General features: G+C 39.7%; 55 protein-coding genes (2 of these 55 cut by a window edge). 29 read left to right on the top strand and 26 right to left on the bottom strand.

Annotated elements, in window-relative coordinates; genetic code table 11:
- The 3 genes from BT797_RS16610 to BT797_RS16620 all read right to left on the bottom strand — a co-directional run.
- Nucleotides 1-145, bottom strand: partial view of an ABC transporter permease gene (locus BT797_RS16610; protein WP_075472840.1) — the start only. Its footprint begins 1,607 nt before the window's first position; 145 of the gene's 1,752 nt are visible here — the first part of the coding sequence; the start codon lies at nucleotides 143-145; its stop codon lies off the left edge, out of view.
- Nucleotides 146-1,291, bottom strand: a complete 1,146-nt coding sequence (locus tag BT797_RS16615; protein ID WP_075472842.1) for an ABC transporter substrate-binding protein — start codon at nucleotides 1,289-1,291, stop codon at nucleotides 146-148.
- Nucleotides 1,292-1,566: 275 nt separating this feature from the next.
- Nucleotides 1,567-2,856 (bottom strand): EstA family serine hydrolase, encoded by a 1,290-nt coding sequence (locus BT797_RS16620; RefSeq protein WP_045110995.1) that lies wholly within the window; start codon nucleotides 2,854-2,856, stop codon nucleotides 1,567-1,569.
- Nucleotides 2,857-3,169: 313 nt separating this feature from the next.
- Here BT797_RS16620 and BT797_RS16625 point away from each other — a divergent pair, with 313 nt between their 5' ends.
- From BT797_RS16625 to BT797_RS16655, 7 genes are all read left to right on the top strand, one after another.
- A complete protein-coding gene (locus tag BT797_RS16625; RefSeq protein ID WP_045110994.1) occupies nucleotides 3,170-3,643 on the top strand; it encodes an ASCH domain-containing protein in 474 nt (157 codons plus the stop codon).
- 2 nt (nucleotides 3,644-3,645) lie between these two features.
- Nucleotides 3,646-4,596, top strand: a complete 951-nt coding sequence (locus tag BT797_RS16630) for an alpha/beta hydrolase (protein WP_045112589.1) — start codon at nucleotides 3,646-3,648, stop codon at nucleotides 4,594-4,596.
- A gap of 162 nt (nucleotides 4,597-4,758) precedes the next feature.
- On the top strand, nucleotides 4,759-5,895 hold the full coding sequence (locus tag BT797_RS16635; RefSeq protein WP_139291692.1) for an efflux RND transporter periplasmic adaptor subunit: 1,137 nt from the start codon (nucleotides 4,759-4,761) through the stop codon (nucleotides 5,893-5,895).
- Nucleotides 5,888-7,159, top strand: a complete 1,272-nt coding sequence (locus BT797_RS16640) for a TolC family protein (protein WP_075472844.1) — start codon at nucleotides 5,888-5,890, stop codon at nucleotides 7,157-7,159. The genes BT797_RS16635 and BT797_RS16640 overlap by 8 nt, the downstream gene beginning before the upstream one ends.
- Nucleotides 7,156-8,373: an ABC transporter permease gene (locus tag BT797_RS16645; RefSeq protein WP_075472846.1), complete on the top strand. Its 1,218-nt coding sequence runs from the start codon at nucleotides 7,156-7,158 to the stop codon at nucleotides 8,371-8,373. Before BT797_RS16640 ends, BT797_RS16645 begins: the two co-directional genes overlap by 4 nt.
- Before the next feature lie 2 nt (nucleotides 8,374-8,375).
- A complete protein-coding gene (locus BT797_RS16650) occupies nucleotides 8,376-9,659 on the top strand; it encodes an ABC transporter permease (RefSeq protein WP_045110992.1) in 1,284 nt (427 codons plus the stop codon).
- A 13-nt stretch (nucleotides 9,660-9,672) separates the two neighbouring features.
- Nucleotides 9,673-10,371: an ABC transporter ATP-binding protein gene (locus BT797_RS16655; RefSeq protein WP_045112586.1), complete on the top strand. Its 699-nt coding sequence runs from the start codon at nucleotides 9,673-9,675 to the stop codon at nucleotides 10,369-10,371.
- A 132-nt stretch (nucleotides 10,372-10,503) separates the two neighbouring features.
- On the opposite strand, the gene BT797_RS16660 is transcribed toward BT797_RS16655, so the two are convergent.
- The 5 genes from BT797_RS16660 to BT797_RS16680 form a co-directional block, all read right to left on the bottom strand.
- Nucleotides 10,504-11,973: a carbon starvation CstA family protein gene (locus tag BT797_RS16660; RefSeq protein WP_075472848.1), complete on the bottom strand. Its 1,470-nt coding sequence runs from the start codon at nucleotides 11,971-11,973 to the stop codon at nucleotides 10,504-10,506.
- Between the two features lie 227 nt (nucleotides 11,974-12,200).
- A complete protein-coding gene (arsJ, locus tag BT797_RS16665; RefSeq protein WP_075472850.1) occupies nucleotides 12,201-13,421 on the bottom strand; it encodes an organoarsenical effux MFS transporter ArsJ in 1,221 nt (406 codons plus the stop codon).
- Nucleotides 13,418-14,425 (bottom strand): ArsJ-associated glyceraldehyde-3-phosphate dehydrogenase, encoded by a 1,008-nt coding sequence (locus tag BT797_RS16670; RefSeq protein WP_045110989.1) that lies wholly within the window; start codon nucleotides 14,423-14,425, stop codon nucleotides 13,418-13,420. The genes arsJ and BT797_RS16670 overlap by 4 nt, the downstream gene beginning before the upstream one ends.
- A gap of 63 nt (nucleotides 14,426-14,488) precedes the next feature.
- Nucleotides 14,489-15,529: an ACR3 family arsenite efflux transporter gene (gene arsB / locus BT797_RS16675; RefSeq protein WP_075472852.1), complete on the bottom strand. Its 1,041-nt coding sequence runs from the start codon at nucleotides 15,527-15,529 to the stop codon at nucleotides 14,489-14,491.
- A gap of 8 nt (nucleotides 15,530-15,537) precedes the next feature.
- Nucleotides 15,538-15,885, bottom strand: coding sequence for a metalloregulator ArsR/SmtB family transcription factor (locus BT797_RS16680; protein ID WP_045110987.1), 348 nt, complete (start codon nucleotides 15,883-15,885; stop codon nucleotides 15,538-15,540).
- Nucleotides 15,886-16,187: 302 nt separating this feature from the next.
- Here BT797_RS16680 and BT797_RS16685 point away from each other — a divergent pair, with 302 nt between their 5' ends.
- The gene (locus tag BT797_RS16685; protein ID WP_075472854.1) at nucleotides 16,188-17,795 is read left to right on the top strand and encodes a cation:proton antiporter domain-containing protein; all 1,608 of its coding nucleotides are present in this window, start codon (nucleotides 16,188-16,190) and stop codon (nucleotides 17,793-17,795) included.
- A gap of 100 nt (nucleotides 17,796-17,895) precedes the next feature.
- Here the strand turns inward: BT797_RS16685 and BT797_RS16690 are convergent, their stop codons facing one another.
- Complete coding sequence (locus tag BT797_RS16690) at nucleotides 17,896-18,651, bottom strand: YdcF family protein (protein ID WP_045110985.1); 756 nt, start codon at nucleotides 18,649-18,651, stop codon at nucleotides 17,896-17,898.
- A gap of 121 nt (nucleotides 18,652-18,772) precedes the next feature.
- Nucleotides 18,773-19,639 carry a LysR family transcriptional regulator gene (locus tag BT797_RS16695; protein WP_045110984.1) on the bottom strand — a complete coding sequence of 289 codons (867 nt, stop codon included), beginning with the start codon at nucleotides 19,637-19,639 and terminating at the stop codon, nucleotides 18,773-18,775.
- Between the two features lie 127 nt (nucleotides 19,640-19,766).
- On the opposite strand from BT797_RS16695, the gene BT797_RS16700 reads away from it, so the two are divergent.
- Both BT797_RS16700 and BT797_RS16705 read left to right on the top strand, forming a co-directional pair.
- Entirely contained in the window at nucleotides 19,767-20,699 is a 933-nt protein-coding gene (locus BT797_RS16700; RefSeq protein ID WP_075472856.1) for a DMT family transporter, read from the top strand.
- Between the two features lie 65 nt (nucleotides 20,700-20,764).
- A complete protein-coding gene (locus BT797_RS16705; protein WP_075472858.1) occupies nucleotides 20,765-20,971 on the top strand; it encodes a tautomerase family protein in 207 nt (68 codons plus the stop codon).
- A gap of 64 nt (nucleotides 20,972-21,035) precedes the next feature.
- Here the strand turns inward: BT797_RS16705 and BT797_RS16710 are convergent, their stop codons facing one another.
- Nucleotides 21,036-21,716: a 2OG-Fe(II) oxygenase gene (locus BT797_RS16710; protein WP_075472860.1), complete on the bottom strand. Its 681-nt coding sequence runs from the start codon at nucleotides 21,714-21,716 to the stop codon at nucleotides 21,036-21,038.
- Between the two features lie 148 nt (nucleotides 21,717-21,864).
- Here BT797_RS16710 and BT797_RS16715 point away from each other — a divergent pair, with 148 nt between their 5' ends.
- The gene (locus BT797_RS16715) at nucleotides 21,865-22,206 is read left to right on the top strand and encodes a DUF4144 family protein (RefSeq protein WP_045110981.1); all 342 of its coding nucleotides are present in this window, start codon (nucleotides 21,865-21,867) and stop codon (nucleotides 22,204-22,206) included.
- Between the two features lie 15 nt (nucleotides 22,207-22,221).
- Nucleotides 22,222-23,433 carry a cation:proton antiporter gene (locus tag BT797_RS16720; RefSeq protein WP_045110980.1) on the top strand — a complete coding sequence of 404 codons (1,212 nt, stop codon included), beginning with the start codon at nucleotides 22,222-22,224 and terminating at the stop codon, nucleotides 23,431-23,433.
- A 5-nt stretch (nucleotides 23,434-23,438) separates the two neighbouring features.
- On the opposite strand, the gene BT797_RS16725 is transcribed toward BT797_RS16720, so the two are convergent.
- A complete protein-coding gene (locus BT797_RS16725; protein WP_045110979.1) occupies nucleotides 23,439-24,968 on the bottom strand; it encodes a methyl-accepting chemotaxis protein in 1,530 nt (509 codons plus the stop codon).
- A gap of 300 nt (nucleotides 24,969-25,268) precedes the next feature.
- Between BT797_RS16725 and BT797_RS16730 the strand changes: the two genes are divergently transcribed.
- Nucleotides 25,269-26,927: an ATP-binding protein gene (locus tag BT797_RS16730; RefSeq protein ID WP_244534213.1), complete on the top strand. Its 1,659-nt coding sequence runs from the start codon at nucleotides 25,269-25,271 to the stop codon at nucleotides 26,925-26,927.
- Nucleotides 26,914-27,603: a response regulator gene (locus BT797_RS16735; protein WP_045110978.1), complete on the top strand. Its 690-nt coding sequence runs from the start codon at nucleotides 26,914-26,916 to the stop codon at nucleotides 27,601-27,603. The genes BT797_RS16730 and BT797_RS16735 overlap by 14 nt, the downstream gene beginning before the upstream one ends.
- Before the next feature lie 80 nt (nucleotides 27,604-27,683).
- Here the strand turns inward: BT797_RS16735 and BT797_RS16740 are convergent, their stop codons facing one another.
- The 4 genes from BT797_RS16740 to BT797_RS16755 form a co-directional block, all read right to left on the bottom strand.
- On the bottom strand, nucleotides 27,684-29,219 hold the full coding sequence (locus BT797_RS16740) for a tripartite tricarboxylate transporter permease (RefSeq protein ID WP_045110977.1): 1,536 nt from the start codon (nucleotides 29,217-29,219) through the stop codon (nucleotides 27,684-27,686).
- Between the two features lie 10 nt (nucleotides 29,220-29,229).
- Nucleotides 29,230-29,733, bottom strand: coding sequence for a tripartite tricarboxylate transporter TctB family protein (locus BT797_RS16745; RefSeq protein WP_045110976.1), 504 nt, complete (start codon nucleotides 29,731-29,733; stop codon nucleotides 29,230-29,232).
- A 75-nt stretch (nucleotides 29,734-29,808) separates the two neighbouring features.
- The gene (locus BT797_RS16750; protein WP_045110975.1) at nucleotides 29,809-30,789 is read right to left on the bottom strand and encodes a tripartite tricarboxylate transporter substrate binding protein; all 981 of its coding nucleotides are present in this window, start codon (nucleotides 30,787-30,789) and stop codon (nucleotides 29,809-29,811) included.
- Between the two features lie 300 nt (nucleotides 30,790-31,089).
- The gene (locus BT797_RS16755; RefSeq protein ID WP_045110974.1) at nucleotides 31,090-32,016 is read right to left on the bottom strand and encodes an acyltransferase; all 927 of its coding nucleotides are present in this window, start codon (nucleotides 32,014-32,016) and stop codon (nucleotides 31,090-31,092) included.
- A gap of 403 nt (nucleotides 32,017-32,419) precedes the next feature.
- Between BT797_RS16755 and BT797_RS16760 the strand changes: the two genes are divergently transcribed.
- From BT797_RS16760 to BT797_RS16770, 3 genes are all read left to right on the top strand, one after another.
- The gene (locus tag BT797_RS16760) at nucleotides 32,420-33,394 is read left to right on the top strand and encodes an SPFH domain-containing protein (protein WP_075472862.1); all 975 of its coding nucleotides are present in this window, start codon (nucleotides 32,420-32,422) and stop codon (nucleotides 33,392-33,394) included.
- A 34-nt stretch (nucleotides 33,395-33,428) separates the two neighbouring features.
- Nucleotides 33,429-33,893 carry an NfeD family protein gene (locus BT797_RS16765; RefSeq protein ID WP_075472864.1) on the top strand — a complete coding sequence of 155 codons (465 nt, stop codon included), beginning with the start codon at nucleotides 33,429-33,431 and terminating at the stop codon, nucleotides 33,891-33,893.
- Between the two features lie 219 nt (nucleotides 33,894-34,112).
- Entirely contained in the window at nucleotides 34,113-34,376 is a 264-nt protein-coding gene (locus BT797_RS16770; RefSeq protein ID WP_045110971.1) for a hypothetical protein, read from the top strand.
- Nucleotides 34,377-34,417: 41 nt separating this feature from the next.
- Here BT797_RS16770 and BT797_RS16775 read toward each other — a convergent pair whose 3' ends face one another.
- Nucleotides 34,418-35,311 (bottom strand): LysR family transcriptional regulator, encoded by an 894-nt coding sequence (locus tag BT797_RS16775; protein ID WP_045110970.1) that lies wholly within the window; start codon nucleotides 35,309-35,311, stop codon nucleotides 34,418-34,420.
- A 154-nt stretch (nucleotides 35,312-35,465) separates the two neighbouring features.
- Here BT797_RS16775 and BT797_RS16780 point away from each other — a divergent pair, with 154 nt between their 5' ends.
- From BT797_RS16780 to BT797_RS16805, 6 genes are all read left to right on the top strand, one after another.
- Nucleotides 35,466-35,867, top strand: a complete 402-nt coding sequence (locus BT797_RS16780) for a RidA family protein (protein WP_045110969.1) — start codon at nucleotides 35,466-35,468, stop codon at nucleotides 35,865-35,867.
- 82 nt (nucleotides 35,868-35,949) lie between these two features.
- A complete protein-coding gene (locus BT797_RS16785) occupies nucleotides 35,950-37,413 on the top strand; it encodes an aldehyde dehydrogenase family protein (RefSeq protein WP_075472866.1) in 1,464 nt (487 codons plus the stop codon).
- A 44-nt stretch (nucleotides 37,414-37,457) separates the two neighbouring features.
- The gene (locus BT797_RS16790) at nucleotides 37,458-38,447 is read left to right on the top strand and encodes a membrane dipeptidase (protein WP_045110967.1); all 990 of its coding nucleotides are present in this window, start codon (nucleotides 37,458-37,460) and stop codon (nucleotides 38,445-38,447) included.
- A gap of 98 nt (nucleotides 38,448-38,545) precedes the next feature.
- Entirely contained in the window at nucleotides 38,546-40,156 is a 1,611-nt protein-coding gene (locus BT797_RS16795; RefSeq protein ID WP_045110966.1) for a BCCT family transporter, read from the top strand.
- A gap of 85 nt (nucleotides 40,157-40,241) precedes the next feature.
- Nucleotides 40,242-41,951, top strand: coding sequence for a hypothetical protein (locus tag BT797_RS16800; protein WP_082293723.1), 1,710 nt, complete (start codon nucleotides 40,242-40,244; stop codon nucleotides 41,949-41,951).
- A complete protein-coding gene (locus BT797_RS16805; RefSeq protein WP_045110965.1) occupies nucleotides 41,948-42,679 on the top strand; it encodes a DUF3726 domain-containing protein in 732 nt (243 codons plus the stop codon). The genes BT797_RS16800 and BT797_RS16805 overlap by 4 nt, the downstream gene beginning before the upstream one ends.
- 68 nt (nucleotides 42,680-42,747) lie before the next feature.
- Here BT797_RS16805 and BT797_RS16810 read toward each other — a convergent pair whose 3' ends face one another.
- On the bottom strand, nucleotides 42,748-44,658 hold the full coding sequence (locus tag BT797_RS16810; RefSeq protein WP_045110964.1) for an HD domain-containing phosphohydrolase: 1,911 nt from the start codon (nucleotides 44,656-44,658) through the stop codon (nucleotides 42,748-42,750).
- A gap of 89 nt (nucleotides 44,659-44,747) precedes the next feature.
- Nucleotides 44,748-45,686: a tRNA dihydrouridine(16) synthase DusC gene (gene dusC, locus BT797_RS16815; protein ID WP_045110963.1), complete on the bottom strand. Its 939-nt coding sequence runs from the start codon at nucleotides 45,684-45,686 to the stop codon at nucleotides 44,748-44,750.
- A gap of 230 nt (nucleotides 45,687-45,916) precedes the next feature.
- Here dusC and apt point away from each other — a divergent pair, with 230 nt between their 5' ends.
- From apt to BT797_RS16830, 3 genes are all read left to right on the top strand, one after another.
- Complete coding sequence (gene apt / locus BT797_RS16820; protein WP_075472869.1) at nucleotides 45,917-46,462, top strand: adenine phosphoribosyltransferase; 546 nt, start codon at nucleotides 45,917-45,919, stop codon at nucleotides 46,460-46,462.
- A 123-nt stretch (nucleotides 46,463-46,585) separates the two neighbouring features.
- On the top strand, nucleotides 46,586-49,036 hold the full coding sequence (gene dnaX / locus BT797_RS16825) for a DNA polymerase III subunit gamma/tau (protein WP_075472871.1): 2,451 nt from the start codon (nucleotides 46,586-46,588) through the stop codon (nucleotides 49,034-49,036).
- Between the two features lie 117 nt (nucleotides 49,037-49,153).
- Nucleotides 49,154-49,483 (top strand): YbaB/EbfC family nucleoid-associated protein, encoded by a 330-nt coding sequence (locus BT797_RS16830; RefSeq protein WP_045110960.1) that lies wholly within the window; start codon nucleotides 49,154-49,156, stop codon nucleotides 49,481-49,483.
- Nucleotides 49,484-49,617: 134 nt separating this feature from the next.
- Here BT797_RS16830 and BT797_RS16835 read toward each other — a convergent pair whose 3' ends face one another.
- The 5 genes from BT797_RS16835 to atcJ all read right to left on the bottom strand — a co-directional run bounded on the left by BT797_RS16835 (nucleotide 49,618) and on the right by atcJ (nucleotide 53,039).
- On the bottom strand, nucleotides 49,618-50,406 hold the full coding sequence (locus BT797_RS16835) for a class I SAM-dependent methyltransferase (RefSeq protein WP_075472873.1): 789 nt from the start codon (nucleotides 50,404-50,406) through the stop codon (nucleotides 49,618-49,620).
- Nucleotides 50,407-50,583: 177 nt separating this feature from the next.
- Nucleotides 50,584-51,477: a cold adaptation protein AtcC gene (gene atcC, locus BT797_RS16840; RefSeq protein WP_075472875.1), complete on the bottom strand. Its 894-nt coding sequence runs from the start codon at nucleotides 51,475-51,477 to the stop codon at nucleotides 50,584-50,586.
- Nucleotides 51,478-51,488: 11 nt separating this feature from the next.
- On the bottom strand, nucleotides 51,489-52,250 hold the full coding sequence (gene atcB / locus BT797_RS16845; protein ID WP_045110957.1) for a cold adaptation protein AtcB: 762 nt from the start codon (nucleotides 52,248-52,250) through the stop codon (nucleotides 51,489-51,491).
- Nucleotides 52,250-52,735: a cold adaptation protein AtcA gene (gene atcA, locus BT797_RS16850; RefSeq protein WP_075472877.1), complete on the bottom strand. Its 486-nt coding sequence runs from the start codon at nucleotides 52,733-52,735 to the stop codon at nucleotides 52,250-52,252. Before atcA ends, atcB begins: the two co-directional genes overlap by 1 nt.
- A 13-nt stretch (nucleotides 52,736-52,748) precedes the next feature.
- Nucleotides 52,749-53,039 carry a cold adaptation protein ActJcold adaptation protein ActJ gene (gene atcJ, locus BT797_RS16855; protein ID WP_075472879.1) on the bottom strand — a complete coding sequence of 97 codons (291 nt, stop codon included), beginning with the start codon at nucleotides 53,037-53,039 and terminating at the stop codon, nucleotides 52,749-52,751.
- 334 nt (nucleotides 53,040-53,373) lie between these two features.
- Here atcJ and recR point away from each other — a divergent pair, with 334 nt between their 5' ends.
- Entirely contained in the window at nucleotides 53,374-53,976 is a 603-nt protein-coding gene (gene recR, locus BT797_RS16860; RefSeq protein ID WP_045110954.1) for a recombination mediator RecR, read from the top strand.
- 297 nt (nucleotides 53,977-54,273) lie between these two features.
- Here the strand turns inward: recR and BT797_RS16865 are convergent, their stop codons facing one another.
- Nucleotides 54,274-54,858, bottom strand: coding sequence for a superoxide dismutase (locus BT797_RS16865; protein WP_045110953.1), 585 nt, complete (start codon nucleotides 54,856-54,858; stop codon nucleotides 54,274-54,276).
- Between the two features lie 338 nt (nucleotides 54,859-55,196).
- On the opposite strand from BT797_RS16865, the gene BT797_RS16870 reads away from it, so the two are divergent.
- Entirely contained in the window at nucleotides 55,197-55,526 is a 330-nt protein-coding gene (locus tag BT797_RS16870; protein ID WP_045110952.1) for a Grx4 family monothiol glutaredoxin, read from the top strand.
- 191 nt (nucleotides 55,527-55,717) lie between these two features.
- On the opposite strand, the gene BT797_RS16875 is transcribed toward BT797_RS16870, so the two are convergent.
- The gene (locus BT797_RS16875; protein ID WP_045110951.1) at nucleotides 55,718-57,043 is read right to left on the bottom strand and encodes a Na+/H+ antiporter family protein; all 1,326 of its coding nucleotides are present in this window, start codon (nucleotides 57,041-57,043) and stop codon (nucleotides 55,718-55,720) included.
- A 551-nt stretch (nucleotides 57,044-57,594) separates the two neighbouring features.
- On the opposite strand from BT797_RS16875, the gene BT797_RS16880 reads away from it, so the two are divergent.
- Nucleotides 57,595-57,671: the beginning of a YfiM family lipoprotein gene (locus BT797_RS16880; protein ID WP_244534214.1), read on the top strand. The gene runs 277 nt beyond the window's last position; the window shows 77 of its 354 coding nt (coding positions 1-77); its start codon is at nucleotides 57,595-57,597; its stop codon lies beyond the right edge, outside the window.

A 57,671-nucleotide genomic window follows, 5' to 3' on the forward strand; every position in this document is an offset into this window, starting at 1 on the left:
GGATATAACCAAATGCGGCGAAAATTAATCCAACAAGCCCGGGTAATAAAGGTAAAAAGCTGATGGTGACAGTAAGTAAAACCATGATTTTAAACGTGATTGATGCCGCCGATTGTTTTTTCACTGATTTAAATAAAGCGTTCAATTAGTGTCCGTAGCGTTTTTGCCATTCAGCTTCAAGCGCAGTTTGCCAACTTGGGTGTGGTTCTGGAATTGATTTAAACAATTTAGTTTTTTGCGCTGATCCTGTGATGTGTTGTGGCGCTAACACTGTTGGATCGCCCCAAATGGCTAAATCACCTTTACGAGACTGTGCTTCCGGGCTTAATAAGAAGTTAATTGTAACTAATGCGCCTTCTTTTGCATTTGCATTCCAAGGGATAGATAGAAAATGAATGTTAGATAATGCCCCTGCTTCCATTGCATAAGCAACCGTGGTTTTGCTGAGCTTGCCGCTTTGTTGTGATGTTGTTGCTTCGTTAGGGTTAAATGAAAGGGCTATATTAAGCTCTCCATCATCTAGCAGTTGAATCGTTTCGGCAGCACTGGCTGGAAATAACCTACCTTGATGCCACGCGACAGCATGAAGTTTGTCGAGATAATTCCATAAAGGTGCAGATATTGTCGTAAACGTTTTGCTATCTACCGGTTTATATAAAGGGGTATTATCACTCGCTAATTCTAATAATGCGGCTTTTAAGAAACTTGTGCCGTGAAAAGAGGGTGGTTTGGGATAGCTCACTTTATTCGGATACTTAATCGCGTAAGCAAGCAGTTCGTTAAAGCTTGTCGGTGGCTTCTTTAGGGTTTCTGTATCGTAAATAAACACGAGTTGGCCTACGCCCCAAGGTGCTTCTAATCCTAAGGTAGGTTCAGAAAAATCACTATCAACAGGTAAGGTTTCATCAACATAGCGCCAGTTGGGTAATTGCGTTGCGAATGAATCGGTAATAAGGTCGTAGCGTTTCATTGATTTAAAGTTCTCACCGTTAACCCAAACCATATCAACACTGCCATTATTGTTCTTTCCCGCTGTTTTTTCTGCCGCTAAACGAGTGATTGCCTCTGCAATATCACCGACTTTTACGTGCTTAAGGCGTACACCGTATTCACTGTTTAAGCGCTTATCAGCCCAACGTAAATAGTTATTTATTTCTGGACTGCCGCCCCATGCGTAAAAATAGACTGTTTGTCCTTTTGCTTTTTGTTCAACAGCTTGCCAGTTAAGGTCTGTCGCTTGGCTAAAAGCACTGACTAGCAATAAGCCAAAACCGATGAATAATTTACGCATGAAATGTCCTTTTCTCCGTTGAGCTAACATTACAATCTGTAATGTTTAAAAGATTAATTATAACGCATTGTAATTATATTCATATATACATCTTAGTCATTTACATCAATCTGAATGGCTGAGTATTGATCGACAAGTAAAAGGTGGACATTATGCGTTTATTAAAAACTGGGAATTTGAAAGTTGGGCAAGTGAAAGTATTGCCGAATTAGTGAAGTAATTCGGCTGCAGCAATTATTTTTCGATCGAGTATAAATTGATCTTGAGTAGCCAGTTTAACGTGAACAATGCTTATTAATACTTGTCATGAAGTTGACCAATGAAGGCACGTTGTTGGCAACTAGCGGTAAACCGGTATTGAGCAAAGAAACTGATATATCACGCTCTGGGTCCGCCCATAACAATTTATTAATTAAACCAATATGCCCAAATGCTTGGGCACTATGTTGACCCCATAATCCGACAGGGTTTGCCCCCAGCATGAGTCCTGCGCTGTAACGCATTGGCACCATTAAGGTTCGGTCAAATTCTAATGAACCGTATTCGCGTATGAGACGTCTTACTGTCATTGGCTTACAGATCTGTTTTCCTTCCCAAACGCCATTATTTAACAGCATTTGATAGAAACGTCCCATTTCTTCAGCTGTCCCCATCAAGTTAGCTGATGGTATTACCGCTTGTTGAAAAATCGGTGTATTACTTACTTCAGCAATGCTGTCAAATGAACCTCCCAGCGCACGTTTAATAAAATACGAAATGGGGTACATTGCTTTTATTCCAGTGGCATAGTTGTCGGCTAAATGTAATGCTTTAGATTTACTTATCCCATAACTAAAGTATTTCATATTCATCGGCTTACGAACTCTTAAATCAAGAAACTCTTGTATGCTCATGCCTGTTACTTTGTTAATGATACGCTCTAAAATATAACCACCACTCAGTGCATGGTAGGCGAGTTTACCAGCCTGATTTTCGGGTAGTTCTTTCGCACAAAGTTGTTGCCAAACTTCATCATTATCTGAAAGAGAATTAATACCAAGTGAACTGGGCAGCGTCGACATGCCACTGCGATGCGATAAAACTTGATGGATACTGATATCTTGTTTACCGTGCAGACCAAATTCAGGTAAGTGAGAGCTAACGGTATCATGTAAATCGATAAGTTTATCTTCGTTTAATAAATGAATTAAGAAAGCTGTAACCGCTTTCGAACCTGAAAAATAACAAATGGGTATTTCAGGTTGCATGAGTCGTGCGTTTTTATCTGCTTTTTTATTTGGTTTATGCCCATTTGCATAACCTATGGAGCGACTTAAAATGATTTTTCCCTGGCGGCGGAAACACAGTGAAATAGCCGGGTGTGTCGCGGTCTTATAAATCTCTTCAACCGATTGCCAAATAGAGTCTACGCCATCTTGTGTCATTCCGACTGTTGTTGGTTCGACTTCTTCATCTCTATTAACCGTGGTTACTGTTGCTAACGATTTTGGTAGATGGATCGTATCACCAAGGCGCAGGTATCTATTTACATGTACTAAACTTTTCAATCCAAAATCAATAATCATATTCTCAGCTCAAGTATTGGTGAATAGATAATGACGATAGAGTTATATTTTAGAATAAACAATTAAGATCCCCAATATTTAAACCTTAGCAGTAAAGTATTAATAAGCACACGTACAGTTTAAATCTACTGTTAATCGAAAATAAAGTAGTCAGTTATATCGGTAAATGCAATTTGAATAACTGTGAACTTAATACTTGTTTCGAGTTATAAAGTTCAATACACTCAATTAGGTCGTTTTAATATTATGTTGAATAGATAACGGGTTAAGTTATTGATGATATACAAAAATAATGTAGTTTAGTGAGGTTGGCATGGAACAAAAAACAAAAACTTTTCTTAATGAATATTTAGCAACTCTGACAGAGAGAGAGCGCCAGCGTTATACTTCATTTAGTGCCGATTATTTTTGTAATGATGAAACTAATGCCAACCGTTGCGCAGACTTAATCAGTAAGGGGATTAAAACAGCGAGTTGTAGTATGAAACACTGGTATGAATCTGGGATTGAACCCATGCCAAAAGCTGGGCACTTGTTGGTTGTCACGGATTGGGATGGTGAACCTACCTCTATTGTTGAGATTATGGCGGTAAGTGAATGTAAATATTCGGATGTGACGGCTGAATTTGCCTGTGCTGAAGGGGAAGGTGATCGTAGCCTCGATTGGTGGCGTGCAGCGCATTGGGATTTCTTTTCTAATGAGTGTGTTACTGCTGATATTGAAATAGATGAAGATATGATGCTGGTATTAGAGCATTTTCAAGTGGTGCATGGTACAGCCGTTTGAACGTGTTACTCAAAGTATGTCTGCTCGCTATAGCCATTGTCTGGCCTACATCAAGTGTCGCAAGTGATTTCTTTTCACTTTCAGCCTTGAAAGCGGCAGATAAAAAACCGCTTGCGTCATTACATTATATTAAATCAACAGATAACATTTTTTTAGCTTATCGACCTTACTTTCCGACTAACGCTAACGCGGTATTAATATTTTTTCATGGTGGTGGCGCGCATAGTGGACTTTCTTATAATTATCTTGGTATTGGCCTACGTGATAACTTTAATATTGCGGTATATATGCCCGATATTAGGGGGCATGGTAGTTCTGAAGGTGCGCGTGGTGATGCACCAAACAAAGAACAAGTTTGGGCTGATATTAATACGATTATTCAGCAAGCACGACGTCGGTATCCTCAACAGCTGATATATGTTGGTGGACACTCTAGCGGCGCCGGTTTGGCATTAAATTATTCTAATTGGTCGCAGCGTGAAGATATTGATGGTTATGTTTTTTTAGCGCCTTATTTTGGTTATAAATCAGAAACTAATCATGATGATGCAAATAATCGTGTAGAATTCTCCGACGTAAATACCCTGAAGTTTATCCTTAATTCAGTATCCTTTGGGCTGTTGGCGGGGCATGATAAAGCTGTCATGTTTAATTTTCCTGAACAAGTGTTAAAGAATAACCCTGAGATTGTCACGTTTAACACTGTTAACATGTCGAATGCGCTAACGCCTAGTGAACCTGATACACAGATCGCTAATCTCACTCGTTTTGGTTTGTGGATTGGTGAACGTGATGAAGCATTTGATGCCCAAAAAGTAACTAAATTTGCTAATGAAAACTCAACTCAAGTTGATAATGAAATAAAGATACTTAAAGATGACACTCACTTTTCTATCATTTTATCTGGTGCTGAGTATATCGGTCGTTATATTCAAGAGAGTATATCTGAATAATCAATAATCCCCCTATTCATGTCCGTTAATCTTCCACGTTATACGAAACAAATCAACATGTGTATTTTGTAAATTATGTATCATGTTTATTGAACATAAATAACGGCTTGTAGTCATATGTTCATTGCGCATCATTCATCTCTATTGTACATGGAACATATTATGAAAAAACGCTGGGTCTTCATGGCTTTATTCACAGCATCGGTGATGGGAGCCATTTATTACAATACGACTCAATCATTGAATAAAAATGACGAGTTGCCCTCTATTACTGCTTCATTAGGAACGATTGAAAAACAAGCTGTTGCAGTCGGTCAAATTGTCCCTGCACATTCAATCTCTATTAAATCACAAATAGACGGTATTGTTGGTGAGATTTACCATCAAGTGGGGGATTACGTTACTGTGGGTACGCCACTTATTAAAGTCCGGCCAAATCCGACTCCGGCAGCATTAACATTGGCCAATACCGGGTTAATGCGAAGCGAAGCAATGTTAGAGTCGGCACTACAAAAATTAGATAATTTAAAACAGCTTGTATCGAAAAATATTATTCCGAAGAACTATGGAGAGTACATTCAAGCTCGATCTGATGTGAAGTCGAGCCAAGCAGATGTTCAGCAAAAGAAACAAAATTTTGATCTTATCCGCAGCGGTGAATCGTCAGTTGGTGAGTCAAAGCTGACTTCTACCATTACAGCGCCAATTAATGGGACGATTTTGAACTTAAAGGTTGAGATTGGTGAACCTATTACGTCAACAGAATCAAGTCAAGCAGCAACAGAAATGATGTCAGTTGCGGATATGAAAGATATGATTTTCAAAGGTAGCGTGAGTGAACATGATGCCGCACAGTTGAAAGTCGGCACTCCAGTTAACGTTATATTAGCACCTTACCCTGGAGTGGTTATGAAAGGAATGTTAAGCAAAGTAGCTGTGCAATCTGAGATGCTAAATTCAACGACTAAGGATAGTAACCAAAGCTTTGACAATGGCTTTCAAGTTGAAGTTGGTAACATCCAGTTTCCGCAAGATATAACGATTCGTTCGGGATTTTCTGCGACAGCGAAAATCATCCTTAAACAGGTTTCTGATGTTGTTACTATTCCTGAGCGGGTTTTAAATTTTAATGGTGAAATACCAGAAGTATGGATCCCTGATGAATCAGAATCTGGATATTCAGCACGTGAAGTTAAACTCGGCTTGTCTGATGGCATTATAGTTGAGGTGCTTTCTGGTTTAGAAAATGGTGAGGCTATTATCGATATTAGTATGATGATGGGAGCGTCAAATGAATAACAAAATGTCTGTTCGATTTCGTTGTTATAACTCAATTTTCGGACTTATTATGGCTAGTTTTAGCTCATCCAGTTTTGCGCTAACAATTGAGGATGCATGGAATGCTGCAAAGTATTACGATCCAATTTATCAGCAATCTCAATTGGACGAGCAAATCAGTGAAACTGGAATAAGAATGAGTCGAAGTGCATTACTACCGAGCGCAGAAATAACAGCAAGCAGTAATTGGAATGATAGCAGCAGTAATACGAATCGTTATGGTATGAGCCTCACTCAAACGATTTGGGATAGCAGCAAGTGGGCGGTATTGGACCAATCTGAGGCCGAGTATCTTGCTTCTAAATTAAAATTTAAACAGAGTCATAATGATCTGGCCGAACGTCTTATTAATGCTTATTTAGCGCTTGCTCAGTCTCAAGGTGATTTGCGTTTAGCGCAGCAAAAGTTCGATGAAGGAACGAAGATGCTGCACATTACAGAGCTGCGTTATAAAGCGGGTAAAATTCATTCAACAGAGCTTGAAGACATGCGAGCAAACTATGTTGATGAACGAGCAGAAATCTTAGCAAATCAATCTAAAGTTGCTGATAAAAAAGCGGTATTAATTGCTTTAATTAATATTACACCGGATGTCGTTTATGAAATTGATACGACTAATCTGACCCCTCCTAAGTTGATTGTAAACAGCGAAACAGCTTGGTTAAAGCTTGCTAATGATAACAGCCCTGAACTGCTTGCGGCCAAACAGAATGTTCGCGTGGTTGAATTTGGAAAAGATCAGGCGAAATCGAGTTATTACCCCACGTTAACAGGGTCTGTAGGTTATAAAACTAATGATGAGTTTAATGCTAGCCTAAACCTTAGGGCGCCTTTGGACTTAAATGGCGCTACTAGTGCTAATGTTGACCGAGCTAAGTTACGGGTACTGCGAGCCAAAGAAGAGGTGCGAGCGGTTCAAATACGTATTAAGAGTACTATTTCAAATCGATATACTCAGTTATCGGTTGATTGGGAACGTGTTGAGATTGCCCAACAACAAGTAGAGTCTCGGCAGCGATTATTAAAAAATAAGCAAATTGTTTATGACGCGGGCATGGCTGAAGCATCGGATGTTATCGATGCTCATAACCGTCTATTTGGTAGTAAGAATGCGCTTCAATCTTTATTTTATCAATACTGGCAACACCGTATTTCTTTGCTTAAGTCTGTAGGGAAGCTGGATGACAATACTATCACCATGATCTCACAGGCTCTGCAATCATGACCGGGTTATTGTCTCAAACGATTCAAACTTTACTTGCTCATCGTCTACGTAGTTTATTAGCCGTTATTGCCATTGTATGGGGGGTTATCTCGGTATTAGTACTGGTTGCGTTAGGTGAAGGTTTTTATCAAACGAATACCAAATCTTTTGCGTTATTAATGAGTGATACTCAAATGGCATTTCCGGGTCAGACGACCAAGGCTTGGCAAGGATTACCTGTCAGAAGGAATGTGTCGCCTTCTGAAAGTGACATGCGTGAAATATCGAGGCAATCAGGCGTTCGTGATATTTCAGTCGTTTATGGGAAATGGGATGCAAGGGTTACTGATAGCCGGGGACGATCTTTACCTGGATACGTGAGGGGAATTGACAATCAATTCTTTGAGTTACAAAACCAGAAATTAGTAAAAAAATCGCGGAAAATCAACCGTAACGATTTAGATAATCACAACCGTGTTGCCGTGGTTGGTTGGCAGTTGGCTGATATTGGTAATCTAAACGTTGGCGGGACATTGAACGTTAACGGTATTCCTTTTGTTGTTATTGGTGTGACAGAAAAAAATGAAAGTGGTATTTCATTCAATAATGCAGAAAGCCAAGCTATGATCCCGAGTTCAACGTTTAATGATTTATGGAAAAGCAAGCCAACGATGTTATTAGTGTCGCCTGCTAACGCTATTTCTGGCGTGATGCTACGGAAGAGTTTGTTATCATTTTTTGCCAAGCAGCAACATTTTGCTCCCAGCGATAAAGACTCAATATATATGCCCGATTTAGGAAGAGAAGCTATTTTCTTTAAAACACTGTTACGTGGCATTCAGTTATTTCTTGGTGCAAGTGGCGCAATGACTTTAGCCGTTGGTTCACTTGGCGTGGCCAATATTATGTTTTTGTCTGTTACTGAGCGCACGCGTGAAATAGGCGTTCGTTTAGCGATTGGAGCGACACCAAATAATATCCTTGGTCAATTTTTAGCTGAAGGTGTGATTTTAGTGGCTTGTGGTACGGTGATCGGCATTATCTCTTCTTATGCCATTGTTGCGTTATTGAATTATATTGGCATGCCTGAGTGGCTTGGTTTTCCAATGATAACGCTTGAGGCTGTTTGGATGTCGCTAGGTGTCATTACCGTACTTGCTCTTTTTGCTTCTTATTTTCCAGCTAGACGTGCTTCAAACCTTATTCCTGTTATTGCTTTGAATGCGAGGGCTTGAAAATGTTACTCCCAATAAGACAAATTTTTCAGGAGATGGCAGCTGAAAAATTACGCCTTAGTTTAACCATTTTAGCCGTTGCGTGGGCAACGTTATGTATTGCTATTATGTTAGCTTCTGGTGAAGGTTTACGGCAAGGACTTATTCGAAGTTCTGAAAGTGGCAATGGCAAACTTATTTATTTGACAGGCGGCTACGCGACTAAAAATGTGGGTAATTTTTATATTGGTAAACAGCTTAAATTAAAGAGTGAAGATCTTAATGTGATTAAAGTACTGCCGGGTGTCAAAAATGTCCAACCAAGTGCAAAATGGGATGAACGTGTGACGTTTGAGAATCGTCGAACATGGCAAACGCCGCTTGGTGTTTATCCTAGATACCAAACGATGACTGGTTTGAAAATTAGAGCCGGAGGACGCTGGTTTAATCCTATGGATATGAAGGAACAGCGTAAGGTCATTGTCATGGGTGAAAGTGCCGCGATTTCTCTATTTAATCAATCGGATAGGTTTGATTGGATTAACACACCTACTTTAAATGTTGACCCCGTGGGGAAAAAAGTCAAGGTAGGGAGTGAAGAGTTCATCGTTATCGGGTTGATAAAAAGTAGCAGCGCAAATGTAGAGCAAGGTATCCCATTGAATGAGTCGATCTTTGTACCGTTTTCCACTTGGCAGCGCTTTCATCAAAACAGCGCTATTTCTGCGCTCAATATTGAGCCTGTTAAACAAGTGAACCGAAAGCAAGTTGCGGCCACTGTGAAACAAGTAATTGCGAGAAAGTACGGTGCAAGTATCGAGGACAAGCAGTTGGTTCAGGCCCAAGATATGCTGTTGAGGCAAAAAACGATGCGTCGTTTCTTAATCGGTTTACAAAGCTTTTTAGGTATTATCGGGTTTGTTACCTTAGGTGTTGCGGGTATTGGGATCGCTAATGTGATGTATGCAACGGTTAAGCGGGCTACGCGTGACATTGGCTTAAGAATGGCTGTAGGAGCAAGTCCTGCAACGATCAGACTTCATTATTTGACTCAGTCTCTTTTTACTATGGCAATTGGAGGGGGACTCGGATTAGGACTGACTTTTGGCTTGATAAATTCGATTCAGGCGTTACCTATTTCGGGAAATCGTTTGTATGAAGAACTCGGAAAACCAACACCTGAACTCTCTTTTTCTATTATCGGCTTGGTTATTCTTGCCCTAAGTCTAGTCGGAGTCGCGGCGGCTTGGTTTCCTGCAAATAGGGCTGCCAGTATTACACCTTTAGAGGCGTTACAAAGTGAATAATAGTGATAACAATATGATATCTACGGCTGAAAATCTCGTTGTTCTAAGTGGTATAAGTAAGCATTATAAAAGTGGTGATGAAGAAGTTCGTGCTTTAGACAGTGTTTCTTTGACGATAAATAAAGGTGAGTTTCTTTCTATATTAGGGCCCTCGGGTTCTGGTAAATCAACATTAATGAATATGCTCGGCTGTTTAGATAAGCCAACCTTGGGTGAATATTATTTGAATAGCCAAGATGTGTCCGCATTAAGCGGTAATCAGTTAGCAAAAATTCGCAATTTGAATATTGGATTTGTTTTTCAAAGTTTTAATTTATTGGAATATGCGAGTGCATTGGAAAATGTCGCTCTACCTTTAGTATACCGAGGTGTAAAAGCAGCAGAAAGAAGGAAAAAGGCGGCTGCATTACTTGAACGAGTTGGTTTGGGGGATCGCATGCACCACAAGCCTAATCAACTTTCTGGGGGGCAAAAGCAGCGGGTTGCGATTGCGCGCGCATTGGTTAATGATCCGCAAATTATCTTGGCGGATGAACCGACTGGAGCGTTGGATTCTAAATCAGGTGCCGAAATTGAAGCTTTGTTTAATGAATTGCACAGAGAAGGTCGAACCTTGATTATCGTTACTCATGATAACGCTTTGGCTCAGCGTACCAAACGGATTATCAATATCAAAGATGGAAAAGTTGTTTCAGATGAACGTGTGGATTAGTTTCAGATTCCACAGAAGCACAAGGCTGAATTAATTATTCAGCCTTGTGCTTTATTTGTACTTGGACTAAGTAAGAATAGTACTGACGGTAGTTGCATGCTTGAACAATGGCTGCAATCTGTTTTGTCATAATTAAGTAATTAAAGTCCTCGGTCGTTTATTATGTGCCACGATGAGTAATATAAACGTGACGACACCAACAACCACACCAATCGGTTTACTGTATTCAACCGGCATATTGAAACCAATTCCAGCAGTCATAATATAAGATGCGGTAACACTGGTACCAATAACAGCAGGCAAACTAGCAACCCAATGGAAAGTTCCGCGTTCAAATAAAAATTTAGTTGCTAGCCATAATACACTGGTAGAAAGTAGCATGTTTGAAAATGCGAAATAACGCCAGATTAATGAAAAGTCTAACTTAGTCATGAAATAAGCGATAATCAAAATTGGCACTGCCAGTAATAAACGATTACGTAAGTTTTGCGGGATATTAAACGCATCAACTAACGTTAAACGTAATGAACGGAAGGCTGTATCACCTGACGTAATAGGGAATACGGCAACTGCTATAATAGCCATAATACCACCGAGTGCACCAAGATAACTGTTTGCTACATGGTTAACCACTAGACCTGGACCTCCTTGATCAAGCAATGCTTTAAGTTCAGAGTAACCTTCAGGAAATGCGGCAATACCTGCTAATGCCCATACACAACCGACAATCCCTTCACACATCATCGCGCCATAATAAACTGGACGAACATATTTTTCATTGGTTAAACAGCGGGCAATAATAGGTGCTTGGGTAGAATGGAAACCGCTGATTGCGCCACAAGTGATGGTCATGAATAATAATGGCCACACTGGCAGGCCATCGGTGTTTGGTTCCAAGAAATCATGGCTGTAATGATCGGCATCGAAGTAACCAAAAAAATCACCTACGACAGGTAAATGCGGAGCATTAAAAAGTAATGAAATCGCGATAAGTGAGGTCATTACAATCATTAATAATCCAAAAATAGGATAAAATTTAGTGATAATCTTATCAACAGGTAGCAAGGTGGCAAGTAGGTAATAGCCCAAAATGACTAACACCCAAAATGTATTGCCAGCTAAGAAGGTACCTTCAAAATAACTTAAGTTACTTAATAGGCCCGCTGGACTCATGATGAATACCACACCGACAAAAAACAGTAGCATAGCTGTGAATACCAGCATGACTGCTTTAAAGAAGACGTTGTAATAGTGCCCTGCAATTTCAGGTAAACTTTTACCGTCTTCTTTAATACTTAATACACCCGAGAAGTAATCGTGTACTGCACCACCTAAAATATTACCTAGGACGATCCAAACAAGAGCTATTGGACCATAAAGCGCACCAAGGATCGGGCCAAAAATAGGGCCAACACCAGCAATGTTTAAAAATTGAATAAGGAAGGCTTTAACAGGATGAATTGCAACGTAGTCGATGCCTTCTTCAAATCTGACTTGTGGTGTTTGCGCGGTAGGGTCAATACCAACTTGCTTTTCAACAAAGGGGCTATAAAACTTATACCCTAATATTAACAGTGTTATGCAGATAAAAAAGATAATCATAGCTGTTTATTGCTCCGTCCTGGATGTGTGGGTTTAATTGGGAGTGTAGGACTCTATATGTAAAGGTTGCACATGAAAGGTGTCAACCTGTCCATTTTCAACTATTTGTGGGTAACTTCAAGTCAGTGGGGTTTGTTTTGTGACGAGATTATATTTACTGGGGGATTAATCAGTAGGTGTATCAAAACTTGGTAACAGCGTAAACTATGACCAAGTAGTTTTGCGGTTTAGTTTGTCGGTGAGTCTTTTAGCTTTAATGCAATAATGGCTGAGAGGGAGATAAATAGCGCGGAAATCCACAAGCACATTTCCAAGCCGTAAACTTGAAATACCCAGCCTGACAATACGGTGCCGATCAATCGTCCCATCGCGTTCGCCATGTAGTAAAAGCCAACATCCATAGACACGCCATCACTGCTGGCTAAACTCACAATTAAATAACTGTGTAATGATGAGTTTATGGCAAACAAGCCACCAAAGATTAATAAGCCAACGATAATCGAGAATTGCACATAGAATTGATAATGCAGCGCAATGGCAATCAATACTGGAATAGTAGCTAAATAACTAGCCCATCGTGCAGCTGATCTTGGTGATGGTGATTTACCGGTGAATTGCGGAGCGATTGACTGCACCATGCCATAACCGATAACCCAACTTGCCATAAAGCTGCCAACCCACCAATGATCCCAATTAAAGCTTGTTGCTAAAAATACCGGGAGTGCAACTACAAACCAAACGTCACGCGCTCCGAATAAAAATAACCGTGCAGCTGAGAGCAAGTTTATCGAGCTACTCTTAGAAAAAATTTCCGTAAACTTAGGTTTGTTTTTTGCTTTACCAAGTTCAGCTTTTAAACTGATTAAACTCCAGAACCAGACCACAGATAGCATTGCTGCCATAAGCTGAATTGCACCTTGGAAACCAAGCGTAGTTAATAGGACACCACCTAAGAAAAAACCAACCCCTTTTAACGCATTCTTAGAACCTGTTAAAACGGCAACCCAGTGATACAGCTTATTACTACCGCTATCGTCATTGCCTTTTGGAACCAGCAACTTAATGGCACTTTTAGCACTCATTTTATTCAGATCTTTAGCAATGCCGGATAAGGCTTGTGCAACCATCACATAAACAACAGTCAGCATGTCAGCGGGTACGGTTAACATCATCAAGGCGACAATTTGCATCCCCAAACCAATGTTCATTGTTTTATTTAACCCCAATCGTGCACCTAGCCAACCACCAATTAAATTAGTGATGACACCAAACACTTCATAAAACACAAACAACATGGCGATATTAATCGGGCTGTAACCCAGCTGGTGGAAATACAGTACAACCAACATGCGTAATGCACCATCGGTTAGGGTAAAAGCCCAATAATTACCGGTAATAATGAGATATTGTTTTATTTGTGGGGAAATACCCGCTAACGCTTTTATCATTTGTCTAAGCGACCTACCATGCGTGCTAACTCTGCGGCGCGATTTGCATAGCCCCATTCATTGTCATACCAAGCATAAATTTTCACTTGTGTACCATTAACAACCATAGTTGATAAGGCATCAATGATGCTCGAACGCGGATCGGTTTTATAATCAACAGATACTAATGGACGCTCTTCATAACCAAGGATGTCTTTTAGTTCGTTTTCTGCCGCTTGCTTGAAGTAACTGTTAACTTCTTCTGCTGTTGTTTCACGCTCAACTTCAAAAACACAATCGGTGAGAGATGCATTTGCGAGTGGCACTCGGATAGCATGACCGTTTAACTTACCAGCTAATTCTGGGAATATATTGGTAATTGCCGTTGCAGATCCCGTCGTTGTCGGTATCAATGATGTACCACAAGCACGGGCACGACGTAAATCAGCATGCGGTGCATCCAGAATAGTTTGTGTATTGGTGATATTGTGGATCGTGGTCATTGAACCATGTTTAATGCCCAATTTTTCTTTTAATACTTTAACTACTGGCGCGAGGCAGTTGGTGGTACAAGACGCTGCGGTAACAATAGGATGAAGGTCTTTGTTATAAAGATCGTCATTTACACCCATCACCACGTTTAACACCCCTTCTTCTTTTACTGGCGCAGTTACAACCACGCGCTTAACACCTTGGTCTAAATAACCTTGCAGTAGGGTTGATGTTTTCATTTTTCCCGATGCTTCCAGTACCACGTCACACTGTGACCAGTCGGTATCGGTAATGGCGGTATTGCGTGTACAAGGAATAAAACGGTCAGCGATGATCATTTTATCGCCAAGATGTTCAGCTTGATGCTCCCAACGGCCATGAATCGAGTCAAAATTAAGTAAGTGTGCCAGTGTTTCTGCATTACCAGCAGGATCATTAATTTGCACAATTTCAATATCATCCCAATTAAAGGCTGCACGCATTGCCAGGCGACCCATACGGCCAAATCCATTGATACCGATTTTAATAGTCATTTTATTCTCCAAAATACAGATTATTTTAATTTATGTTTATATATAATTTTATGATTGCCTTATTTAGCTTAATAATTCAGATTTTGAATTGTTAAAGCTGTTTTGACTACGATTAATAATGGCGACGAGCGATAGCATAATCGGGACTTCGACGAGTACACCAACTACAGTGGCAAGTGCCGCTCCTGAATGTAGACCAAATAACGAAATAGCAACGGCGACAGCGAGTTCAAAGAAATTGGAGGTACCAATTAAGCAAGCTGGACCTGCTATGTTATGCGGTAGTTTAAGGCGTTTTGCGGCAAAAAAAGTAATCGCAAAGATCATGTATGTCTGCAATGCCAGTGGAATCGCGATGAGAACAATGGTTTTGGGATCGTTGAGTAAGGTATTAGCCTGAAAGCCAAATAATAAGGTAACGGTGGCGAGTAGGCCTAAGATAGACCAAGGTTTTAGCTTTGCCAGTGTATGCCGAATCGCTTCTTTGTCTGTTGATTTATCTAATTTTTTACGTGTTAGGATACCGGCAATTAAGGGCAGAACAACATAGAGAAAAACAGATAACTGCAAGGTTTCCCAAGGGACATTGATATCACTGACTTCCAGTAAAAATGCTGCGATAGGGGCAAATGCAAAGACCATAATAATGTCGTTCACGGAGACTTGCACTAAGGTGTAATTTGCATCACCTTTGGTGAGTTGTGACCAAACAAATACCATTGCAGTACAAGGCGCCACCCCGAGTAAGATCATCCCCGCGATATATTCTTGTGCAGAGCTGGCGTCGACCATGTCAGCGAAAAATACTTTAAAAAATAACCAGGCAAAAGCAGCCATTGTAAAAGGTTTAATGATCCAATTAATGAATACGGTGAGGAACAATCCCTTTGGGTTTTTACCGACATCTTTAATAGCAGAAAAATCAATTTGTACCATCATTGGATAAATCATTATCCAGATAAAGATGGCGACAACTAAGTTAACATGTGCAATTTCTAAACCTGCAATTAACTGAAAAACGTCTGGTTGCCAAGCGCCTAAAATCACACCTGCGGTGATAGCAAGTGCTACCCATACTGATAAATATCGTTCAAATATACCCATGTTCGTTACTACTCGCAGTGTTGTTGTGTTCTTTCTGGGCGTTTACCCATGTCGTTTAGTCGTTGTATATCAGCAGTAATTAAGCTGCTATTTTGTTGTGAACTTAGATCTATAATTATTTTTTGCCATTCCGGTAATTCTGGGTTAATGGCATAGAACACCCATTGTTTATACTTTCTATCAACTAATAAACCAGACTTACGGAGTTGAGATAAATTACGAGAAATACTTGGCTGACTTGCTGTCACGGCTGATATTAATTCACATACACAAAGCTCTTTTTCAATATCAATTAGCATTAATATTCTTAGACGGGTTTCGTCAGAAAGAATTTTAAAAAGTTGTGTCGGTTCCATATTATTTACTCACATATATTTTTTATTATGCGATAAGTATATGTATAATTTGTTATATGTGTCAATTGTTATATTCGATCTGTGTTATATTGATTTAATTGATCAGGTATGCAAATGAGTTATATGTAATATAAATTTAATACCTAAGTAGTATAAAGAGATTGTTCTATGTCACTAATTATCTTAAAATTAGCAAACTAATTTACTGCTTTAATTCAACCAATAAATATTATCGCTAATCATGCTCACGGTTATCATGTCGAGAGTATAGGCGTTTCGTCCACCTTATATAGGTCTCGTTAATGGATACTACTCTTTTACTTTTTATCGCCACTGCATTTAGTTTTGGCATGCTTGTTAATCTAGCGGGATTACCACCTATGGTCGGTTTCCTATTGGCGGGTTTTACGCTTAATTTTTACGGTTTTGAAGCGACTCAAGGTTTGCAAACATTTGCAGATCTCGGTGTTACCTTGCTCTTGTTCTCGATTGGTTTAAAGTTAGATATACGTACTTTGTTTAAAGCCGAAGTATGGGGTGGGGCAAGTGTACATATTTTTGCCAGTATTGCTTTTTATGCAGTCGTTTTATTTATCTTAAAACAAATAGGGTTAACTTTTTTTACTAACCTAGATAGCTTTTCACTAATGCTTGTCGCTTTTGCATTAAGTTTCTCAAGTACTGTATTTGCAGTGAAAATCCTAGAAGAAAAGAGTGAAACAAACTCGTTATATGGCCGTATCGCGATTGGTATTCTGATCATGCAAGATATCTTTGCCGTGGTATTTTTAACAGTCTCAGTCGGTAAGATCCCGTCGTTATTTGCTGTTATTTTATTAGCATTACCGTTAATTAGGCCATTATTGTTTAAATTATTAGACAGAGTTGGTCACGGTGAACTCTTGGTTTTGTACGGTATTTTCCTTTCGCTTGTGCTTGGCGCTGGGTTGTTTGAATCGGTAGGTATGAAAGCTGATTTGGGGGCCTTGATTGCCGGTATGTTATTAGCAGGTCACGTCAGTGCGAAACAGATGGCAAAGTCTTTGTTTAACATGAAAGAGATGCTGCTTGTTTGTTTCTTTCTCAGTATTGGTTTAGGTGGGCTGCCAACTATTGACCACTTGTTCGTGGCGGGGATTTTAGCTGTCTTACTGTTTGGTAAAATAGCCTTATATTTCCTTACGTTGGCGAAATTTAAACTACGCGCTCGTACGTCATTATTTGCGGCGTTTTCGTTGGCAAATTACAGTGAGTTTGGTTTGATTGTGGCTGCATTGGCGACTTATAAAGGTTGGTTATCACAAGACTGGTTGATTATTACTGCACTTGCAGTATCAATCAGTTTTGTTATTGCTTCGTTACTTAATAAATATGCGGATGATATTTATAACCGCTTTACGGATAAATTAGCGCGTTTCCAAGCCTCGAATTTACACATTGATGATCGTCCTGTTTCGCTTGGCGATGCCGAAATATTAGTGATGGGTATGGGCCGAATTGGTGCTGGTGCGTATGATGAATTGAAATCTCAATATGGTGATAAGGTATTGGGTCTTGATTATAATAACCAAAAGACCTTAGATCATTGTGAACTTGGTCGACGCGTGATCACTGCCGATGCGCTTGATACTGATTTTTGGAATAAATTGGAAATGACCGATAACATTAAATTGGTGTTATTAGCGATGCCCGATCATCACGGTAATCATTATGCTGCAGAGCAGTTACATAAAATGGATCGTTGTAGTTTCCAAGTTGCTGCGCTAGCACATTTTAAGAGTGATGAAGATGAGCTGAGAGCGCTTGGCGTTAATCCTGTTTATAACATGTATCAAGAAGCGGGGGCAGGTTTTGCTCACCATGTTTGGACTGAGTTAAAAATTCCAACACGTCCTCTTGCCGATAGTTAATATAATCAATATACGAAGGTAACTCGCATCATTTAATTTTTACTCGTTACCTTCGTTATTACTTTTGTGCTAAGTTTCTACTTTAACGTTAGACTACTAGCTAGGCGTCACCCGCATTAGTGCGCTTTTGGTTTGCGCCAATCATGTTGTAGATATCATATCGCCAAAACCCAATCCATTCGTGTAATGCAAAATCAGTCAGTGCAAAGTTATACCCAAGTGGGATGAATGATATGTTTGCTGACATATAATCGGCTCTGATTGGGGTTGCACGTACACCAAAATGTTCAAAATACAATTGGCTACGTTTGATGTGTAATCCAGATGAGACTAAAACGCTGTAGTCGAAATCGCCTTTGCTGAGTATTTCACTGGTGAATTGTGCATTCTGCCATGTGTTAAGACTCTTTGGTTCGGTGATTATATCAACGGCATTAATACCAATAGAAACTAAGCGTTCTTTATAAACGGCGGCTTCTGTATCACCTAGATTTTTAGTATCACCACCACTTACAATGATTTTACATTGTTGAGCACTGTCAACACATTCATTGTAAAGTCTTGCCGTTTCGTAGATCCGCCCAAAAGAATGGAAAGGCGGCTCAATATTATTGCCAACCTTTTCTAGACCTGCGCCAAGTAAGATAATAGCGTTATTTTCCTGCCAATGAATCGGGGGTTTCGCTACATAATCTTGCTGTAATTTATCCAATAAATATTTAGGGACGACCCCGATACTGATAAGTGCTGTAAGTAAAATTATGCAGCATAATACGATTGATTTGGTGCGATGAAAGTTAAAAAAACGTAATAATAGGCAGATAATGATAAGTAAAGATATAAGCAGCAGGCTCATTGATTGTCCTTGTTGAAGTATGAAAAATACAGTATTTCATTGCAGTATAAAGTAATCAAATAATTTATCATGTTTAAGTGGCTGGTCGGATGCTTATAAGCAACTGAAACTTAGTGTTAAACTAGATATTTGATGTTGCTATTAATGTGCTCTTAAATGCTTCCATACTTGATTTCACTGAGTCCTTACGCCAAATTAAGTTAGTCGTTGTAGAGCCTATCATTGTTGGTAAAGGGTGTGTTTTAATACCTTCTTTAAATGGATATACAGTCAATAATTTTTCTGGCACAAAACCAACCCCCATACCCGCTGTTACGCAGTTTAATAGTGCCGTATAGGAGTTTATTTCCACAATTTTGGGGAGTATATCTGCTTGTTTTACCCAGTCAACTAAACGTGTACGATAGACGCATTGTGTTGAGAAACCCAGTAATGTGGGATTATGGCCTAAGTCTAAGGGGGAGTTAATATCTTCATTAAGCAAACTCGAAACCAGTACTAGGGTCTCGCTAAATATTGGTGTTATTTGTAGTCGTTGATCTTGGGGGGGATCAGACACGAGTGCTAAGTCTAGTTGGCCATCAATAACTTGTTCGATGAGTGTACCTGTGGGGCTGGTGGTTACTTCTAACTCGACTTCAGTGTAGGTCTGATGAAAATCCAATAATACGTTAGATAGGCGTGATGCCGCGACAGCTTCGATACTGCCTAAGCGTAGTCTTCCAGATGGTGTCGTATTATTGATTTTTAATATCGCCGACTCAGCCATGGCTAGAATTTCTTTAGCATGAGTAAAAAATTGTTCACCAGTGGGTGAGGGTCTTAACCGGTTCTTTTCTCGAATGAATAGAGCGGTATTTAATTCGGCTTCTAATTTTTTGACTCGTGATGTAATATTTGAAGGTACACGATTTAATGCATGTGCTGCAGGACTTATCCCGCCCATTTCGACGACAGCACAAAAAATAGTAAGGTCAGACAATTCCATTGTTTATATCTCCACGTTACACCGCATTACCTTCTTCAAATGAGAAAGATAGATTCATAATAATTCATTATTAATAACAGTATATTGCTTTTATACTCTAATTCATAAGCTTAGTTAGGAATAAATTATGAATAATTCAACACGTCAAGGTTACTTGGCTGCATTTGGGGCCGTGCTTATTTGGTCTGGGTTTATTTTAGTGTCTCGTATGGGTGGGATTAGCCCCTTATTGTCTTATGATGTTATTGCCATTCGTTATGCAACTTGTGCAGCTTTAGTTCTCCCTATTTGGTGGTTTAAATTTCGGTTCAAGTTATGGCAACCTAAGTTCATTGTTTGTAGCCTGTTTGGTGGTCTAGGATATGCGTTATTTGCCTTTCAAGGATTTGAAACGACTCCTGGTTCACAGTCAGCGGTACTGCTGCCTGGCTTGATCCCTGTGATGATTATTGTTTTGTCGGTTGTGGTTAACAAACAAAGGCACGTTTGGAGTAAGTGGTTTGGTGTCGCGGTGATTACATCGGGTATCGCGGTGCTATTTTTACAAGAGTTTTTAGTGCTGGGAGCATTATCGATTAGTCATTTAAGTTTGGCGGGAGCTGCGTTTTGTTGGGGCATATTTTCAGTATTACTGAGCCGTTGGCAGATCACACCATGGCAAGCAACCGCGAGTTTAGCCATTATAACTTGTACTATTTATATGCCGGTTTACTTGCTTTGGTTACCCAAAAATATCAGTTTAGGAATGTCAGAATTGTGGGGGGACATCTTACTGCAAAGCTTTTATCAAGGTTTTCTCGCGACCATAGTTCAGATGCTGTTATATGTTCGCGCTGTGCAGATTATTGGTGCGGCGAACATGGGCACTATGATGGCGATGGTACCGGTTATTGCCGGTGTGAGTGCGTTATTTGTATTTGATGAACCTGTTAAAATAGGTTTAATCATCGCGATGACTGCGGTGAGTATTGGTGTCTGGTTTGCTAATACCCAGTTTTTTGTTAATAAAAAGCACTTTGCTAATAAAAAACTAACTTACGCCAAGAGTGAACACGCATAAATTAAGTCTGTTATTTCAAGGTTAGATTATGGAATTCTGACCGTTATCATCAAAGGAGTTGTTAAATGCCGTATATCAATATCAAAATCACCGATGAGCAAGTAACGAAAGAGCAAAAAGCACAGTTAATCGCAGGTGCGACACAATTGCTGGTGGACGTATTGGGGAAAAAACCGAAAACGACCGTTGTGGTGATTGACGAAGTGAATACCGATAACTGGGGTATAGGTGGCGAAGTGGTGACGACACTGCGCCAAAAAACTCAGCCTTAGTTGTTTATTACTTGCTATCGATTATTAAAGACGAGTGATAGTAATATGACTCGTCTTTTTGTTGTTATGACGTTGGGTCTATCGTGCCTGCAATTGAATTGTTCATTCTAAACCAACCAGCAATTGAATAACGTGTTGATTTAGCTGCAAGTACTTCATGCGGAAAACGTTCACTTTCAAATACTACCAAGGTCCCTGTTTTGGGCGCAATGCGTACGATCACATCATTTGAATCTTGTGCATAGATGAGTAATTCACCACCAACACCGGGGGTGTTCAGGTAACAGACCGTGGTAAAGACGCGGTTTGATTTACCTTTAAACGCATCTAGGTGTTTTTTATAAAAATCACCAATTTCATATTTCGCGTAATGACATTCATAATCAAATAAGCCTAAGAAAAAGTTACGATTAACTTCCAACCTAAGGTCGCTCATTAGCGCCATAAAATCAGCTTGAGCAGGACTTTCACCCGTTAACCACAAGGTTTTATCTTTGCGTATCTGAGTGTTTAATTGTGAGTCTTGCTGACGACCAATGCCAGCGGCTTTAAATTCAGGTTGGTTTTCAAGGCAATCAGTCAGTAACTTTTCAATAATGCCTTCTGGAAGTGCATCTTCGATAACAGCATAACCATGCTTATGGATATTATCTAAAATAGCATCGATGGTGGTGCGAAAATTATTCTTTGCTCGTAACTGGGTTGTTTCCACATTTGTATAATATACAAGTAAATGATAGGCCATTATACTCAGTTTAATGCACATAAGTATGATTAAAGGTGATATTCGTTTTGCTAGTGTGAATGCTAAGCTTAAGTATTTGAATTTTATAACTGAAACATTAATAACAAGCTGCTACAGTGGGCTAATAGTAAATGATAGGAGTACTCAAATGGTAAAGTGGCCTGCAGTGATAAAATATCACAGTGAAGATGAACTTATTTATGTTGAGTCGTTAACTGAGTGGAAAAATGATCCTGGTTTATGCCTGCCTCACTATGAATCAGAAGATAGGTTAATCGATGCGAGTGGTGCTTTATTTTCACTTCCTGTCGCGTCATCTCCTTTGAATACAGACATGTTTGTTTCTTTAGACTGTCGAATATTGGTGTCTGAGTTTGTCGAATTGATTCGTAAGCATGCGGTGATTGAAAATTATTGCTGCTCTGCAAAGCTAAATGCTAAAACGTATCAACAAGTGATCGCGATGGTCAAAGAAATCAATTCACTTTAGTTCGGAGTTTTAGTCATGGATGAACATGTCGTTATTTTGATTATTGCCTTAATCGTATTGTTCTATGGTTTTATATCCAAAAAATTCGCCCAATTTGATATATCAGGCCCTATGGTATTCACCGTATTGGGGCTTATTTGCTCGCCATTTGGATTAGGTATTACTGCTGTTGAAGTGGATGCCGAATTTGTTACTGTGTTGGTGGAAATCACATTAGTACTCGTGTTGTTTAGTGATGCGGCATTGTTAGATCTAAAGTTGCTGCGACGTTCATGGCATATACCAGCACGACTACTCTTTATTGCTCTACCTTTAACGATTTTCGCAGGTACTGCAGCAGCAGTATGGCTGTTTCCTGACCAAGCAATTATTTATATGATCCTATTGGCGTTACTGCTTACACCTACGGATGCGGCCTTAGGAAAAGCGGTGGTCTCAGATCCGAAAGTACCTAACATGATCCGTTCGAGTATCAATGTTGAAAGTGGTTTAAATGACGGTATTGTTTTCCCTGTTGTACTAACCGTGGTAGCACTGATAACCAGTGGATTAAGTAAAGCTGATGATTATAACTGGATTTGGTATGTAGCTGAACAAATCGTTTTTGGCATGCTGGTTGGCGGTATGGTTGGTTATCTTGGTGCTAAATTATTGAACAAAGCAATTGCGCATAACTGGATTGAAGAAAGCTATCAAAACCTGATTCCGATAGCCCTCGCTATTCTCGGGTTTTATCTTGCCGAAGCATTATTAGGTAATGGTTTTATTGCTGCTTTTTTTGCGGGGTTATATATTGGCAATACCAGTAAACAAGCGCGAGCGCATATTGCAGAGTTTGCAGAAAGCGAAGGGGAGTTATTTATTCTTATTAGCTTCTTTTTGTTTGGTTTAGCGTTTGTGCCATTAACATTACATGATATTAGCGTGAATGTGGTTATCTATGCATTATTGAGCTTGACTGTATTACGTATGTTGCCTGTGATGATTTCATTAATTGGTACAAATTTGGATTTTGCAAGCCGTGTGTTTATTGCTTGGTTTGGACCGCGTGGAATTGCTTCTATTTTATACGTGTTGATTGTGGCGCATAACGTCGGTGATATTGGTGGTTTTGATGTTGTTTACGCTGTTGTAACTCTTACGATCCTTATGAGCATTTTTGCTCACGGCTTTACCGCACAGCCTTTTTCAAATCTATACGGTAAAAGCCATTGCAACAGACCTTAATCAGCTTAAAAGGTTGAGCCTAACGCAGCCAGTGATTTAGAGTTATTGTTAATATCGGATGCCTCACGTTCAACTAACTCTGTTTGTTGTAGGTTATGCTGTGAAGCATCACTGATATTGACAATATTTCGACTGATTTCTTGTGACACCATATTCTGCTCTTCTGATGCACTCGATATTTGTATTGCCAAGTCTGAAATATCAGTGATAGCACCATAGACATTCTGCATCATCACTTGTGTACGTTTAGATTCATCAACACATAACTCGGCAGACTCTTTGCCTTGCTGCATCGTTATTGACCATTGCTCAAGCGTTTGTTGAATCTCGTTAATTGAGGTTTGGATTTGCTCAGTGGCATTATGGCTGCGTGTTGATAATGCTCTTACCTCATCGGCTACAACAGAAAAACCACGGCCATGTTCACCAGCGCGCGCAGCCTCAATTGCTGCATTTAATGCAAGTAGATTTGTTTGGTCGGCAATCCCTCGAATTTCTAACATGATGCTGCTAATTTTTTTGGCTTCTTCTGACAGCATATTAGCAGATGTAGCGGATTCTGATACATCATTTGCGAGTTTGCCAATTTGGCTCATGGTGTCTGACATCGCCTTTGTTACACTTTCACAATCATTATGGGCAAGTTGTACTTTTTTCGAGGTTAATAGAGTATTTTGAGACACTTCTGCAATCGTGGATGACATTTCAGTGACGGCGGTTGCGACCTGATGCAATTCAAGTGTTTCTTGTTCAACACCTTCTTTTGCTCTGTTAGCTGCAGTGGTTAGGTTATCAGCTCCCGTTTCAAGTGATCGACTACTATCAACAATACGACCTAAAATAGTCTGAATCTTACCTTCTTCCATTTTTAATTGGAAATCAACCACACCCTGTGGTTTTAACCCTGAGAATATATAACGAGAAACACTGTCATAATTTTGTTTCAAAGAAGTAAAATAGCGTGGCACTGTAATCAATTCATTATAGAAAATAATAAAGGGTAGCAGTGGTAATAAAATACTGAAGTAAGGCATATTTTGACTGATGTACACGATCAATGTACTGATAATGAAGAAAGCCAAGGGTTTTAAGAGTGGACGCTGATACCACTGGAATAAACTTTTTCCGTTATTAATTTTTTTGTAAGTGTGTTCGGCGGTAAGCTTATCTTTGTGCGCTAGTTTTTTACGTACAGACTGATAACCAACTAATTTACCTTGCTCGTGAATTGGTGTTACAAAGGCATCAACCCAATAATAGCGACCATCTTTGCAGCGGTTTTTAACTGCGCCACGCCAAGGTTTTCCGGCTTGTAAATTCGTCCAAAGATCTTTGAATGCAGCGGCTGGCATATCAGGATGACGAACAACGTTGTGGTTTTGACCGACTAATTCATCGAGTTCAAAACCAGCGACTTGGCAAAAGGTGGGATTAGCATAAGTAATGACACCTCGGGTATCCGTGGTAGAAACTAATTCATCTTGTACATCAAATGAGACTTCTTCATTTACGACTTGAGTGTTTCTTTTATTCATTACTTATTTATCCTTAACTTTAGTATTTAATAGGCATTTTTTATGCACTATTGTCTATACTATCATGATACCTCAAATTGATTACTAATTGTGGCTAAAACGTTAAAGTAGTGTAAATACGCTTAATTTAGTTAGCATTTCCTTTATTTAGGTATTAGTCGTTTATACGCAGTTGAAAGAAAACTAAGGTTACCGTAATGTTAATTGTTTTTTCGTGAACGAGTGGTTTACTCCAATTTCGAGTATATAAATACGGATCAATGTTATAATTGTATTCTTTTTACCATCGGCTTTGCTTGTATGATTGCATTAACGAAAAGTAACGTATTGTTTAATTGGCAGAAGCTGACTTTTAGGCATCGCTTATTACTGGTTATGACCTTGTCTGGTGTTGTTAAGTTATTGATTTTATCGATTGCAGGCTTTGCTTATTTAAAGCATTGGGAAGAGCAGGAAAGTGGAGAAAAAGCACTCGGTATTGCTAAGTTTTTAGCTGCATCGCCTTCTGTGATTGAAGCTATTGAGGCGAAAAATCCAGAACTAATCAGAGAAAAAGTCGAATTGTTACGCTCATCCATTAATGCTACGTTTATTGTGATCGGTGATAAAAACAGTTTACGTTATGCTCATCCTGTCGCTAATCGTCTTGGTCATAAAATGCAGGGGGAAGATAATGATAAAGCCTTAAAACAAGGTTTATCTTATATTTCGCTGGCCGAAGGCTCATTAGGTAAATCAGTACGCGGTAAAACACCCATATTGGCTTACAATGGAGAAATTATAGGTGTTGTCTCTGTTGGCTATTTAGTCACAAGTATTGAAAATAAAGCCAAGCACTTCCTCGTATTCCTTCTTTTTATGGTCGTGTTGGTTGTACTTACTAATGCATTAATTTCTAATTTTACGGCAAAGAAATTTCAGAATGCGATATTTGGCTTTGAGCCCGAAGAGTTCGGTCGCTTATATATGGAGCTAGAAGTAACGCTTAGTACTATCAAAGAAGGTGTTGTGAGTATTGATGCGAATGGTTATTTACGTTCAATCAACCGCAGTGCATGCGATATTTTTAAAGTGAAGGCCAAGGATGTATTGCACCGAAAAATGGATGAAGTATTGCCTGATAACAATCTAACGGAAATTTTAACCAGCAAAGTCAGCGAATACAATGTTGAGATGATGATTAAAGGCCAAGCTATTGTGGCGAATAGGTTGGTGCTTGTTGTTGATGACCGGGTTGTTGGTGCTGTATCAAGTTTCCGTCTTAAAGATGAAATTACAGAACTCACTAAACAGCTATCACAGGTGCGTGAATATTCCGACTTGTTACGCTCGCAAACGCATGAACATAGTAATAAATTAAACACTATCAGCGGCCTTATTCATTTAGGTAAGAATGAAGAAGTATTAAACTTGATAGGACAAGAAACCGCACGCTATCAACATTTAATTCAATTCTTACGTGAAGCAATTCACGAACCTATGATCGCAGGCGTATTGTTAGGTAAAAGTGAAAGGGCTAGGGAGCTAGGGTTATTATTAGAGATTGATGAAGGGTCACAGCTGTTAACCTTACCTGAACATATTCGTGCCGAAGATATTGTAACAATTTTAGGTAACTTTATTGATAATGGCTTTGATGCTTGTATCAGTAGCAATACGATAAAATCAGAGAGAAAAGTATCAGTGAGCATTTCTGATTTTGGCAATGAGATTATCATTGAAGTGGAAGATAACGGTTGTGGTTTACCAGAAGGTATCGCACAAAAAGAATTAATTAAACAAGGCGTATCAAGCAAATCGGAAAGTAACCGAGGCGTGGGACTGCACCTTGTTGATCAAATCATTAGTCAATATTATGGGCAGCTAATGATGAAAAGTATAGATAATGAAGGAACAAGAATGACGGTGTATTTACCAAAAAAATATACGAATAAGGATATTATGAATGACATCAACTAATGCGATTAAAGTGTTAATCATTGAAGATGATGTGGGTATCGCTGAGATCCACCGCCGAAATTTGATGAAAATAGAGGGCTTAAGTGTCATTGGTATCGCAACCACGAAAACTGAAGCTGAAACCTTACTTGAGGTGTTAACTCCAGATTTAATTTTGCTGGATGTTTATTTACCGGATGGTAACGGTTTAGATATTCTTCGTGACTTGCGCCAACAGCAACACGAATGTGATGTGATTCTAATTACAGCAGACCGTGATGCAGAGACGCTACAAGCTGCCATGCGCGGTGGCGTTGTAGATTATATTTTAAAACCCGTTATATTTGCACGCTTAGAAGAGTCATTATATAAGTACTTAAAGCAGAAAAATCAATTTGGTATTTTAGATGATTTAGATCAGCGGGTCGTTGATTCAATGATCTCGGTGAGTGTGAAAAGCTCTGTTTCATCCCGATTACCGAAAGGTATTGATAGTGTGACTTTGGATAAAGTACGTGGTTTGTTTACTGAACATAAAGATATCACCGCGGATAATGCAGGGGTATTTATTGGAGCAAGTCGGACAACGGCAAGACGTTATTTAGAGCATCTGATTAGTACTGGTGAGCTAGTGGCTGATTTGAATTATGGTACGGTAGGACGTCCAGAAAGAACCTATCGGAAACAAGCTCGATAGCTTTTTAGCCAAAACTCTTTATATGAAAAAAACAGCGCATCAAGCGCTGCTTTTATAAAAACGAACGATTAGAAACGAATTTAACGACTACCTTCTGCTGACCTCGCCTTGTTAACACGATAACGATTAAATGCCGTTAATAGTATTGGAGTCACAAGTACTAACGCTGATATGACGGTGAACGTTAAGGTGATAGGGCGTTCCCATAAGAAGTTTAACTCACCATCGCTGAGCATCAATGAACGGCGTAGGTTTTCTTCCATTAATCCACCAAGAATGAAACCGAGTAATAACGGGGCTAATGGGAAAGTCGCTAACCTTAAAAATATCGCGATTACTGCTATTATGATCATAACAAATACATCAACAGTATTAAATGAAACCAGATACACCCCCGTGATTGAGAAGAAAATGATCATCGGCAGTAATACGGTTCTTGGCACGGCTAATAGTTTTGAAATATACGGGATTAGCGGTAGATTCAAGACCATCAAAACAACGTTACCGAAGTACATAGAGATGATCACCGACCAGAATATTTCAGGGTTATCGACAAACAAGCGTGGACCAGGTTGAACACCATAAGATATCAATGCACCTAGCATAATGGCAGTTGTTCCAGAACCTGGAATACCTAAGGTTAATAGCGGTACAAATGAACCACTTGATGCGGCATTGTTAGCGGATTCTGGCGCCACTAAACCACGGATACTGCCTTTACCAAATTCATCGCGTTTATCTTTTGGTGCTAGATTACGCTCTAAACCGTAACTTAAGAAAGCAGCAATCGTCGCGCCTGCGCCTGGTAATACCCCGACAAAAAATCCGAGAATCGAAGATCGAATTGCCACTGGGGCAACTTCTTTTATTTCTTCTTTTGTCACTTTCATGCTGCCGATTTCAGCTAAAGCACAGTTCTCTTCTGATGACGTATCAGGGTCTGGTTTTAAAATACTGAATAAAATCTCACCGAGGGCAAAGGTTGCCATAGCTAATAATAAGAAACTAAAACCATCCATTAGGTCAGTTAAACCAAAGGTGAAACGCTCAACGCCAATCCCTTTATCGATACCGACTGTTGATAACATTAAACCTAAAATAGTCATCATCCAGGCTTTTAGCACCTGGCCTTTACCGGCAAAGGCGGCTACGGCAGACAAACCTACGAGCATAAGTGAAAAATAATCAGATGATTGAAAACTTAATGACACTTTTGCTAAGGCGGGAGCCGCGATTAATAGCATAATTGCGGATAAGGTGCCGCCAGTAAATGAGGCATATGCAGCAAGCGCTAGCGCTTTACCCGCTTGGCCTTTTTTCGCCATTGGGTAACCATCAAATGCGGTGACTACCGTTGAAGAGCAACCGGGAGCATTGATTAGAATTGATGAGGTTGAGCCACCAAAAATTGCACCGTAATAAACACCGGCCATTAAGATCATACCTGACGATGGGTCTAAACCATAGGTAATCGGGATCATAAGGGCAATTGCTGAAATAGGACCAAGACCGGGCAACATACCAATAAAAGTACCAACAAAACAACCGACCATGACCATCATTAAGTTGGTTGGCATGATTGCTGTGGATAAGCCTGCTAAAATTCCATCTAACATAATTATCTTCCTACAAGCTTAAAAAAAGGTAACCAGGTTCAAGATAAATATCCAGAACTTTGGTAAGAAGTAACCAAAATAGCGTTACAAAAGGAAAGGAAGCACCAAGCAAGACCGTTTTTCGACGTTCGCCAAGTAGCCAAAATCCAATTAGTAAGAATAAGCTGGTAGCTAATACGAATCCGAGCCAAGTTAAGCCCACGCCATATGCGGTCATTAAAATAATAAATGAGGTGAGTAAGCGCCAATCTAAGCGACTTTCGTTTGCGATTTGTTGCTCGCAAGCATTTCTATTACTGGGTGCAGCGGGTGACATCACGATGAGTAGCAGCGACATGACAATCCCGGCGGTTGTTAATAAATAGGGTAAAGTACGCGCAGTAAAGGCTTCATATTCATCGCCAGGAAAAAGCTGAATTTGGGTGGTTTGGTAACCGTAAATTAAACAGACAAGCAGAAATATTAATCCACTCAGTCGATCTCGGTTTAATAATGATAAAGCGGTTGATTGCATGAGGGCTCCAATTTAAAAGAAAGCCACAGCGAAACATAATGTATTGCTGTGGCTGTATGGCGGGGATGAATTAGATTATTTTAGGAAGCCTAATTCACGCATCAAATTGCCCATTTGTTGTTCTTGTTGTTCTAAGAATGCATAGAAGTCTTTGTCTGCTTTATAGTTATCAATCCAGCCATTACGATCGCGAACCGTTGCCCATTCGTCGGTTTTGTACATTTTACTTAGTACTTTGTTCCACTGAGCAACTTTTTCTTCACTGACACCCGGTGAAGCAAAGAAACCACGCCAGTTAGCAAACACAGTGTTGTTCCCCATCTCGGTAAGAGTCGGTACATTTGGCGCTGCGGCTAAACGTTCTGGTGCGGTAATCGCGAGAATACGTACTTGACCACTTCTCGACATTTCCAGTACTTCGCCTAAACCTGTTGATAGTAATGGCGTTTCACCAGACAATACCGCTGCCATGGCTTTACCGCCTGCGTCATAGGCGATATAGCGTACTTTACGAGCATCAAAACCTTCGCCTTTAAAAGCTGCTGCTACAATAAGGTGATCCATGCTACCGCGAGCTGAACCGCCAGCAATTTTTACTTTTCGTGGGTTTTCTTTAAAGTCAGCGACAACTTGTTGCCAATTTTGGTATTTAGAGTCTGCGGCGACAACAATTGCACCATAGTCAGCAATTGTCGTTGCAACTGGTGTTAAATCTCGAAATGACTGCGGAAAGATCCCTGTTAATGAACGGATCACAATCGGTGTTGAGTTAACCATCAGCGTATCTTGCTGACGATCTGCGGTTTCAATCATGTGAGCAATCGCTTTACCACCTCCGCCACCAGATAGGTTTTGAAAAGATACTTTTTCAACTAGATCCGCTTTCATTAATACATCACCCGTACCTCGAGCTGTCATATCCCAGCCACCGCCTGCACCACCAGGGACAATAAAGTGCAGTTTTTCTATATCAGCCGCCCAAGCGGCAGATGAGAGTGTTGCAACGCTTGCCACGATAAGTGATGAGGCTACACGTTTTCTAAATTGCTTTAGCATGGTTTCCATTCCTTGTGTTTCTTGTTGAAAAGTAAATAGTGAATAGTTAACGCTATGGGTCTAACGGTTAACGCTAATGACGTGCAATGTTACGCTAGTGTTATCGGTAACGTTGTGACGGGATGGAAACTGTAAATAATGGCAATTAACGGCGTTGTGGCTATTTTGTTCATAAAGTTCACGATGGACTTTAAATTAAAAGAGGGTAATAAAAAGCCGCCTAATTTATTTCGATGAATAAAAAAAGGCGGCTTTGTGTCGTTTATGAAATGGCAGATTTCTGACCTATTACGAACAGAATTAGCTAGTCGTATTGATTTCTACGGCTTTATTTTTGTCTGTTATTGTTGAGTCACTTTGTGCCATTGTTTCTAGAATGGCGTCTTTTTCTATCCAAAGTTGATTTAAGTGTTGTTGAAAACCAATTTTAAATGCTCGGTCTTTTTGGTAATCGCCGCGCATCTTGTCATCAATATCTGAGACGCGAATATGTACGTGTACATTTTTCACTTCACCACAGAGGTATTGCCAAAAGGTGGGAGTTTGACCTGGATAATAAATCGCGACATCAACAATCTTGTGAATATGATCGCCTAATGCAGAAAGTGCAAACGCTAATCCACCTGCTTTAGGTTTTAATAGATGTTTAAACGGTGAATTTTGTTTGTTATGTTTTTCTGTGGTCAGGCGAGTACCTTCAACAAAATTCATTACACTCACAGGACTTGATTTGAATTTAGCACACGCTTTACGTGTAACTTCAATATCTTTACCACGTAACTTTGGATTCTTCTTTAGCTGTGTCGTGCTGTAACGGCGCATAAAAGGGAAGTCTAACGCCCACCAAGCGATACCTAAGAAAGGCACAAAGATAAGCTCTTTCTTTAAGAAGAATTTTAAGAACGGTATTTTTTTATTTAATACGCGCTGTAAGATCAGGATATCAACCCAAGATTGATGATTAGCCAGTACCATATACCATTCTTTTTCAGACAGTTCGATGCCTTTGCTGTGTAGATGAATATTCACAGGGTGAATAAGGCGCTCTATTATCACATTGACTCGTATCCAACTGCTTGCGCAACACACTAATAGCGAAGAACAAATTGATTGTATATTTTTAATTGGCAGTAATTTAATGGGGCTTAAAATAATGATGGGTGTGGCCCAAAACAACAAATTTATAACCCAAAAGGTAAAAGCTAAACAGCCTCGTATAAATGACATAATATTTCCTACACAGTAAAAATACATACTTTCAAATAAGCGTTCATATTACTGCCCGAAGCGTCAGGTCTCAATATATAAATGTTCGTTTACGCTCAAATGGCCTGATTTCGCTAAACATCAGATCAGTTAAGGGCTAAAATAGAAGAATTCGAGTGTTCTTACCCTTATTTTTGATGATATTTATGGATTCAATATCTAAATATAGATATAAAATTAGACTTTATTTGTCATTTATAGGTATTTTTACTATTTGAGAAGGTTACAATAAGGTATTGTTTGTTTAAATAAACAATACAGAAACGTAGGTATTATCAACACTGAATTTCAATATCGGAATTCGTTTCACCCAATAATGATTTAATGGTTGCAAAGCAACATCAAATACTAAGGATACACATTTATGGAAACTGCAATTGGTATACTATTAACCCCCTGGCTTTGGATCTCAGTTGTGGTCATATTCACAATTCAAAGGGGCATACTCTTTGTTCCGCAAAATAGAGGTTATGTTATTTATACGTTTGGGCGCTATAGTGGCACGTTACAAGCGGGTCTTAATTTTATCGTTCCGTTTGTACAAAGGGTTGCTGCGGATCGTAACTTAAAAGAGCAATCATTAGATATATCTTCACAACTCGCTATCACCAAAGACAATATTTCATTAGAAATTGATGGCATCTTGTTTATGAAAGTTGTTGATGCATCTGCTGCAACGAATAATATTACCGACTATAAATTAGCTGTTATTCAGTTAGCGACAACTACAATGCGTAATGCAATTGGCTCGATGGAACTCGATCAATGCTTCCAAAATCGCGATAATATTAATGCAAGTATTTTGGCTGCAATGACGGATGCAACTCAACCTTGGGGTGTTCAGGTTACGCGTTATGAGATTAAAGACATTACGCCTCCCACTTCTATCAAAGAAGACATGGAAAAGCAGATGACGGCAGAGCGTGAAAAACGTTCCGTGATCCTGACTGCTGAAGGTGTTAAAACCGCAGCTATTACCAAAGCTGAAGGCTTGAAACAAGCAAGGGTTCTCGATGCTGAAGCTGCAAAAGCAGAGCTGGTATTAGCAGCTCAAGCTAGTAAAGAGTCACAAATTTTGGAAGCGACAGGTAAAGCTGAAGCAATTCGATTGGTCGCGGATGCAGATTCTGCAGCGCTAAATGTGATCGGTGCAGCAGCAATAACGAGTGAAGGGCAGCAAGCTGTACGTTTAACGCTTGCTCAAGATGCGATAGCGGCACACAAAGCGATTGCAGCAGAAGGTTCTGTCATATTAACGGATGGTAAAACCAGCGAGAATATAGGTAATACCGTCGCGCAAGCGATTGCTGTATCAAGTGCATTAAAACTGTCTGAATAATATGCTTGGTTACCCATTGAATGGAGTTTAAGAAATGGATACATTAATCGACTACTTACAAAATAATCATGATCAATTGCTTTATGTTATTGGTGCGATTGCGTTAGTCGTTGAACTGGGTGTGATTGGTTTAAGTGGTCCGCTGTTGTTCTTCAGTCTTGGTTGCCTTGCGACTGGCTTATTGGTTAACTTGGGCGTGATTGCTGGATGGGAACTTGAAGTTCTATCTGTGGGGTTATTAACAGCGATTAGTGCGCTGCTTTTATGGAAACCGCTTAGGCACTTTCAGGGAGATAAGCTTGTACAAGATACGAGTAGCGACATGATTGGTCAAATGGTACCTGTAAGTGAACCTGTCACTATCAATGGTGGCAAAGTTCGCCATTCTGGAATTAACTGGAATGCACGTTTAATTGAGTCTTCGACTGTTGAAACCAGAGAGGTAGGTCAACGAGTTAAAATTGTCGCAGTGGATGGCACTGTTTTAATTATCGAGTAGTTATTAAGCAGACTAAGCAAGACATAATTTAGACATTAAATTACTAGGTTAAGTAAACTAATCTATATGATATATAGCCCTTATCGCATGTTTTTTATGAACAATGTGAGAGGGCTTTTTTATAGAAAAAATTCTGTGGTAACGCTATTTTTTACCTATAGTTGAGTATGTATACTCAGAGTTGCAATATTTGGTAATAGAACTTAGGTGGCAATAGCGATGAAAGGAATACACAGAAAAGAATTTGTCCATATCATTTGTACATTAATCAGTAATCATGAATATATATTTGGTGCTGTTAGTATAAGAGAGGACTGTGGTTATTTAATTTGTATCAGAGATTATGTAACCCAAAATATAATGTTCATGGCTGATACTCGTTTTAGAAGTCGTTCAGACGCTCTTTATGATTTCGGACTCATGTGGGACGATGCATTGGCTAAAGTACACTGTGATAGTTCACCGTTGGTAACATCGGGGTAGTGAGAGCGTCTTAATAATAGGGTAAATACTCCATGGATTTATCAGCTGTTATGCTCATCGGAGCAGATGAGGTGTTCAATACATAACTTATAAAATGATTGTGCTTGGGGTGAAATTGTATGCTCTGCAAGTCTAAAAATACCAATTTGGCGCTCTAAAGACGGATCGATGAGTGGTAGCCAGACTAAATCGGTTTCATTTTTGGGGAATGCCAATTTAGGTAGTGTGGTTATACCAATGCCAAGTTTTAATACTGAAAATAAAGAAGTTATATTTTCTACTGAATAAAGCGCCTTCTCAATGAGAACCCTTGCTGGAGTTGGCTCTAGCAGCCTGCAGGTGCCATTATGAATGAATGCTTGGTCCAATAATGCTCGCCATTCAACACCATTAATTTTACTCGCTATCGGATTATCCTTTAAGCAGACTACGCCGATTGGATCTGAAATCAGCGGTGTAAAATCAATAGCTTCAGAATCTAAGTTGGCACAGTTTCCTAGCGCTAAATCAACTTCTCCAGAAATCAATCTAGCCTCGACCCCCGCGGCGTTATCATCAATTAAACTGACCTCTACATTGGGGTACTCCTTACAAAACCGTCCCAGCACGTTGGGGATTAATTTTGCTGCAACTGATGGTACGCTGGCAATGCGAACACGTCCCTGCTGGCCTGCTGCGGCAGCGTGTAGATCGTTATTTAATGTCTTGTAAATATGCAGGAATTGCGTGATTTTTGGTAAGCAAATTTGACCAAAAGGCGTGAGAGTCGATTTATTACCTGATTCAAAAAGTGGTTGTTCTAAAGTACGTTCAAGTTCTTTGATTGAGGTCGACAGCGCAGCCTGAGAACGGTTTGCCCGATTCGATGCCGCACGAAATCCACCTTCTTCGACGACTAAAACAAAATGTCTCAACTGTTGTATTTTAATATCCATATCTTTAATGCCCTATAAATATATTAGTGATCACACTTTTGCAGGGTGATAAATTTTTCTTATCAAACGAACAGAATTTACCGTTAGATTTATCAAGAGTCAAATGTCAGTATTCACAATATTGAAACAAAGCTGTTACAAAGTGGATGTAAACATGAAAACTCAAAGTTACCCTGTACAAACTGAATTATTTGCGTCTAAGGCCCCCCTTGAATGGGCTATTGTAAATAATGGCACCTTATATACCGCGCAAATCCCAATTGATCAAACTGGCGTTGTTGTTGATGGAGGTATTGAAGCTCAAACTCGTCGAACGCTCGATAACCTAGTTCATACTTTAGAGTGTGCAGGCGAATCACTTAATTCTGTACTACAAGTTTTAATCTACGTGACCGACCGTAAGTATCTTGCAACTGTTAATCAAGTATATGCTGAATATTTTAAGGCTCCTTATCCAAATCGTGCTGCAATCGTGGTAGCCGGGCTCGCCCGTGAAGAAATGTTGGTGGAGCTTGTTGTCTACGCAGCGGTCAATGCCGAGATAAACCAAAATTAAGCCTAAACTAAGTGCAAGCAAACCCGAACTATAATAACGAATATGATCTAATTTAATGCATAGCCGAAACAAGGAAAGTCGTATGACAACTCAAACACTGCGTATTCAACCAGAAAACTCACTTTATATTGGCGGCGAATGGCAAGCCGGTGTCAGTACTATCGTTAATATCAATCCGTCTGATATTAGTCAAAATCTGGGTAACTTTGCACAAGCGAGTGCTGCGCAAGTACAACACGCTATCTCGGCAGCAAAGCATGCACAGCCAACATGGGAAAAAACACCATTAGAGCAGAAACAAGCGGTACTACAAGGTATCGGTGATGAGTTGATCGCACGCTGTGATGAACTCGGGCGTTTACTATCAAATGAGGAGGGGAAACCTTTCTTGGAAGGTCGTGGTGAGATTTATCGTGCGGGCCAATTTTTTCAGTATTTTGCCGCTGAAGTATTACGTCAAATCGGCGATAGCGCGGCGTCAGTGAGACCGGGTGTCTCTGTTGAGGTAACACGCGAAGCCGTGGGTGTCGTCGCTATTATTTCACCGTGGAATTTCCCTACTGCAACAGCCGCATGGAAGATTGCACCAGCGCTAGCATTTGGTAATAGTGTTATCTGGAAACCAGCTAATTTAACGCCTGCAAGTGCCGTAGCATTAACTGAAATTATTCACCGTCAAGGTTTACCGGCAGGTACGTTTAACTTGGTACTCGGTAGCGGTTCTGAAGTGGGTAATGTATTAATCAATTCAACCGAAGTTAACGGCGTAAGCTTTACTGGTTCAGTTGATACAGGTCGTAAAATAGCGGCAGCAACAGCACCTAATTTTGTACGTTGTCAGTTAGAAATGGGCAGTAAGAATGCGTTAATTGTTGCCGATGATGCAGATATTAATATCGCTGTTGAAGCGACTATTGCTGGTTCGTTCTCTGGTGCAGGTCAGAAATGTACCGCCTCTTCTCGTTTAGTTGTTATGGATGGTATTCATGATGCGTATGTTGAAGCGCTGATTAAACGAATGAGTGAGATTAAAGTGGGCCATGCGTTGGAAGATGGTGTGTTCATGGGGCCTGTTGTTGATGGTAAGCAATTAGATGCTAACTTAGACTGGATTGATACTGCACGTGAAAGTGGTGGAGAACTGGCGTTTGGTGGTGAACGTTTAAGTCTAGAACATGAAGGTTTCTACATGTCTCCGACACTGTTTATTAATACTCAAAATAGCTGGTCAGTGAATCAAGAAGAAGTATTTGCGCCAATGGCGAGTGTTATTCGTGTAGCTGATTTAGAAGAAGCAATAGCGACAACAAACGATACACGATTTGGTCTAACCAGCGGCATTATTACTCAAAGTCTACGTACTAGTGCTTTGTTTAAGCAGCAAGCGCAAACGGGCTGTGTGATGGTTAATTTACCGACAGCGGGTACGGACTACCATGTGCCATTTGGAGGTCGTAAAGAGTCTAGCTTTGGACCTCGTGAACAAGGTCAATATGCAAAAGAATTCTATACCGTTGTTAAAACGGCTTACCAACGTGCTTATTAAGTTTTTGAAATAGTCACTGAGTTAATGAAAAGTGAGGAGTCGGTATGTTTCACCAAGGGATTGTTATTGACGGGTTGCAGTATTGCAATTGGGATAGAGAGTACTTCCAGACATTAAAAAACAGTGGTATTACCGCTGTTCACGCAACGATTGTTTATCACGAAACGGCGCGTGAAACATTAAGTCGCTTTGCGGAGTGGAATTTAAGGTTTGAACAAAATGCGGACTTGATCATGCCGATCCATTCTGTTTCTGATATTGAAAAAGCGAAGGCGTTAGGCAAAGTAGGTATTTTCTTTGGCGCGCAAAACTGTTCATCGATTGATGATGAAATTGGCTTAATTGAAGTAATGCGTCAACAAGGTCTGCTTATTATGCAGCTCACGTATAACAATCAGAGCTTACTTGCGACTGGATGTTACGAGCAGAATGATACTGGGATCACTCGGTTTGGTAAGCAAGCTATTACCGAGATGAACCGCGTGGGCATGATCATAGATATGTCACACAGTGCTGAGCGTTCGACACTTGAAGCCATCGACCTGTCGTCACGTCCTATTTGTATTAGCCATGCTAATCCGACGTTTGCTTTTGAAGCATTACGTAACAAATCGGATACCGTAATTAAATCATTAGCTGCGCGAGGCGGCATGTTGGGATTTAGTTTATATCCCTTTCATCTGCCGAATGGTAGCCAGTGTACTTTAGAAGATTTTTGCCAAATGGTGGCTAAGACTGCCGATATGGTGGGGGTTGCGCATCTTGGTATTGGCAGTGACCTTTGCCTCAATCAACCACAAGCTGTATTGGAATGGATGCGTAATGGTCGCTGGTCTAAAGCTATGGATTATGGAGAAGGTTCTGCGAGTAATGCGGGTTGGCCGGACTCATTACCTTGGTTCTGTGGTAGTGCTGGCATGGAAAATATTTATAACGGATTAATACGCTACGGGTTCTCAGAGTCTGAAGCGAGACAAGTATTGGGTGAAAATTGGTTTAACTTTTTAAAACAAGGATTAACGCCTATTTCGTGAACTCATCACTTATACATAGAACACCAGCTCATAATTAAACAATTGAGCTGGCGTAAATACACCTTTGCAATAGCAAAGAAAACCTCTGGAGTCAGAGCATGTCAGATTTAACCAAAAGCGTGAAAGCGGCGAGCTTAGATAGTACTGGTAGTAATACCTCAAGCTCTTCAAATAAAAGCGCAGTAAATAAAAATAATTCTACAGCAGATAAATTGGGTTTTAGTAACCCAGCTTTTTGGTATAGCGGTAGTTTTATTGCGCTCTTCGTATTCTTAGCATTATACGATGAAGCATTGTTATCCAGTCTTGTGAACACGGGATTCGCATGGTCAGTAAAATTCTTCGGACCTTACTGGCAATTATTGTTGTTATTAACGTTTATTATTGGCATAGGTTTAGCCGTTAGTCGTACTGGTAAGGTTGTTTTAGGTGGACTTGCGAAACCTGAAATGGACGGTTTCCGCTGGATGGCTATTATCTTCTGTACATTACTTGCTGGTGGCGGTGTATTTTGGGCTGCAGCAGAGCCAATTGCACATTTTGTTAGTCCTCCGCCCTTGTATGGAGCACAAGAAAATGTTCAGCAAACGGCTATCAATGCATTATCACAATCGTTTATGCACTGGGGTTTTCTTGCTTGGGCCATTGTTGGTAGTCTGACCTCTATCGTGGTTATGCATCTTCATTATGATAAAGGTTTACCGCTTAAACCGCGTATCCTACTTTATCCTGTTTTCGGTAAACGCGTATTAACTGGTCACACAGGTGCCTTAATTGATGCTTGCTGTATCGTTGCGGTTGCTGCAGGTACGATCGGTCCGATTGGTTTCCTTGGTTTACAGGTGAGCTATGCACTAAACGTATTGTTTGAGATCCCAGACGGGTTTACTACACAGCTGATCATCATCTTATTTGCAATTACTTTATATACTATTTCGGCATTGAGCGGCTTAAATCGAGGCATGCAAATGCTAAGTCGTTACAACGTTGTTTTAGCTTGTGTATTGATGGCTTATATCCTTATTTTTGGTCCAACTAACTTCATCTTTAATGGTTATATCCAAGGTGTTGGTAGCATGATTGATAATTTCATTCCAATGGCAACGTATCGTGGTGATGAAGGCTGGTTGAGCTGGTGGACGGTATTTTTCTGGGGCTGGTTCTTGGGTTATGGCCCGATGATGGCAATCTTTATTGCGCGTATTTCGCGTGGTAGAACCATTCGCCAGTTAGTGACAACAGTTAGTATTATTGCACCGTTAACAACCTGTTTTTGGTTCACTATCGTGGGCGGTAGTGGTTTAGCATTTGAAATCGCTGAACCGGGTTCAGTGAGTTCTGCATTCGAGGGCTTTAATTTACCTGGGGCACTGCTTGCGGTGACGTCACAGTTACCATTTCCGATGATTACGTCGATTCTGTTTCTTATCCTGACCACGATATTTATTGTGACGACGGGTGACTCGATGACTTATACCATCAGTGTGGTTATTAGTGGTGAAGAGGAGCCAAATGCCTTTATTCGTACTTTTTGGGGCGTGATTATGGGGATAACGGCCTTAATTCTTATTTCACTTGGTTCAGGAGGCATATCAGCACTGCAATCTTTCATTGTTATCACGGCAGTACCTGTTTCTTTAATTTTATTGCCATCACTTTGGAACGCACCACAAATCGCGACTCAGATGGCCAAAGACCAAGGTTTATAGTCTGTCGGAGTGAAAATAATGTGAAGCAAGGCGGTGAGCAAGCCGCCTAATTAAAATACTTATAATTAAAATGGAAGTTAATAATATGGATGCTCGTCCTTCAACTTGCGGTGGCACTTATATGCGTGATCCTGAAACCGTTATGGCGCCTGAAAGGCTTGGTGCAATGCATCAAAATCGAATTAGTTTTGTGCGTAGCTTGGTTCGTAAAATGGCGCAACAAAATTGGCAAGTCACTAAGTATGACTGGCAGTTATCACCGCAAGGTTTTGGCCACGTCATTTATAAACTAACGACGTTGGAACATGTTTATCATTTAGTTATTTTTTGTGATGAGATCGCGGATGAAGATCGTAATGATCGTGTTATTGCTGAAAAGTGGGACGTGACGTTTGCCCTTGTTTATGGCGATGTGGATGTTCATTTACTTAAACAATTACGTGCTAATGTACCATTGCAAGAAGCAGGGCGAAATCCGAATAAGGTCTTGGTATTAGCGAGAGCAAATAAAAGCGTAAGGGTGTTTGAGCATTTGGTTTCACACCTTGCAAAAGGTCAACAACCGAATGCCAAAGAATTAGCTGAAGTCGGTTATATTCTACGCACGACTGCAGTTTATGGTAATGGTAAGTTTGGTATTGCTGACTTCAGTTTACTTGAGCAGAATTCAGATTTTAATCAGTCATTCAGTGCGCAAATGTGTGCGGTATATATATTGCGTGAATTTAGTTTAGATTGGGTACATTACTTAGCCAACGAACAAGGTGGCGATAATGCGGTTAGTTTAGACCTGGGTTTACAACGCTATTTGGGTATTGGCAATGCGACAGGTCTCGGCATGGCTCCTTATCTTATCAATCATCCCTGTGTCGTTGATAAATGGCTATCGTCACGTGAGTCCGCGCTAACCGCCGTATTGAACTCTACGGTTTCGATTTATAAGCTTGAGCCATTACAACATTTATTACAAAAAGCAATTTTCCATTTAGAGCAAATTATAACGATTAATGAACATCAAGACGACCTCAATACAGTGGCAATGAATGAACTCGATGATTTGTTGAGTCAATTAGAAACCTTGCTCCTGCAGAGTACCACTTGGCATGAGTTAGTTGATTATGCCAATCAGTATAGTTTGGAAGCTCAAGAAATACTGCTTTCATGTTTAATGGAAATTCACCCTGATGTAGTGGACGATTATGAAACACAGATGAACTGTGATGAGGAATTGAACCTGCCAAGTGGCAAGCGCATTAAAGATTTATTAGCTGTCTTAAGAAGCTGCTACCGTTGGGCGCTTGAGATAGATTTTACGAAACCAGAAAACAATTATTGGTTTTGGTATCGCTCGCAAGATAAGGAGGAGCCCCGTTTAGGTGTTCGTGGCGAAGAGCCAGGGGAAAGTCGAGAGTTACCGCTTGATATTGGCCGCCAAGCTTACCGCCTTTATCATGGATTGTTAAAGTGCTCGCCTGACATGTCTTTGGCTGAGTTTTTAGTGTTATATCCTCAATATCGTGCGATTGCACGTCGGGTTTGGACTTTGGGTCATAAAGATATGGGGGAAATACAAATGAACGTGTTACATCGTTCATCACTACCTATGCATCTATTACGTTGTAAATTGGCTGTTTTAGGGGCGACTAAATTTGATCCTCGCTCAGAACGTTGGGTACGCGTTACCTTTTTCCAAGGTGCACCACTGTTGAATGAGATCCATGAGGGAGAGTGGCTTTTTCCATTGTTACCGAGTCACTCATTAAATCAAGCTGTAGCAGAAGGAGAGGCACAATGATCGTTTCACATAATGAATTAGTCTCGGTGGTGAATAAAGCCTTTCTTGGTATGCGTCGTACATGTGGTGAAGCAGATGTTATTGCCAGTATGGTTGCGGGATTACAAATCGTGGGGTTAAACGGAATTGGTCATTTCAATAATGCGGCGCAATTTTTAACCGCTGAGAAAGATTGCCCTGTTGATATATTTACGACTAATAACGGAGGTTTATTAGTCGACTTACATGGTTGTAGTCTAGCCTGTCATTTACCTGTGGTGATTGATTATGCGATTGAAAAAATGGTCGGAAAGAAGCACCTGACTATTGAATTAAAAAACTGTCATAACCGTTGGTTAGCTTATAACGAACTGGTCAAACTGGCTGCGAAAGGTCTGGCGTGTAAAGCACAATGGAATAACGGTTCTGCACCACATAACACCCTATATATTTTGAATCAGGGGTGCGTATCACCGGAACTTTTCTTATCTGATCATCTTGATTTAGAGGAGGGGCCATTACATGATATGACAATTCAATTGTCAGTGAGGAATTTTGATATCGCCAATTGTTCAGTTGGTTACACAAAGCATATTAATTCTTCAGTATTAAATCGTGCACAACGTGATACTTGGTATGACGGTATTCTGGTTGATGATGCAGAATGGGAAACATTAAAGAAAACAGCAACAGCTCTTTTGGTTGAAAATAGTGAACAATCAATTAAAGGTGCGGGGGAGTTGGTTTAATTACAGCCTCCCTAAAAATACGCTAATTAACCTTGTTGGTGTTTGGTTGTTATAGTGCCATACCCTGCCTATTGGCATCGCCGAGGTAGTTGATGAACTTCAATGCTCGGTGATAACTGCTTATAAATATTCAAGATATCCATTAAGCAATGATCAAATGCAGCGATAACACTTGGATCGAATTTGCTGCCGGATAGTGCTCGAACCTTATTAATTGCAATTTCAATGGGGATTGCTTTTTTGTAGCAACGGGGATGTATCATGGTATCAAAGGTATCGACAACCGCCACAATACGCGCGGATAATGGTATATCATTGTAGTGTAATTGGTTAGGGTAACCACGCCCATCCCAATGTTCGTGTAAGGTTAGTGCAATATCATGAGCCACTTTAAGCGTGGCTGATTCGGCATCTTGCAAAATTTTGGCACCGATAGTCGGTGCAGTTTTCATCACAGCCCACTCTTGCATTGTTAATGCTGCGGGTTTTGATAAAATTTGCTCCGGAATACCTATCTTCCCTAAATCATGCAGTTTTGCGGCAGCGCGTAATTCTTTCGCTTTATCTTTCGGCATGCCCATATTTAACGCAATAACTTCACAATAACGTGAAACGCGTCGAATGTGATTGGGTGATGAATCATTCTTATATTCTGTCGCAAGTCCAAGCCGAGTGATGGTTTCGGCATTGGTTTTTTCTAGCATTAAATGCAGTTGTTCATTTTCTTTGCGTGATGTAATTAAACTGTCGATCATATTATTAAATGCGTATTGCATTTGCTGTAATTCTACAAAGGTAGATTCTGATATATTCGTCTTAATAAATTGACCACAACGAATATTTTCAGCAATGACTTTTATTTTTCGGAGTGAATCGGTAATGTGATTGATGAAAAAGAATGAGGTTAAGCACGCGATGATACTGATCACCAGGCCAAATAAAATATTCAGTTTTTGATTATCGATTAACTCATTAAGAAAAAATTTCTCTGGCATATAAATTGCAATTATCCAAGGCCATTTGTGATGTGTAAACTCTTTAAACAAGCCATGGTATTTATTGTTATCGTAATTAAATGTAACGGTTGTCGCTGTACTTCCGGTTGAAAATAGCTGGGTTTTTTCTTGCAGCGCTTGCCACGCAGTTAAGGCGATTGGGTTGTTAATTTCATTGATACGTGGAAAACGTAAACTTTCATTTGCGGTATCTTGAATTATTTTTTGGTCTGGGTACGCAATGATTTCGCCAAGTCGATTAGTGACAAATGCGGTGCTATTTTCTCCGAGATCAAGGTTATCAAAAAATGATGAAATAGTGGCTAAGGACAGATCGACACCAACAACACCTATTAATTGGTTATCTTCGTCGTAGACTGGCATTGAACTAGTGATACCAGGCTTACGTGAAGAGAAAAATACATAAGGGTCAGTCCAAGATAAGGCATCGTTATCGAGTGCTTTATTAAACCAAATACGGTCTCGGGGATCATAAGTTTCTTTGGTTATTTCTTTTACGGAAAGTTGTGTAAAGTTATTATTATGGGTGTAGAGGTGTGATGATTTTAAGATGTTTTTGGTATCAACTATAATTGATTTTCGTGAGAATAATGGTTCATTGAAGCCTTGTTCACGTTGTACATGCACAAAGGTGCCACTTGTATTTGCAAAGTAGATCCCTGAAATATGTGGTGATTGTTTTAGTTGTTGGAAAAAATATAAAGCAAGATCTTCGGGTCGGTCAATCGATAACACATCTGAGCTGAGCAATTCACTGCTTAATAATGTCGTTGCAGCTGCAGTATCAAGAAAGCGTTTCGAGTTGTTAATAACATTGTCTGCATAATCAATCATTAACTTATGAGCATGAGAATTGAATGAGCGTTGATTCGAGATGTAGCTCGACACTAATAGTGTAGTTAGTGTGACAAATTGCAGTAGGATTACACCGCTAATAAGGGCTTTCTTTATGGTAATACGCAATGGTAATTCATCCTTGAATTATGCATAAGATATCGAGTCGAGCACTATTATAAACATCGTGATTTAACCGAGTCAAGTTCGTTAAGCTATTACACTCTATAGTTATTTAGTGTATTAATCACTTCTTCCGACTGACGTAAGGCTCTTAATTGGGTAAATAAGTCTGCTGCTTCAGGATACTGCTTACGTAGGTAGCTAAACCATTGTTTTATTCTGTTAGGCAGATATTTCTCTTTATCTCCACGGATCTCTAATTGGCAGTAGTTCCGCAATAACGTCACTACGTCAGCCCAAGGCATTGGTGCTTTGTTGTATTTAACCACTTCACCTAAATTTGGTAAGTTTAATGCGCCGCGACCGACCATTAAGTCGTTACAACCAGTCACTTCTAAGCAACGTTGACCATCGGCATGATTCCAAATCTCACCATTAGCAATAACCGGAATTGAAACGTGTTGTTTAATTTCGGCAATGGCTTCCCAGTTAATTGCTGCTGCGCGATAACCATCGGCTTTGGTACGACCATGTACAGTCAGTTCATTGGCGCCCGCTTGTTGCACTGCATCGGCGATTTCTAACTTATGATTGCTGTCTTCCCAGCCTAAACGGATTTTAGCGCTGACAATGTGCTCCGAAGGTACCGCTTCTCGCACTTGTTTCACGATTTGATATACAAGTTCAGGTTCACGTAAACACGCCGCACCACCAGATGACTTATTGACTTGTTTCGCCGGACAGCCAAAGTTGATATCTAAGCCGTGAGAACCAAGGCCAATGGCACGAACAGCATTTTCTGCCATCCATTCTGGATGTTGCCCTAATAATTGAATGCGTACAGGGGTGCCAGCCTGTGTTCGGCAACCATTGTTTAATTCGGCGCAATAACGGTAAAAAATCTTCTCTGGTAATAGCTGTTCGACGACTCGAATAAACTCGGTTACGCACAAATCGTAACCACCTTGCGCTGTCAGTAACTCGCGCATCAAATTGTCAACAACGCCCTCCATAGGGGCTAAAACTACGCGCATGTAATTGTCCTGCGTTGGCAAAATGAGCGATTAAAACAGAATTAACCATAATTGCCAAATATATCGTATAATAATTTCTTCAAAAGGGGGGTTAATCTTAATACTCGCTTGCATATCAACAAGCAGTTACATAAAATTTATCCCTAATATTATTTTTATATGAGCACATGTTTTATACCCAAGTCATTTGGTGATATGACATATCGCTCATCAAATTAACAGGTTGAAACATGAACCAAGATACACTCGGGTTTATTAAAAACAGTATTAAATCAATTCCAGATTACCCGAAAGCAGGCATTATCTTCCGTGATGTAACAAGCTTAGTTGAAAACGGTCCTGCATTTGCAGCGACAATCGACTTACTTGTTGAACGTTTTAAAGATGCTGGTTTTACAAAAATTGCCGGTACTGAAGCGCGTGGTTTTATTTTCGGTGCTCCGCTTGCTAAAGCACTTGGTTTAGGCTTTATTTTAGTGCGTAAACCAAACAAATTACCGCGTAAAACTATCGAGCAAAGCTATGAGCTTGAATACGGTACAGATACGTTACAGATCCATGTAGATGCTGTTGATGCGGGTGACAAAGTTCTTATTGTTGATGATTTATTAGCAACTGGTGGTACTGTTGCTGCGACGGTTTCTTTAATTCGTCAGCTTGGTGGTATCGTTGAAGATGCTGCATTTGTTATCTCATTACCCGATCTTGGTGGTGAAACCGTATTAAATAATCTTAATGTTAATATTACCAAATTAGTTGATTTTGACGGCGAATAATCCGCTGTCATTGTCATAACAGTAATAATTGTAATTATCATGATTAGCTGGTGGTCAACTGCCAGCTATTTTCATTCCCGAGCATATTAGTGCTTATCAATATTAAGTAATCATTGAACTGTTATGAGTTATCAAGTTTTAGCGCGTAAATGGCGCCCGCATAATTTTCAGCAAGTTGTTGGTCAACAACATGTGCTGACCGCTTTAGTTAATGCGCTAGAGCAAGACCGTTTACACCATGCTTATTTGCTCAGTGGTACTCGCGGTGTTGGTAAAACAACGATCGCCCGCATTTTAGCGAAGAGCTTAAACTGTGAGAAAGGCATTACCAGTAAACCTTGTGGCGAATGTTCAACGTGTGTCGAGATTGATCAAGGTTCTTATGTTGATCTACTCGAAATCGATGCGGCCTCACGTACCAAAGTTGAAGATACCCGTGAGTTACTTGATAACGTGCAGTATAAGCCTGCTCGTGGTCGTTTTAAGGTGTACTTAATCGATGAAGTACACATGCTTTCTAAGCACAGTTTTAATGCGCTATTAAAAACGTTAGAAGAACCACCTGAATATGTGAAGTTCTTGCTTGCGACAACCGATCCACAAAAACTGCCTATTACGATCTTATCGCGTTGCTTGCAATTTCATTTAAAAAGTCTAACGACTGAACAGATTTCTCAGCAGTTGGTGCATATTTTATCGCGCGAACATTGCCAATATGAATTATCAGCATTGAACTCAATCGCCAAAGCGGCCGATGGCAGTATGCGTGATGCATTGAGTTTGACTGATCAAGCCTTGTCTCACGGTGCAGGTGAAGTATTACACCAAACTGTGTTAGATATGTTGGGTACGTTAGATCACAGCCATATGTTGCAACTACTGCGTTTAATTGTCAGTGGTGATGCGAATAACTGTATGGCGAAGATTGCCGAGGTGAGTTCGCTAGGACCTGATTTTGACCAATTACATGTAGAATTAGCAAGTTTGTTACACCGTATTGCAATGGCGCAAATTTTACCGTCATCAGTGGTTGATACTGAACATGCCGATAAAGTGAAAGCATTGTCTGATGAAATGTCTCCAGAAGATGTGCAGCTATATTATCAAATAGCATTGACTGGCCGTAAAGAATTACCACTTGCACCTGATCCACGTAGTGCGTTAGAAATGACGATATTACGTATGCTAGCATTCCGTCCACAAGGACGTTTACAAGCACCAGAAAGGGATGTTACGCCTGCACCTGTAGCAATCGCACCAGCTGTGACTGAAACGTTGGTTACGGCACAGATTGAACAAACGCCGAAGCAAGTTCAGCAACCTGTAGCACCAGTTGCTGGGCCAACTGATGAAGCGGTTACGAATTTAAACCTAGAGCAAAACGAGCTATTACAAGCTGCGCAAGCGATGGGCCATGTTGAAGCGCAAGCTTTTGAACAACAAACTGCTGAACCGCAGGGCTATACAGCGCCACAAGTTGAGTCACAAAGTATTGCTCCACAGGGGGATGTCACGCCACAGAGTAATATCGTGCCGCAAAACAGCTTTGAACAACAGAATAGCGTTGCACAAGAAAATAACGCAGAAGCAGAATACACGCCACAACCGATGGATATGTTACCGATACAAACCGTACCTATCCAGAATGAGCAAGTAAATACAACTCAACAGCAGCAACCGCAGAGTCAAACTCCTGCGCAAGCGTCAGTAGCTGAAAACAGTGTCGATCAAGGTCGTAAAACACGTAACTTCTTACGTAGTCGTTTAGGTACAACTGCAAAAAAGTCGATAGCGACGAAGAGTGAACAGGCTCCATCGTCGTATGTACCGCCGAAAAAAGCGGTAGCACCTGTTAGACAGAATACACAAACTGGTCAGAATCGTTTTAACGAACAGCCAGTGAATCAAAATATGCAACAGCAGCAGTCACCGTCTGCACCTGCATGGCAAGATCTACCACCGCTAGATTCATATCAAGATCAAGGCAGCTACTCAGATCAAGGGCAGGGCGATTATCATAACCAAATGCCTGATCCGAATACTTATCCACCGCAAGGCTTTGCTGAACCTGTCGTTCGTCAAATCGATCGCTTTAGTCAGGTTAAGGTTGATATTAATGATTTGTCACCAGCGTTTCAGCCACAAAAGTCAGGTAAATCAACGGAAACGGCACCGCTAGATAATAAGTTACGTGATGAAACAGACCCGTGGTGTTGTTATATTAATCAGATGAGTTTAGGTGGGCGTGTCCGGCAATTAGCGCTGCACAGTGTGATGGAGCAGGAACCTGGTCGTGTTACTTTGACCATGAATCCAGACCAACGATACTTTGCTAATGACAAGTCGCGTCAGCAACTAAGTGAAGCGCTGCAACAAGTGTTAGCTGAGCCGGTGGAATTAGTGATTAACTTTGGCGAAAACCCAAACAAATCAACGCCAGCACAACTAGAAGAAATAATTTATCAACAACGTTTAGCGAATGCGACTAAAAACTTGTATGATGATAAGTATATTCAGTTCTTTATGAACCGTCTTGGTGCTGTTGTTGATGATAGTTCAATTGTGCCATTATAAAGGTTTAGTAACCTTGAATTTTTTTCAATGATACCCATATAGTATGGGTATTCAGTGCGAAGCAATCGATATTTATTTATTGTTGTTCGCGACAGTCAGATAGAAAGAGAGTTTAATATGTTCGGTAAAGGCGGAATGGGCGGGCTAATGAAGCAGGCTCAACAAATGCAAGACAAAATGGCTAAAGTTCAAGAAGAGCTGGCTAATATGGAAGTAGTTGGTGAATCAGGTGCTGGTATGGTTAAAATTACTATGACTGGTAGCCATAACGTACGTCGTGTTCAAATCGATCCTGAATTGATGGAAGACGATAAAGAAATGCTAGAAGATCTTATCGCGGCTGCTATCAACGATGCTGCTCGTCGTGTTGAAGAAGAAAACAAATCAAGAATGGCTGACGTTACTGGTGGTATGAAATTACCACCTGGTATGAAAATGCCTTTCTAAGTTGACTGATATTTAATATCGATCAATTAGCCTCGGCTTTTCCTTTCAGGTTAAGCTGAGGTTTAGTTAACCCATTTCTAGTTAATTTTAGTAATCAGCTACACCACCCCTGATACCTACCTTTGATCATTTTTCTAAACCCTCTGCGACGACTTACATAGCAATAGCATCCGATGCAATGATAAGGTTGAACAAACATTATTATTACTGATTAATATTTTGAATTTTTTAAGAAAATCAGTCTGAAAATATTTAGGTACTTCTATGTCAAAATTATCACTAGAAGTATAGACCTTAACCGCGCCAGACTTAAAAATTTTGAATAGTTCTTCATTAGTCACATTATAAGTAAAACTATGCGCTTTAATTGTGGAAGGCGTTAACCCTGAATATAATAGCAGATCTTGAAATTGTTCTTTTGTTTCTAAATGTAAGCAAGGAAACTTGAAATATTGGTATAACTCGGGGAAATGCGTATTAAAAACTTGTTCTACAAGTACTATTATTTCTTCGCACCATAAGTCTCTGTATGGTGTTTGAATTGCTACAACGCCATTCGGAGCGAGCAAATCAGCAATTCGACTTAATGCAATATCATGTCGTTCCCACCACTGAAAAGATGAATTAGAAAAAACTAAATCATAGTCATATTCAGGTATAAAATCTTCAATTTTTTGGCATATAAAATTTAATTTTGATGATGAATAATTATTCTTTGCAATATGAATCATTTTTGATGATGGGTCTATGGCATCAATTGTTGCATTTGGATATTTTAAGTTTAATTTATGAGTTACATTCCCACTACCGCAACCGATATCTAGAATTCGTTTTGGTTGGACATGATCAATCATATTAATCAGGTAATTCGCAGCATTTTGCTGAACAATATTATTAATTGAGTACTCTGTTTCATATTCCATTATTGATGCCTCGACTTAAAAATATAATATCATACCATTGTATATCAATGTTTTATAACAAGATTTAAGATTGGACTTTGATAGACTAAAAATTATCGAGGGTATAAAAAAGCAGGAATACCCGATTGGATATTCCCGCTTTTTATTATTCGTTAATCCTGTGAATCTTTATAGATATCACATCACGATATAGACTGGCCAACCTAACAAACCTGTTAGCCCTTCTTTATATTCAAATCGCTCTAACCGCTCTGGACTCGCATCTTTTAAGCGCAGTTCTCGATAATTTTTAGCAAACGTTAACGTGCGCAGTAGACCTGATGTAAAATACTGACCCAGCTCAACCTTTATGGTCTCGGCAAGTGGTGATGGCAACTCGGATAATGTTAGCTTAATTTGTTGATCAAGATATTCAATTGAGAACCAGGCGTCTTCAAGTTCAATTTTTGCTATGCGTTGCTTAAGATCTGGTCTCACTTTAACGGGACCAAAAAATAAACGGTACAGAACCACTTCCGCAAACACGCATTCGAGGCTTAAAAAGTCTAAAGGATCGTAGCTTGTTTGGGCATAAAACTGCTTTAGTAAGCACACAATTGACTCTTCACGGTTAAACTCTAACAGAGCATCTTGATAGCTCTGCCAGCCTTGCCATTCATCAGCATCACTCGGGGTTGATATTTTATCGAGTAATGTAGGATCTATATCTCCATATACTGACTTACCATTTAGCTTATACTTGCTGACACTGCTTAGCATGCTCCAACCTTTTTGGAAGGATTTAACAATACCGTTTGGTGTCACAATGAGTTTAAGTGCTTGCGCTAGATCGTGATGACTTAGTGACATTAGCCCTAAGCTTGTCACGCCGATCACATCGTAAGCAGCGTTCTCTAGCAGATGCATCTTGTGCTTATTATAAAATTTATCTGCCAGTTTAAGGCTCATCAACACCGCTTTGTTTTTAATCTCGGCAAGTTGTGCTTCATCTAATAGCGCTTCGGCTTGACCATAATCCAGTACTTTACTTAAAAAAGGTCCTTGGTTGCTGTCTCTTAGTACAATTTGCATTAACGGGATCCTTAATCAAGAAAGCTAAACATGTCATCTACTTCAGCATATTCATCAGTTACTTCGTTCTTCTCTTTTGCTTGAAGCACTAATTCATTAACGAAACTGTCGATGATAGCCACCCAGCTTGAATTTTCACTACGCAGTAAATTCTTAATTGATTTTTCAACATCAGGTGCAAGTTCACGGATCAAAGCGAGTAAGCTACGTGGATCATCAATACTTAAGCTGTGCGCATCTTCTTCTGCACTGCGACCTGTATAACCGACGGTTTCACCATCATCTTCATCATCATAGTTATCTGTGATGTGGCTCTGCTTATCAGCCTCAACCGTTGGTGCTAATAGATATTCAATAAAAGGAATCGACAGATAAAAAAGACCTGCTTGGTCTTCTGCAATGCACTCTAAAATAGCAGTTTGTTTCGCTTCACTATTTTGGATACGGATAAGATAAGTTAAAAAATCAAACGTGTGCTGGATTAATTCATCAGCATTGTTTTTAACCTTTTCTTCCCAGTATAGGGGTTGCTGGCAAACAATATCGCGGATTTGTTCAGGAGTCATTAGCTCAGACATGATAGAAGGGCAAGAGATATCATGGTGACTGTTTATCTGCGTTAAAGTCACGATATCCATTTGTTCGATCACTTCAACTAAAACGTCATCAGTCATGGTGTTAGCCATTAACTCAAATTTCTTACTTGCCTGTTGAGGTTCTACATCGGCAAGTTGTTTGATTTCGATTACGGCTGTTTCAATTAAGCTATTCATTATTGCTCTTCCTCTTCCTCATCAAATTGATTGTAATAGCCTTCTTCTTCGTCTTCGTGGTAGTCATTATGATCTTGACTAGCTGGAGTAGACAGGTTCTCATTTGATAATAAGAAGAGAACAATACAGCTTTCTATTAATAAAGTTTCTGAGTGACCACGAGCCGCTAAAACAAGCGGTATATCAGAGTTATTAAAGGCAACAGTTGTTTTAAACTCATTCCATTCAGGTAGAATGCCTTCTTTTATCCATTGAGCCCACTTGATCTTTGCTTCAGGTGGGAACTTTACTTTATCATAAAGTGCAATCGGCAGATACTCTGGCACAGATGCGAGTAACTTAGGATCTGCTAGTAAAACAGCCTTCATTTGGCTAGTAAACTGCTCGAGTGCATTAGGAGTGTCGGGATCGTTATACGATTCGATATTGCTATATGCGTCTTCTTTTAATTGTTCAATACGTTCGAAATCTATTGCTGTTGTCATGAGTGCTCAGAAATTAACTTATAGAATAAAATTGATCCCACAGCTCGCGCATAGCGGCAGCAGGGTCGGTCACAATAACGTTACTGAAGTTTTTTACAAAATCGCGTTTTAGCTTAGGATTTGAAAGTACTTCATACGCGTTTCTTACTCGTTGCAGCTGAGCTTCAGCATGCACTTTTTCATCGTCTGATGCACCGAGTAATTTATCAGGGTGAAACTTATTCGATAGACGCTTGTAGGCTTTCTTAACGTCGTCTTCATTTGCGTTCGGCTTGATACCAAGCACACTAAAGTGGTTAATCATAATGTTACCTGTGGCAGATTAGCGCAATCAATAATTTGGGAGGCAGAAGTTTAACGGCTGAAAGGTCAGATCACAACACAAATCCGATATTGTTGTGGCTTAATAGTCCTAGCTGATCGCTAATGAGTTGTTCTCGCGTTTGCATTCTGCTGTATTGTACCCTTTGAATTTGTGTTTATAGTCTTTTTAATGGTACTTAAAGAGTGACTCCGTCCAAAACATGTGAGCCACGTAGGAGACAAAATTATATGCTAAAGCATCAGATTTAATGTAGTATTGCGCTCAATATAGATGCGAAATCCAGCTTGAGCAGGGTTTCTTTTTGGAGTTATCAATGAAGTTCAGTCCCCTGTTAGATCAGCTGATTAATGATCTACAAATTTTACCGGGTGTCGGCCCTAAGTCTGCACAGCGTATTGCTTTCCATATTTTAGAACGCAAGCGTGATCATGCTGTCTCTTTGGCGCATTCTTTAGAGAAGGCAATGATTGAGATTGGTCACTGCCAGCAGTGTAATACGCTGACTGAATTAGATATCTGTGTTATTTGCGCCAACCCTAAACGTCAAACTGAAAGAACGCTTTGTGTTGTTGAAGGTCCCGCTGATGTCGCAGCGATTGAACAAACCAATCAATTTAGTGGTCAATATTTTGTATTAATGGGTCACTTATCACCATTAGATGGTATAGGACCGGATGAAATCGGTTTAGATAAGTTATCCGAATTATTAGCATCTGGACGCTATGAAGAGCTTATTTTGGCAACGAATCCTACAGTTGAAGGCGAAGCTACTGCCTATTATATTGCTGAAATAGCACAAGAATATGGCGTAAAAGCAAGCCGTATTGCGCATGGTGTTCCAGTGGGTGGTGAATTAGAATATGTAGATGGAACGACCTTGTCCCATTCATTACTTGGTCGGCAGCTAATAAGCTGATTGTAAGTCGATACTGTTAGTAAATTCAGTTAGTTGATTGATAAGTAGAGAACAGTAAACATCATTGTTGCTGGGATAGATAATGTTAATATTGCTTTGAACGTATTACTAAAATTCATAGAGACCTCGGTCTTAAAAGTTAAGTAATAACATCCTTGTCATTAATCTAATGAGATAAAGCATAGCAATTTAGCATTAGTAATACTAGCCTACTTACAAAAAACCGATAGTGCATAATTTGCACTATCGGTTTTTGTTATAGTCTAATATAAGACAAACCTAGGACTAACAGGTTAATTAAGCTGCGAAGTTAGCGGCAGCGAAATCCCAGTTAGCTAGTGCCCAGAAACCTTTAAGGTAGCTAGGGCGTAGGTTACGGTAATCGATGTAGTAAGCGTGTTCCCATAGATCAACAGTTATTAGCGGCGTAACACCAGCTTCTGTGATAGGAGTACCAGCATTAGAAGTGTTAACGATTTCTAATTCGCCTTCAGCGTTTTTAACTAACCAAGTCCAGCTAGAACCGAAGTTGTTAACAGCTTTATCGTTGAATGCTTCTTGGAACGCTTCAAAAGAACCGAACTTAGCGTTGATAGCGTCAGCTAGTGCGCCTTCTGGTTGACCTTTTGCATTTGGAGTAAGGCTGTTCCAGTAGAATGTGTGGTTCCAAACTTGAGCTGCGTTATTGAAAACAGGACCTTCAGAAGATTTAACAATTTCTTCTAATGATTTTTCAGCAAGAGGTGTGCCTTCGATTAGACCGTTAAGCTTAACCACGTAAGTGTTGTGGTGTTTGCCGTAATGGAAAGAAAGAGTCTCAGCAGAGATATGTGGTTCAAGTGCATCTTGTGCGTATGGTAAAGCTGGTAGTGTAATACTCATAGGTATTTCCTTATTTATTGATAGCTAAAAGCTATCTATTGCTCATTATTGATTTAATTATGGAAGGAATACTAACGCTAGCGTTGAATATATTCAAGTATTTGACTGCAATTGTATTGCTCAATTAATAAATTGTAATGAGTGAATTCATTTTTTAACAATTAGGCTAAATATAAAACAAAATAACCCTACAAAATAACGGTGTTAACCAAGCTATAATTAGCATAAAATGGCTGCGAAATTTGTATTTATATAATGCATCCTATGGTTAGAGTTTAAATAACTAGATTCAAATAATAACTACAATAGATGTAAACGCTAAGATTTGTGAGGACACAATGGAAACTTTAGATAAAATCAAACAGCAACTTGCTGAGAACTCAATCATCCTATACATGAAAGGATCTCCAAAACTACCTAGCTGTGGTTTTTCTTCACAAGCATCACAAGCAGTAATCAATTGTGGTGAGCAATTTGCTTACGTTGATATTCTACAAAACCCAGATATCCGCGCTGAACTACCTAAATATGCTAACTGGCCTACATTCCCACAGCTATGGGTTGACGGCGAGCTTGTTGGTGGTTGTGACATCATCATGGAAATGTTCCAACAAGGTGAGCTTCAGCCATTAATCGCAGCAGCAGCCGCAAAAGCGAAAGCTGAATAAGGGTTCATCGTTGTTAAGTATTCGTTGTGTTATAAGCGATAATTAATCGTCATAAGTATAATCAGAATACGAAAAAGGGAAGCAATTGCTTCCCTTTTCTATATCTGTGATTTAATCATCGATTGTTTAAACCACAGATTATTTAGAATCGAGAGTACCGATATTTAGCTTACGGTACTGCCTTATATCCTTTACAGCGTAACTGCTGCTATCCAACCAAAGATAATAAGTGGAATATTATAGTGGATGAACGTTGGGATCACTGAGTCTCGAATATGATCGTGTTGACCATCAACATTTAGACCTGATGTTGGACCTAATGTTGAGTCTGATGCTGGTGAACCAGCATCACCAAGCGCGGCCGCTGTACCAACAAGAGATGCCGTTGCTAATGGTGAGAAACCAAACTGCAAAGCAAGAGGGACATAGATAGTCGCAAGAATTGGAATTGTAGAGAAAGATGAACCAATCCCCATCGTTACCAATAAACCTGTTACTAGCATTAGCAATGCAGCTAGACTTTTATTGTCACCAATGACGTCACCGATTGAGCTCACTAATGATTCAACACCGCTTGTTGCTTTCATTACTTCAGCAAAACCAGATGCTGCGATCATAATGAAACCAATCATTGCCATCATGTGTACACCGCGAGTGAACATATCTTGTGTTTCGTGGAATTTGATAACACCACCAAGTGTGAAGATAATGAAGCCCGTTAATGCACCAAGAATGATTGAATTATAAGTTAACTGTAAGCTTAATGCCGCAACAATTGCAACCATAGCAACAATGATGTGGCGAGGGTTAAATTCAACTGGTTTATTTTCTTTAGCGGTTAATTCGCTTTCAACTAGATATTCACGTGGTTTACGATAGGTAAATACTACCGCCGTAATTAAACCAATAACCATACCTAATACAGGTAAAGCCATTGCTGCTGGTAACTGCTCTGCAACAACATTCGCGCCGTTATCATTTAGATTTTTAAGTAAGATGTTGTTTAAGAAGATGCCACCAAAACCAATAGGTAGGAACATATATGTTGCAGTTAGACCAAAAGTGATCACACAAGCGACGGCACGACGGTCTAATTTTAATTTAGTCATCACACCAAGTAGTGGTGGGATAAGTAAAGGAATGAAAGCGATATGAACAGGGATAACGTTTTGTGATGAGATAGCGACGAGTAGTAAGGTGAAGAGTAAACCGTACTTAAAACCGTTAATTTGGCGTTGTGAGTTACCATCACCTAGACGGCTAACAATTTTAGCTGCAAGTAAGTCTGTAATACCTGACTTTGAGATTGCAACGGCAAATGCACCTAACATGGCATAGTTTAATGCGATTGACGCACCACCACCTAAGCCTGAGTTAAAGGCTGAAATAACTTCTTCTAAAGGTAAACCACCAATTAAACCACCTAAAAAGGCACTAATTGTTAGTGCTACAACCACATTAATCCGCATAAAACTGAGGATTAACATAGCTAGCACTGCGATAACTACAGGATTCATTTATCTACTTTCCAATGTTAATAATTCTATTGAAGGTAGTATATAAAACTATGCTACATAAGATAAGTGAATTTTAAGTCTATTTATGGGTAATTATGAAGATGTAGTGAATTATTGCCGTTAAAAATGAAAATTCTTAACTATTTGATCGTTATTTTTATATTTATCATTTGTTGCGAAGAGCATTTTGAGTGCTAGCATTGATTTATGCACTTGGGTTTTTATTCTTTAATTCTTGTGTTATCAGGTCCTTTATAGGATTTTAATTAACCATATCTAGCGTTAATACCTAAATTGTACGGTAATATGTTATAAAATAAATCTGTAATTATTAGATTTTCATGGTGAATTTTTCGAATAAGAGTTGGTGTGTTTAGGCTGCATTGTTAGATTTTTATGGTGTTTAATAATTCATGATTAATTTAGCGAAAATAAACAACAATAAAATCAATATTATTTTAATCAGTACTCGCTTTTATAGGTATTTCATTCCCTATTCGGCTTATGTGAATAAATCTATCCGAATTATACATCAATTGGTTGGGCTAGTTATGCCACTGTGTCGACGTATATTCTGGGTTTCACTCATATTGATTTCTACTTCTGTAAATGCCGGAGGTATAGAAAA

It is taken from the genome of Moritella viscosa, assembly GCF_900120065.1.
Classification (GTDB): Bacteria; Pseudomonadota; Gammaproteobacteria; order Enterobacterales; family Moritellaceae; genus Moritella; species Moritella viscosa.

What these genes read in the sequence shown, in the direction of transcription:
- BT797_RS16615 (WP_075472842.1), bottom strand. Translation starts at nt 1,291, where the DNA reads ATGCGTAAATTATTCATCGGTTTTGGCTTATTGCTAGTCAGTGCTTTT.
- BT797_RS16620 (WP_045110995.1), bottom strand. Translation starts at nt 2,856, where the DNA reads ATGATTATTGATTTTGGATTGAAAAGTTTAGTACATGTAAATAGATAC.
- BT797_RS16625 (WP_045110994.1), top strand. Translation starts at nt 3,170, where the DNA reads ATGGAACAAAAAACAAAAACTTTTCTTAATGAATATTTAGCAACTCTG.
- BT797_RS16635 (WP_139291692.1), top strand. Translation starts at nt 4,759, where the DNA reads ATGAAAAAACGCTGGGTCTTCATGGCTTTATTCACAGCATCGGTGATG.
- BT797_RS16640 (WP_075472844.1), top strand. Translation starts at nt 5,888, where the DNA reads ATGAATAACAAAATGTCTGTTCGATTTCGTTGTTATAACTCAATTTTC.
- BT797_RS16645 (WP_075472846.1), top strand. Translation starts at nt 7,156, where the DNA reads ATGACCGGGTTATTGTCTCAAACGATTCAAACTTTACTTGCTCATCGT.
- BT797_RS16650 (WP_045110992.1), top strand. Translation starts at nt 8,376, where the DNA reads ATGTTACTCCCAATAAGACAAATTTTTCAGGAGATGGCAGCTGAAAAA.
- BT797_RS16655 (WP_045112586.1), top strand. Translation starts at nt 9,673, where the DNA reads ATGATATCTACGGCTGAAAATCTCGTTGTTCTAAGTGGTATAAGTAAG.
- BT797_RS16660 (WP_075472848.1), bottom strand. Translation starts at nt 11,973, where the DNA reads ATGATTATCTTTTTTATCTGCATAACACTGTTAATATTAGGGTATAAG.
- arsJ (WP_075472850.1), bottom strand. Translation starts at nt 13,421, where the DNA reads ATGATAAAAGCGTTAGCGGGTATTTCCCCACAAATAAAACAATATCTC.
- BT797_RS16670 (WP_045110989.1), bottom strand. Translation starts at nt 14,425, where the DNA reads ATGACTATTAAAATCGGTATCAATGGATTTGGCCGTATGGGTCGCCTG.
- arsB (WP_075472852.1), bottom strand. Translation starts at nt 15,529, where the DNA reads ATGGGTATATTTGAACGATATTTATCAGTATGGGTAGCACTTGCTATC.
- BT797_RS16680 (WP_045110987.1), bottom strand. Translation starts at nt 15,885, where the DNA reads ATGGAACCGACACAACTTTTTAAAATTCTTTCTGACGAAACCCGTCTA.
- BT797_RS16685 (WP_075472854.1), top strand. Translation starts at nt 16,188, where the DNA reads ATGGATACTACTCTTTTACTTTTTATCGCCACTGCATTTAGTTTTGGC.
- BT797_RS16690 (WP_045110985.1), bottom strand. Translation starts at nt 18,651, where the DNA reads ATGAGCCTGCTGCTTATATCTTTACTTATCATTATCTGCCTATTATTA.
- BT797_RS16695 (WP_045110984.1), bottom strand. Translation starts at nt 19,639, where the DNA reads ATGGAATTGTCTGACCTTACTATTTTTTGTGCTGTCGTCGAAATGGGC.
- BT797_RS16700 (WP_075472856.1), top strand. Translation starts at nt 19,767, where the DNA reads ATGAATAATTCAACACGTCAAGGTTACTTGGCTGCATTTGGGGCCGTG.
- BT797_RS16705 (WP_075472858.1), top strand. Translation starts at nt 20,765, where the DNA reads ATGCCGTATATCAATATCAAAATCACCGATGAGCAAGTAACGAAAGAG.
- BT797_RS16710 (WP_075472860.1), bottom strand. Translation starts at nt 21,716, where the DNA reads ATGGCCTATCATTTACTTGTATATTATACAAATGTGGAAACAACCCAG.
- BT797_RS16715 (WP_045110981.1), top strand. Translation starts at nt 21,865, where the DNA reads ATGGTAAAGTGGCCTGCAGTGATAAAATATCACAGTGAAGATGAACTT.
- BT797_RS16720 (WP_045110980.1), top strand. Translation starts at nt 22,222, where the DNA reads ATGGATGAACATGTCGTTATTTTGATTATTGCCTTAATCGTATTGTTC.
- BT797_RS16725 (WP_045110979.1), bottom strand. Translation starts at nt 24,968, where the DNA reads ATGAATAAAAGAAACACTCAAGTCGTAAATGAAGAAGTCTCATTTGAT.
- BT797_RS16730 (WP_244534213.1), top strand. Translation starts at nt 25,269, where the DNA reads ATGATTGCATTAACGAAAAGTAACGTATTGTTTAATTGGCAGAAGCTG.
- BT797_RS16735 (WP_045110978.1), top strand. Translation starts at nt 26,914, where the DNA reads ATGACATCAACTAATGCGATTAAAGTGTTAATCATTGAAGATGATGTG.
- BT797_RS16740 (WP_045110977.1), bottom strand. Translation starts at nt 29,219, where the DNA reads ATGTTAGATGGAATTTTAGCAGGCTTATCCACAGCAATCATGCCAACC.
- BT797_RS16745 (WP_045110976.1), bottom strand. Translation starts at nt 29,733, where the DNA reads ATGCAATCAACCGCTTTATCATTATTAAACCGAGATCGACTGAGTGGA.
- BT797_RS16750 (WP_045110975.1), bottom strand. Translation starts at nt 30,789, where the DNA reads ATGCTAAAGCAATTTAGAAAACGTGTAGCCTCATCACTTATCGTGGCA.
- BT797_RS16755 (WP_045110974.1), bottom strand. Translation starts at nt 32,016, where the DNA reads ATGTCATTTATACGAGGCTGTTTAGCTTTTACCTTTTGGGTTATAAAT.
- BT797_RS16760 (WP_075472862.1), top strand. Translation starts at nt 32,420, where the DNA reads ATGGAAACTGCAATTGGTATACTATTAACCCCCTGGCTTTGGATCTCA.
- BT797_RS16765 (WP_075472864.1), top strand. Translation starts at nt 33,429, where the DNA reads ATGGATACATTAATCGACTACTTACAAAATAATCATGATCAATTGCTT.
- BT797_RS16770 (WP_045110971.1), top strand. Translation starts at nt 34,113, where the DNA reads ATGAAAGGAATACACAGAAAAGAATTTGTCCATATCATTTGTACATTA.
- BT797_RS16775 (WP_045110970.1), bottom strand. Translation starts at nt 35,311, where the DNA reads ATGGATATTAAAATACAACAGTTGAGACATTTTGTTTTAGTCGTCGAA.
- BT797_RS16780 (WP_045110969.1), top strand. Translation starts at nt 35,466, where the DNA reads ATGAAAACTCAAAGTTACCCTGTACAAACTGAATTATTTGCGTCTAAG.
- BT797_RS16785 (WP_075472866.1), top strand. Translation starts at nt 35,950, where the DNA reads ATGACAACTCAAACACTGCGTATTCAACCAGAAAACTCACTTTATATT.
- BT797_RS16790 (WP_045110967.1), top strand. Translation starts at nt 37,458, where the DNA reads ATGTTTCACCAAGGGATTGTTATTGACGGGTTGCAGTATTGCAATTGG.
- BT797_RS16795 (WP_045110966.1), top strand. Translation starts at nt 38,546, where the DNA reads ATGTCAGATTTAACCAAAAGCGTGAAAGCGGCGAGCTTAGATAGTACT.
- BT797_RS16800 (WP_082293723.1), top strand. Translation starts at nt 40,242, where the DNA reads ATGGATGCTCGTCCTTCAACTTGCGGTGGCACTTATATGCGTGATCCT.
- BT797_RS16805 (WP_045110965.1), top strand. Translation starts at nt 41,948, where the DNA reads ATGATCGTTTCACATAATGAATTAGTCTCGGTGGTGAATAAAGCCTTT.
- dusC (WP_045110963.1), bottom strand. Translation starts at nt 45,686, where the DNA reads ATGCGCGTAGTTTTAGCCCCTATGGAGGGCGTTGTTGACAATTTGATG.
- apt (WP_075472869.1), top strand. Translation starts at nt 45,917, where the DNA reads ATGAACCAAGATACACTCGGGTTTATTAAAAACAGTATTAAATCAATT.
- dnaX (WP_075472871.1), top strand. Translation starts at nt 46,586, where the DNA reads ATGAGTTATCAAGTTTTAGCGCGTAAATGGCGCCCGCATAATTTTCAG.
- BT797_RS16830 (WP_045110960.1), top strand. Translation starts at nt 49,154, where the DNA reads ATGTTCGGTAAAGGCGGAATGGGCGGGCTAATGAAGCAGGCTCAACAA.
- BT797_RS16835 (WP_075472873.1), bottom strand. Translation starts at nt 50,406, where the DNA reads ATGGAATATGAAACAGAGTACTCAATTAATAATATTGTTCAGCAAAAT.
- atcC (WP_075472875.1), bottom strand. Translation starts at nt 51,477, where the DNA reads ATGCAAATTGTACTAAGAGACAGCAACCAAGGACCTTTTTTAAGTAAA.
- atcB (WP_045110957.1), bottom strand. Translation starts at nt 52,250, where the DNA reads ATGAATAGCTTAATTGAAACAGCCGTAATCGAAATCAAACAACTTGCC.
- atcA (WP_075472877.1), bottom strand. Translation starts at nt 52,735, where the DNA reads ATGACAACAGCAATAGATTTCGAACGTATTGAACAATTAAAAGAAGAC.
- atcJ (WP_075472879.1), bottom strand. Translation starts at nt 53,039, where the DNA reads ATGATTAACCACTTTAGTGTGCTTGGTATCAAGCCGAACGCAAATGAA.
- recR (WP_045110954.1), top strand. Translation starts at nt 53,374, where the DNA reads ATGAAGTTCAGTCCCCTGTTAGATCAGCTGATTAATGATCTACAAATT.
- BT797_RS16865 (WP_045110953.1), bottom strand. Translation starts at nt 54,858, where the DNA reads ATGAGTATTACACTACCAGCTTTACCATACGCACAAGATGCACTTGAA.
- BT797_RS16870 (WP_045110952.1), top strand. Translation starts at nt 55,197, where the DNA reads ATGGAAACTTTAGATAAAATCAAACAGCAACTTGCTGAGAACTCAATC.
- BT797_RS16875 (WP_045110951.1), bottom strand. Translation starts at nt 57,043, where the DNA reads ATGAATCCTGTAGTTATCGCAGTGCTAGCTATGTTAATCCTCAGTTTT.